Here is a 57,671-nt window from a genome sequence, read left to right on the forward strand (position 1 = left end):
GAGTCGATGGCTTTTGCGTTTTGGCTGTTATTTTTTTGTTTGTCTGTTTATCTAGTCATAAACTAACTAAGTATTCAGCTATTTACGCAATGCGTTCAGTTTAGCTTGAGCGATACCAAAGATAGTATCAATTGGATAACTCCCCTCATCATTTGCCTCACCTGCGGCTTTGCCTGTAAACAACTCTATCGCTTCTGTTACATGATCAATCGCCCAGATATTAAACTCGCCCTTTTCAACTGCTTTTACGATGTCGCTACGCAGCATCAGGTTATGAACATTCGAGCGTGGGATGATCACCCCTTGTTCGTTTGAGCGCCCTTTGATTTCACACACATCAAAGAAGCCTTCTATCTTCTCGTTCACACCACCAATTGGCTGAGACTCACCAAACTGGTTCATAGAGCCCGTAATTGCGATATCTTGACGGTTTGGCTGCTTAGAAAACGCTGAAACCACCGCACAGAACTCAGCCATACTCGCACTGTCACCATCGACACCACCATATGATTGCTCGAAGGTGATATTAGTGGTGAGTGGGACTTTCGCTGTCTTACCAAATACAGAAGAAAGGTAGGCCGACAAGATCATCACGCCTTTCGAGTGAATGCTGCCGCCGAGATCTACATTTCTTTCAATATCAATCACCTCACCGTCACCATAGGCCGTCGTTGCCGTGATTCGGTTAGGGGCGCCAAACATATGATCGGTTGTGCTCAGTACAGAAAGTGCATTCACTTGCCCAACTGCTTGACCATCAACATGAATAAGTGTTGTACCGTTAGTGAAAGTTTCCATTACGCTGTCTTGCAATCGGCCAACACGCATCTGCTGGTTAGACAATGCTTGGTCAACGTGTGAAGCCCGAATCAGGTTCGATTTCGCACCTCTAGCAACGTAGTTCGACTCTCGAAGTAGGTTCGCAATATGCGCCGAATGCAACGATAACTTACCTTGATCGCCAGCCTGGCGGGAGCTGTGCTCAATGATGCGAGCAATTGCTTTGCGGTCACAATGAAGCATGTTGTTGTCGTGCACGATGCTCGAAATAAAGCGCGCGTAATGCATTTCAGAATCCGCAGTACGCTTCATCTCATCTTCAAAATCAGCCGTCACACGGAACAATTCACCGAACTCCGCATCGTAGTGCTGCAGCAGTTGGTAAGTACGATAATCACCAAACAGGATGATCTTAACGTCCAGCGGGATAGGTTCAGGATCTAGCGATACCGCTCCCGTTAACGTCACCTCTTTTTCTAACGAAGTGAAGCTCAATTGACGTGAGCGTAGCGCTCGCTTCAAACCTTCCCAAACGTACGGCTGCTCAAGTACCTTCACCGCATCCATTAGCAGTACGCCGCCATTCGCTCGGTGTAAGCTACCTGCGCGAATCAATGAAAAGTCAGTAAATACAGTACCCTTAAACGTCGCCGTTTCTACATAACCAAACAGAGAGTGATAGTTAGGATTTTCTTCAACAACAATCGGTAGAGATTGCTCTTTCTGGCTAACAATGACGTTAACCTTGTAGCGACGCGGCATTTTCTTATCCAACGAAGCCGTCGCAACCTCAGCTTGCTCCGTGCTCTCTTCTAAGAAAATGTCAGCGTTGTCGACGATGTCTTTACGCAGTGCTGTGAGGTATTTTTTGATATCAGGATATTGACTGTAATCCTTCTTCAACTGCTTGATGAAGTGAGTGATCACATCTCTTGCGGTATCATCATTGAGCTTTTGGATTTTCTCTGTATACGTCTCTTCAAGCTCCGTCAATTCACGAGAAATGGTTCTTAACCCAACCTCTAAAATATCGATGGTTTTATCAAATTCGTCTTGTTCTTCCGGTGAAAGTAGATCGAAGCTCTCCTCAGTATGAAGCTCATCACCATTCATTGCGACAAACTGATAATCACCCTGTGTTGTAATCGTCAGGTTGATCCCTTTGTCTTTTGCCTCTTGGCTAATGGCTTCTAATGCCGCTTGTTGTTTAGCAGCCAATTGATTTTTGAGCCTATCGGCGCGGCTAAAGTACATCTCATTATCGAATGCAAGAGGCATTGCTTTGAGCAGTTTACGCATCAACTTCTCAATATCTTGCTTTAAGCTGCTGCCCACGCCACTCGGTAACTTAAGTACCTTCGGTGTACGAATATCTTCAAAGTTAGCGATATAACACCAATCAAAAAGCTCCTGCACTTCTTGAGGATGTCGGTTTAGATAGCGCAAGATCATGGTACGTTTACCAAGACCATTTCGCCCTATCGCATAAATGTTGTAACCCTTTTCCTTGATTGACATCGCGAACTCAACGGCCTTTTGAGCGCGTTCTTGCCCGACGATCTCGTCAATTGGAGCCAGTTCTTTGGTCGACTTACATGGTAGTTTGTCTAGATCTGCTACCTGATACAGCTGTTCTGTATTGAGTCTTTGCATCGCCATCGCCGCCTCCTTAGTCCTTCATTACTTGGGTGTAGATAAAATCAGTGTAGATGTAATTTCCTCTAAATTTAGTGACTTACGCTGCATCGCTGTTCAACCGAACAAATAACACACAATTTGAGTCATTTTTACGAACCAGGGGTTATTTTATTCATCAACTTAACATGCAAATGATTTTAATTTGCAATTGATAATAAATATCATTAACATTTTAAAATACTATAAATTGAGGATGTGGATATGGAAATTGAACGATGCTGGATGCACTACCTAAAAGCTGAACAATTAATGGAACAAGGTCACTGGCCTGAAGCGCAGCGCCTATACAATGATGTTCTTATTTCTCTTCCTCATCACATCCAAGATGCTGCGTATCAAAGCGACATTAAACCTTGCCAGTTTGCTTGTTTACTTGCAGGGCTTAGAGACGCAAGTGTTGCTCAATCAGAGATTCTCAATCGTCTAGGTCAACAGCAGCAAGCCTTCGATACATTGAATCAGTCGTACGCACTGATGCAATTTATCTCGCTTGAAAGCACTGAGCTGATTCAACGTACCTTTGGATTATTAGAAAAACAGAGTGAAGATTTACTCAATCACCTGATCGCTTTTTGTAGTGCTCAGCGCAGTTCGCATTGGATGCTGGAACTAGAACAAATTCAACGTGCTCATCATCATTTTGGGCAACTTAAAACAACGTCAGAAGTTCAATCTTCACCTAATGTCTTAAATTGATAAGGATATATCATGTCGGACCGGGCCATTCTCAAAGTTAATAACCTTTCCGTTAGTTTCACAACCAATGATGGAATCATTGATGCGGTTAAAAAGGTTAACTTTACTCTTAATTCCAGTGAAACCTTGGCCATTGTAGGTGAATCAGGTTCTGGTAAATCTGTGTCTTCCAACGCGCTTATGCGCTTGCTTCCTGATAACGCGATTATTGACGCTCAATCTGCAATAGAATTTGAGGGCCAGTCGATACTTGAAAAGACCGAGCGTGAAATGCAGTCAATTCGCGGCGACAGAATTGGCATGATATTCCAAGAGCCAATGACATCACTGAATCCATACCTGCGAGTGGGAACGCAAGTGGCTGAAGCCATTATGTGTCATCGTAAGGTATCAAAATCAGAGGCAAAACAACGAGTGCTCGAGCTGTTTGAGCTTGTTCACTTACCTATGCCAGAGCAGGCTTACAGCAAATACCCGCATGAATTTTCGGGCGGTCAGTTACAGCGCATCATGATCGCGATGGCACTGATTAATGAACCTGACATTCTGATTGCTGATGAACCAACCACAGCATTAGATGTAACAGTTCAGGCGGAAGTGCTCTCTTTAATCAAAGAGATTCAAAGCAAGATGGGCATGGCGATTTTGTTCATCACCCATGACCTTGGTGTAGTGAAACACTTTGCTGATCGCGTACTCGTGATGTGTAAAGGTGAACTCGTCGAAGAAGGGATCACTCAAGCCTTGTTCGAAAACCCTAAACACGATTACACACGTATGCTGATTAACTCGATTCCGAAAGGCGCTAAGATTCCTGTCCATGAATCAGCCCAAGAATTGTTAAATGCTGAAGACATACGGGTCCAATTCTTGGTTAAATCGCACTTTATCAAAAGTAAGAGTCAGTACTTCGAAGCTGTAAAAGGCATCTCATTGACCCTTAAACAAGGTGAAACGTTAGGCATTGTGGGTGAATCTGGCTCAGGCAAGTCAACACTGGGACGAGCGTTAATCGGTTTACTACCAAGTACCGGACGCATTGTTTATAAAGGCCAAGATGTCAGTTTATTAACCGACAGAGAACGTCATAAGCTCAAGAAAGATGTACAGATGGTGTTCCAAGACCCTTATGGTTCTTTGTCACCACGCATGACAGTTGGAGAAATTATCACCGAAGGCTTAACGGTGCATCAACCTCAACTCTCTAAGAAAGAACGATTGGAACGAGCACGCAAAGCGCTGATTGAAGTGCGTCTAGAACCCAATTCAATTAACCGTTATCCGCATGAGTTCTCTGGCGGACAAAGACAACGTATCGCGATTGCTCGTGCACTTATTCTTGAACCCTCTTTCATTTTACTTGATGAGCCGACTTCAGCACTCGATCGCTCGGTACAACTCACAGTAATCGACCTGTTGAAAGACATTCAAGCAAAGCACAACATCGGCTTCCTTTTCATCAGCCATGATCTCTCGATAGTGAAAGCACTGTCGGATCGTGTTTTGGTGATGCAGAAAGGGGAAGTGATGGAAGAAGGCTCTGCGGAAGATATTTTCAACAACCCGAAAAATAACTACACCAAAAAACTCATCGCTGCGTCATTCGATTTAGAAAATAAATCTAAAAAAAATGCAGCGTAAAGGGAACTAATCAACATTAACAGCGTCTTATAACTACATTCTGAAAAAGCATCTAATGGATTGCAATCTAGAATGGATATAGCAAAACTGGTTTGGCCGCCAAAAGAAAAATGTCGCATGGATGCGACATTTTTCGTTTCTGAAGGGAAATAATTCATCTCGAAGTGTCATTCCCTGGCATCAAATCACTTCATGGCATACTAACGATACAAAGACTTGGTCGACTCTCTCACAATCAAATCAATCGGTGGCAATCGAGCCTCATGCCTCTCACCAGATAATAGATTCAAAATCGACTGAGCACACACCTCTCCAATCTCTTCAATCGGCTGTCTCAAGGTGGTTAGCGCTGGTGTGAAATACTTGGAGGTTGGTAAGTCATCAAACCCAATCACTGATACATCTTCTGGCACTTTATAACCATGATCATGCAGCGCCTTAATCGCGCCATAAGCCGTTTGATCATTTGCTGCAAACAGAGCTGAAAAATGAATCTTAGACTCGATCAGTTCGACGGTTTTCTCATACCCAGACTCACTACTAAAATCACCCTGCTTAACCAATTTGGGCATCACTTTTATGCCAGCCTCTTGAAGTGCTTTTTTATAGCCTTCAAAGCGATTTCCAGAATCAGGCTGACTAGAAAGCCCTTTGATATGAGCGATATTTACATGCCCTTGCTGGAGAAGATGCAAAGTGGCCATATAACCTCCCAGCACATTATCAATGTTAATCGTACGAATATTATCATCAACAATGTCATACCCCACCGCCACGACCGGGATGTCTTGAGCGTATTTAGCAATATCTTCTTTAGTCACACTGCCGGTCACGATGATCATGCCATCAACATTACTTTTCGCCAGATACTCCAGCGCATGTAATTCCAGTTTTTTCTGCCAATGTCCTGTCGCAATCACCAAAGAGTAACCTTGAGCAATCAGAGTTTTCTCCATGTCATTGAGAATGCGACTGGTGTAGGGGCTATCAGGGTGTTGAACTAATACACCAATCGTCAGTGAGCGACGGTTGATGTTCTCTTGCATTTGAAAGTTAGGTTTATAACCCGTGTCTTTGATCGCTTGTTCTATGTTCTGACTCTTATCATCCGACACATAAGTCGTTCGATTAAGAAAACGAGAAACCGTACTGGGAGATACCCCTGCCAGTCTCGCTACATCGTATACGGTGGTTTTTTTTGTTTTTGTACGCATCTCGATACCCTAATCAGGTGACACATGGGAAGCCTATAGCTCCCCACCCGTTTCAACCTGCATACGACTGCTTTGGTTGAAAGTCGTGTCGTGAAGTTAATACAAGTAGGCGAATATCATCCCCGGTCTAAAGTAGCGACCTGCGGTGTATTTCAACCCCGTGCTCAATAACCATTTATGAAGAACGATAGCATGTTCAACCGAGATTTCTCCTTGCAGCATACTAACAAACTTATCAGTGTCTTTAGTCAGGCTCGGATTAACTCGACCGTCAGATAGGACACAGTTTTGAAATTTAAGTGCCACAAGCCAACTATTCGCATCATTTTGTGACAATTCAAATGATTCTGTCAGATCGTTCTCATCAATAGAGACTGAACAATTGAACCCTTCTGGTGCAGCAAAAGGAATCTTTGAATAGTCATAAAGCGCGGTATACACGGTATCCATCAAGGTTTCCGCTTGCTGCGATTTACCCGCCAAATTCAACGCAGTCGCTACGCTAAACTGAACGCCAATCCACACATCTTGCGCCTGAAAAGCTTCATGTGGGGAACCATCGGCCAGCGTCATATTTGCTACACCCAGCTTAGGGCTGTTGATCTCAAAGTTGTGCTTATAAACATAGTCTAGTGCTCGTTGTATTCTGTCTTCTGGGAAAATGCCCTCTAAACCGATGAGCTTTAAGTAGCTGTCGGCTAATAGTGCATCACCAAAACTGTTGTCAGAATCTGGCACTAAATTTAAATACTCTTGTGTAAAGGCTTGAGGAGCTGTTTCGCTCAGTAAGCGTTTCTTAGAGACTCTTTGACATACCTTACTAACATCAATTGAAGTATCTGTTTGGTTAAGATAATCATTCAGAATGTTCTTATCGGCAATCGCATCGCCAGTCAGCGCAAGCCCCAAGGTTTCCAATACTTGGTAGCCTTGTCCCGTTAAATGCTTAGCTTGAACCGGAGTGACGAAGAAATGGTAGTAACCTTCTTTATCATCCCATAAGCTTTGCTCGACAGTGGCCAGGGCCTTCTTAGAACGAGCTAAGTAGTCAGCAGCCAATTCATTCTCATTCATCAATAGAGCAAGCTCATTCGCAGCTTGAAGTCCTGCTACCCAAAGGCTCGCGCAGTAAATAGAAATACCGTGAGATGCTAAGTTGTCAAAGGTGTCGTCTGTGCCACGAGTAAGCGGTAAGTCATCACCTTCAGCAACAAGATTCGATAAGAATTCGATGCTTTCAGTCACGGCTTGCCAGCACTCTTTAACCACAGACAGATCTTGAGTATTTTGATAATGACGATACACCATCAGAATGTATTTCGGCGCTAAGTCCTTCCACTCTTTCACATTATGCCAGCTGTAGGCGTCAGGCTGGATATCGAATGGGCTGCCCAAGTCGTGGATTACTGCGCCTCGAATGGCACGTACGCCTTGGTACTTTTCATCAATCAATTCAGCATTCGGTGTCGCTTCGTATTCCCAGTAGCGGCGCTGAGTGAAATCTTCGGCTAAAATAGCTTTCGAGAACTCTTTCATCACACAACCATCAAGCTCAGGCAATAAGTAAAGCAGCGAGAATGAGCCGTAGAAATACACGTCCAGAGAGTTAAAGAATGGGTAGTCGACACACTCTTTCACTAAGAACTTGTCCTCTTTATCCCATACTGTCGATTCCGCTAAGAAGGACAATGAATTCATCGCCATCGTGGCATAGCGCAGTGCAGAATCAGGCTGTGATATCTTGCTTTGAGCTTGCTCTAGGAAAGCCGTTTGTTGCTTCACGATCTGTTGCTCAATAGCTTCTAGCTCTGGCAATACATCCTCTAACATTAGCAAAGCTGGCTTAGCTTGCGGGTAGAATTGCGTATAAGCTTTTTCTGAATGCCAACCATTAAGCATAACTTTGCTGTGTGCCATTACTTGCGCAAAACGCAGGTCAACAGACTCTCCCGCTTCTAGCTCAACCTGCACCACAACCAAAGCGCTCAGTGCTTCACGCCCTGTGTAAATTCCTGTTTGGAACTCAGTGTTTGTACGGCCTGTTTTCAGTGCAAATTCGGTTTGTTTTGTCGTTTTAGATGTATAAAACGTCGGTTTCACAGACACCGATACCTTGCCAGATTCAGTCAGGCGATTATCAGCTTGAACACCGAATACCACTTCACCTTCAATATCACTTTGATAAGGTGACTGGCTAGACAACTGAACACCTGTAAAGCTGTGACTTTCACCCTTTAAGTTAACCGTTTGATGCTGCTGAGCAATTGGGTTTTGAGACAAGGTACAAGCAGAATCCTGAATGCCATCGCGACCTTTTTGGTAGGTTGAGCCAATTAAGTTTTGTAGAGGCTGAGCAAGCGTAATAACGCGTGTTTGCGATGAATTATTGGTTAATTCGAAGTGATTCCAGTGCATCGGTAAAGAACAAAGACGTTTGTTCTCTTTAACGATCGGAGAGACGACCTTACGCTTTATATTAATATCATCGAAGCTACTGTATTTATATTCAGCCAATGGATACAAAGCTTGATATTCTATATCTCTACCATTAACACTACCGGTTTCATTATTACCCCCTGCAGTAAGTGATAATGATTTAGCTGTATAGTTTATTAATAAACCATTAAAGAAATCTAACGCTACATATATCTGACAAACAATAGAAGTTGAATCTAATTCAATCAATAACTTCGTTTTATTCGATAGCTCAACATTCCACTTTATAAAATTATCTTTATTTTCTTGGTAAAAATTACCGTTTTTTAATGCTGCTTGAATGAAGGTAATCGCATTTGGTATATCTTTACTGTCAATTTTCTTTCCATCGAACAAAGCAGGATAAAAATTGAGATGAACGCTCAACTCTTTTTCGTTCAACACTTGAAGTGTATCAATGGTTGGCACATTCATCACAGAAGCATAAAAATCATTAAAATTAATATCTTGCTCTGAACAATCAACAAATATACCAGGAATAAAACTGAAATTTGGAGTGTTACCGTTAGGCGTCAGTGTAAATGTATTGCCAATACCACCCACAGCCATTCCGGTATTTTCTGGCGTGGTCGAAATCGGCGTGTACCACGGTTGAATAAATTCTACAGCATCCCCTTTTTTACACAGGTGTTCTGAATTTCCTGAATATCTTGTATATGGAATTTTATTCTTCATGTTAAAACCACCATTGAATATTTTATTTTTCTTGTTAATATCTTTTAAAAAATGGAGACATCAACATGTTTAAAATTATAAATGAAAAGTTTGGGAATATTGACTCTGTCACATTAATAAATCACAAACATGGAATAGAACTTCAAATAATTAACGGATTTGGTGCTGTTATTAATAAATATATCGTAAATAACAGTCCATTCTCTTTTATTTGTGGCTATCAGAATTATGATGAACTGATCAACCAATATCCGTTCTTTTCCCGTAGTGCTAAATTATTCCCTTTTCCAAACCGTTTAAACTTAGGACGTTACAGTTTCGATAACCAAAACCATCAACTCCCGGCTAACTTTCCTTGGTCTGATCACGCCGTGCACGGCCTGCTTTACAACCAACCTTTTTCAATCACAAACAGCGTAACCAACGAAGAATCAGCCAGTGTGACGTTGCAATATCAAACGTCGTCTTTGCACCCAGGATTCCCGTTTTCTTTCAAACTTGAAGTCACCTTCACTGTCGACATCAAGGGTAGACTCACGTCTTCAACAACTGTTTCTAACCTTGGTGATTCAGCTTTCCCGTTCGGTGATGCTTGGCACCCTTATTTCTCGCTCGGTACTGAGTTAGAACAGTGTGAACTCACTATGTCACCTTGTACTGAGGTCATACACGAGAACGACCTGCCAAATGGTGAAAAGCGTGCTTTTGACCGTTCATCTCTGAATAACGCCCTAACTAATCAAAGCCTGAACCACTGCTTTGAATTTGAAGCGGCTGCAACCAACCAACTTACTTTGACACTCTCAGATTCGTCTGCCGCTATTCACTATCAACAAGATAAAAGCTACCCATTCGTTCAGCTGTACACGCCGACTAGTGAGCAAAGTATTGCAATAGAACCAATGACTTGCCCAGCTGATGCATTCAATAACCAGATCGGCTTATTGACGCTTGAACCGAACCAATCTCAAACCTTCACTTGGCAATGCCAAGCTAGCTATCAACCAAAGTGATGCAACCAAAATAAAGCAACACTAAAGAGAAACCAAAAACCAATAAAGGGCGCATAACGCGCCCTTCTCTTTGCTAACCTAAAATAACCTCAACGGTATGCTCACCTGACGTGAATACCGGTGCTTTGTTGCCTGAAATCAGGTCACCATTGACCTTCATCTCAACGACGCCCTTACACACGTTATTTGGGTTAGTGACATGAATATGGTATGTCGCGCCACGGAACTGACGACGCACTTTGAATTCAGGCCACTCAGACGGAATGCAAGGGTCCACCAGCAAACCATCCACTTCAGGACGAACACCCAAAATCCATTGTGTACCCGCCACATATGTCCAAGATGAAGTACCCGACAGCCATGCATTACGACCTAAGCCGAACTGCTTATGTTCATCACCCAAAATGTTTTGTGGGTAGCAGTAAGGCTCAGACTCGAAGGTATCAATGTCGTCGTTCTTGGAAGCCGGGTTAATTTGACGGTAGTACTCGTAAGCACGTTCGCCGTTACCCATTTTCGCTTCTGCGATCATCACCCATGGGTTTGAATGTAGGAAGATACCGCCGTTCTCCTTCGCACCCGGTGGGTACGTCGAAACGCCACCAAGTTGCGGATCAAAGCCGTTGTAGCCAGGAGTTGAGAGCTTGATTCCATTAGCTGTGTTTAGCTTGTTGTAAACAGAATCTAGAGCTTGCGTTGCACGTTCTTGAGTCGCGAAACCAGAAATTACGGGCCAGCTTTGACCGTTGGTGTAAATCTGCCCTTGCTCGTTTTTATGAGAACCGATTGGCAAACCTTGCTCATCAAAGTAACGAACAAACCACTCGCCATCCCAACCGCACTCGTTGACCGTACTCTGCATTTGCTGATATTGGTCTTTGAACTTAGCCGTCAGTTTCGCTTCGCCGCGCAACTCACACAGGTCCAACATATCGAGCAATGCCTTACCGTACATGTTAGCTACCATCATCGACTCAGCACCGGTTGGCAGGTTCACCGTGTCATTCCAGTCAGCAAAACCTAATAGTGGTAGACCGTGCTCACCGGTATTGGTGTAAGTAAATTCAATAGAACGACATAAGTGATTCCAAACCGTCCCGGTTTCAACGGGGTTGCCAGCTTTGTCTTTTTGATAGAACGGGATCTCTTTATTCAAGAAGTCTGCATTGCCCGTTTCTTTCACATATTGAGTGACCGCGTAGATGATCCACAAGTGATCATCGCCGTAGTAATCAGGGCGATCTTCCTCTTCACGAGAGTCACCCGCGTTCGCTTCCATCGTTGATGGGAAGAACTGATGCATCGCAGAACCGTTAGTATTCTGAACAGACAAGAGACGCTCAATGAACTCACGCGCCTCTTCTGGCATGTGAGTAATCACACCCAAAGTATCTTGAGAAGAGTCACGGAAACCGATACCACGAGCGCCATAGCCAAGCTGATACAGAGACAGGTAACGAGACCAGTTCTTGGTTGTGTGGCACTGACGTGGGTTATGTACGTTAAGCATTGAGTTCATTGCTGGGTCTGGCGTTTCAACCTGAACCGCTTGTAGGTAACCATCCCAATGTTCAGCCAGTTCAGCGAAAGCAGAATCGACCACTTGATGGTCACGATATTTAGCCAATAGAGGCAGTGCAGCTTCTAGGCTCTGTTCTTGCGCGATTTGTACAATCGTACGTTCTGTCTGCTCTGGTGATAACCAACCCAAGCGCAGATTTAGTGCGCCAATGTTATCGCCACGCAAGCACTCAGTATTACCCAGTTCATCATTGTTTAGCGCTTCTGGCGCTGCCCATGTACCGTATCCCAAATTGCCTAAAAACGACTGGCGATCACCGTCAAAAGAAGTCGCAGGGCGATCCGCTGTCATAAGGTTAACCGCGTAATCACGCTTCATGAAAGCGTATTGCTCAAGCACGGTATGACCCGACTCTTGCTGATGCGCTTTAAGCGTCATAGTTTGTGGAACCCAGTCTGCGTTTAATAGTTGCTTAAGTGCATCAAAGTGAGTGAACTCATACACGGGTACCACATCAACGTGCAGCGCTTTATCTGAAATGTTGGTGACTTTGATGTCTTGCAACAGTACTTGGTCAGACTTTGGCACAAAGAAGGTCGCTTCACAGCGCACACCGAATGCTTCCGCAATAATGGTGGTGTAAGACAAACCCGTATGGTTTTCAAACTTATCCAATGGCTTCAGAGTTGGTGTGTAAAAAGGAGAAAACACTTCTACATTCCCTGCTTCATCACGCACCTTAAGGTATAAGGTCGAGCCTTTGAAATCTGAGTTTGGCAGTTGAGCAATGTACTTGGTGATGCGGTTGAGTGCCGGATCGCCTTTACACAACAACACGCCGCCGTTGCTATCTACAATGCCACCGAAATCTAATGTGCCCACATAGTTACACCATTTGATCGGTGTACACGGTGTGGTTGCTACGTATTCTTTGTTTTTATCGTCAAAATATCCGAATTTCATCATCACTATCCCCAGCCCCTCCCAAATCAGGAAGGGCCAAACAATTTGTCGTAAGTTGGTTGATATCAGCTCGATGGCTGACTGAACCATTTGAATCTGTTGTCTCGAACTCGCTTTATTTAACGAACTAGCTCGCTAGCGAGTTTTCGCTTAGCGCGTCAAACAGGTGGAATGCATCCAAGTCCAAGTAAAGTGTCAGTTCTTTCACGTCTACTTCAGCCGCTTGAGTTTCAACCATTAACGGTTGACCGCCGATTTCTGTTTTCAGAAGAATGCTTGCGCCCAGTAATTCCTTGTCTTTTATTTTCACAGGGAATGGCAGTACGCGATCGTGGTCCACTTGCTCAGCACGTAGGTGAATGTCTGTTGGACGAACACCAAAATGCAGCGCTAGGTTTTTCGACGCCAAAGATTTGAATCGCTCAGGCAGTGGAATTTTTACATCGCCAAGTTCTACGAAGTACTCACCTTCTGTTTCAGTCAATTTCGCTTCCAGCATATTCATTGATGGGTTACCAATGAATTGCGCGACAAACTTGTTAGCAGGGCGTTGGAACACCTCAGTTGGCGTACCGACTTGTGCCACATAACCATCTTTTAAAATCACAATGCGATCGGCCAGCGTCATTGCTTCGATCTGATCATGGGTTACGTAGATCGTTGTGGTTTTTAGTTCACGATGTAGGTGTTTGATCTCTTCACGCATCACGCCACGCAGTTTTGCATCAAGGTTAGATAACGGCTCATCAAACAAGAAAACCTTAGGCGTACGAACCATCGCACGGCCCATCGCAACACGCTGACGTTGACCACCAGAAAGCTCTTTCGGCTTACGGCTCAGTAACGGATCAAGTTCAAGCATTTTTGCTGCTTTCAGTACTTCTACGTCGATTTCTGCTTTCGGCATGCCTTTCAGTTTTAGTGCAAAGGCGATGTTCTCATAAACCGTCATGTGTGGGTAAAGCGCGTAGCTTTGGAATACCATCGCTAAGTCACGATCTTTCGCGTCGACTTTATTCATCAGCTTACCGCCAACGACGATGTCGCCAGAGCTGATGCTCTCTAGGCCAGCAAGCATACGTAGCGTAGTCGATTTACCACAGCCAGATGGGCCAAGGAAAACAACGAATTCACCGTCTTCAACCGTAAAATCAAACTCTTTTACAACTTCAACGTCGCCAAATGATTTTTTGATGTTCTTAAATTCAACTTTAGCCATTACTTGTTCTCCTCAGCGCGCTCTAGAAGCATATTTTGGTATGCGATAGCACTCTGTTTTAATGTTCTTTTTTGGGTTTGGTAATCAACGTGGATAATGCCGAAACGTTGGCAGTAGCCGAACGCCCATTCAAAGTTGTCCATTAGGCTCCAGGCGAAGTAACCATCGACTCGCACGCCCGCTTCTACTGCGTTATGCACCGCTTCGATATGACCTTGGAAATAACGAACTCGTTGCTCATCCATCACTTGTCCGTTAACACATTCGTCGTTACCTGCTGCGCCGTTCTCTGTGATGTAGATAGGCGGCATATTTTCGTAACGATCATCCAGTCTTATCAATAAATCGGTTAAACCTTGCGGGTTGATTTCCCAACCAATATAGGTGTGCTCAGCATCGGTTTGTTTTACAGACTCAATATCACCGTTTTCATTGAAACGAGCGACGTTGCGTGTGTAGTAGTTGATACCGATGTAATCCACTGGTGCACTGATGATGTCGAGATCGCCTTCTAAAATCATCGGCATGTTCATCGCTTGGCGTTCAACCACTAACTGTGGGTATTCACCTTTCAATACTGGGTCAATAAACCAGTGAAAGTTTTCCGCTTCACAATAATCCGCAGCACCTTGGTCTTGCGGCGTTAATGGGTAAGCTGGTGTCGCATTGAATACCACACCATGCTTAGCGTGAGGTGCATTCTTTCTAAGAATCGGCATTGCCAGACCATGTGCCAACATTAGATGGTGAGACGCTAAGTAGCCCTCTTTTTCACCCTTGATACCTGGCGCGTGTTCGCCCCAGCGGTAACCAAGGAATGCAGAGACAAACGGTTCGTTCAGCGTAGTGTAAACGTCAATTTTGTTACCAAAATAGTCACTTACGGCTTCTGCGTATTCTGCGAATTTGTAAGACGTTTCTCGGTTTAGCCAGCCACCCTTATCTTCAAGGTATTGCGGAAGATCCCAGTGATACAGCGTCACATACACCTTCATTCCACGAGCATGGCACTCATCAATAATTTGCTCGTAAAACTCTAGACCTTGCTGATTCACTACACCGTCTTGCGGCAGGATGCGCGGCCATGCAATAGAGAGACGGTATGCATCAACACCTAAGCCTTGAATCATCTCGATATCTTGTTTCCACAAATGGTAGTGATCACACGCCACGTCACCATTGTCTCCGTTATCAACCTTACCCGGCTTTTTGCAGAACGTGTCCCAGATAGACGGTGTGCGACCGCCCTCTGCTACGCCGCCTTCAATTTGGTATGAAGATGTCGCGACACCGAATACAAATTCCTTACTGCGTAACTTTGAATCACTTGGAAGTTGAAATTTATTCATTGTTATAACCCTTAAACCTAACCTTTAACTGCGCCGGACGTTAACCCACTGATCATCTGTTTTGATGCGAACAAGTAAGTAATCACGAGCGGTAAAATAGAAATTGTGGTGCCTAGCATTACCGCGCCCCATGGCGTATTCGGAATACCTTGAACACTTCGAAGTGCTTGCGTAATAACATAGTTATCTGGGTTGTTGAGCACCACGAGAGGCTGCATAAACATGTTCCAGAAGAAAACGAACTGAACGATAGCCAATGTTGCGAGTGCAGGCTTCATCAGTGGCAGTACCACGCTCCAGTACGTTCTAAACTCACCAGCGCCATCCAGTTTCGCCGCTTCAAGTAGCTCTTTTGGAATCGATGCAATCACGTGCTGACGCATGAGGAAGATACCAAATGGTGTGGTGGTGAACGGTAGCCATACCGCCATGTGGTTATCCAACAAGCCTAAGAATTTCACGATCATGAAGTAAGGGATCAAGCTAAGCACCGGCGGAATCGCCATCGAGCCAACCAACATGCCAAACAGCACGTTTTTTCCGCGGAACTTAAACACTGCAAACGCGTAACCACCCATGCTACAGAACAGCAGAGAGATAGTTGTACCTAGGAAGGCCACGTAAATAGAGTTAAACATCGCCTTCCAAAACGGCATGATTTCCAGCAGTTTTGCGTAGTTAACCGCTAAGCTATCGCCAATGGCAAAACTGATGCCCGAGCCAAAAATTTCTGAACGATCACGTGTTGAAAGCAAGGCTGACCACACGAACGGGAATACCGTAATAATCGCTGAAACAACCAGTAATATGCCGAGCATAACCATCAAGATCTTAGTCATGATGTACATGCTGCGTTCGCTTGGCATTAGGCCACTTAGTGGTGAGGTATTTGTCTTAATCGATGTCGACATATTAATGTTCCCCTAAGCCTTTCTTACCGAAGAATATAAATTGAACCAAGGTACACGTTGCGATGAGAGCGAATAGCAGCCAAGAGATTGCTGACGCTGTACCCATTTCTAACCATTCCCAACCCACTTTGTAGAGGTACATCGAAATGGTTAAACCAGATTGACCTGTACCACCCGTACCACGTGTTAAAACGAACGGTTCTTCAAACATCTGCAAGTTGCCGATGATGGTCATTGTGATAGCGAAGAAGATAAACGGACGAATCATAGGCAGTGAGATATTCCAGAAGCGGCGGAAAGCATTAGCGCCATCCATACGAGCTGCTTCTAAAATGTCTTTCGGAATCGTCATCAAACCTGTGGTGTACAGAACAATGTTAAAACCTGTGTATTTCCAAAACACCATGATTGCGATTGACGGTTTCACCATAGTGGCATCGTCTAGCCAGCGGATTGGTTGGAAATCGTTAACCCAAGCGAATGCCCAGCCAAACAGTGTGCTATCGGCGAGAGCCATTAGCGTTTGGTTGATTATTCCTGAGTTAGGAGAGTACATGTTGAAGAAAATCAGTGACGCTGCGACCGTTGATGTAATGAACGGAAGAAAGTACGCCGATGTTAGCCAGTGACGCATACGGTCACCCATTGAAACCAGCATGTAAGCCACTGGAATTGCAACCAAGTGTTGAGCCACACCTGACGTAACCGCTAGCCACAATGTGTTCTTCAACGAACGCCATAACCATGGGTCAGTCAATGCAATGTGATAGTTCTCAAAACCAACGAACTCCATCGCATCCATGCCTCTTACCGGGTTCCACTCGTGGAACGACAGATAAACAGAGAACAACAGCGGGAAGATCCCAAATACAGAAAAAATGATCAGAAACGGCAGAAGAAATCCATACGGTGAAAGCGCTTTCAAATTTAGGCGAGAAAAAAAGCTTTGCTCCGAAGGTTCTATCGTTGTGCTCGCTGTATGATTCATAGTAACGACCTCTTAGAAAAGGAAGCGCGTTATCCACGCTTCCTCACTTACTTAAAAAAAGAACAAATTAAAGATTACGGGTACGACGTTTGATTAGACGCTCAGCCTCTTTAAGCGCTGTTTCGATGTCTTTACCTTCATCAAGTACTTCCATCAATGCGTTCTCTAAAATAATAGAACGTGCAACGTGATCGCCTTGCGCTGGAGATACTGGCTTAATATTCTGTGCGACTTCAGCAAAGATAAGACGAGCTTTTTGTCCGCCTAGGAACTCCACTTCTTCTTGGAACAATTCATCGTCATATGTCGTTACGTTCGCCGGGAAAGCAGCAATCGTTTCGAAGTGCTTAAGCTGAACTTCGCGCTCAGTCGTCATGTATTTAATAAGAGCCCACGCTTCATCAGGATTCTCTGATTGCGTTGGAATAGAAAGGAATGAACCACCCCAGCTGCCGTAGATGCCATCAGGTAGGTTTTCTACTGCCCACTTACCTTTAGTTTCAGGAGCAATCCAGTTATTTAGGTGACCAAGAAGCCAAGCGCCAGAAAGTTGAGTTGCAAACGTGCCGTTGCGGAAGCCTTCGTACCATTCGTTAGACCAAGCCAGAATACGACCGTCTAAGCCTTTGTCGCGAATCTCTTTCGCTACTTCAAAAGCGTGAACGAAACGTTCTGATGTCACAACTGGGTTGCCATCTTTATCGAAGTAAAGACCTTCACCTTCAGGAACGGTCGTGAAGATAATCGCTTGTGCTACATCAGCCGCTGAAGCAATCAGTTGTACATTTTGCTCTTTCAGCTTTTCACCAGCAGCAATGTATGAATCCCAATCTTTGATTGCTTCTTCTACATCAATACCCGCTTTTTCAAATACGTCAGTGCGGTAGTACATCACACCAGGGCCAAGGTCGACCGGAATGCCGTACATGTTGCCATCAGCGCCTTTGCCTTGTGCCCATGCGTAAGGTGCGAATCGTTCTTCGTACTTATCTGCACCGTAGTTTTCAGACAGGTTAACTAGGCCGCCAGAGCCAACGAATGGACCGATTTTTTCTACATCCACTACGATCACGTCACCCGCTCCAGAGCCGGTTGCTAAGTTTGTGGTTAACTTAGTGTGGTGGTCACCATGGTTATTCATTAGGTAATCGACTTTGATCCCCGTTTCCTTTTCGAAATCAGGCAGCAATACCTTTAGGCTGCTATCAAAATCAGGGAAACCGTCAAAACGAATTTCTTTGTCAGCGGCATTCACAGCTGTTGTACCTAATCCTAAAGCAACCGCGCATGAAAGCGCTAAGGTCTTAAATTTCATGTTCTATCCTTAATGTTTTTATAGGGTAACTGGTAAATCCAATACCGAGTTTCTAGTGACCAACGTCGGCAGCAATTTAAAGTTCACGTCATGTTTTATTTTTTTTAGCTTTTGTAGAGTGAGCTGCACTGCTTCAATGCTCATCTCTTCAATGGGGAAGTTAATGGTGGTCAAACTAGGGGTCAGATAACGCGCGAAGATGGTGTTATCAAAGCCCACCAGTGAGACGTCCTTCGGAACAGACAATCCCTCCTGATGTAAGACTTCGAATGCGCCAAATGCCATGTGATCGTTTGAAGCAAATACGGCCGTGAACCGACACTTGCGGTTGATCAACTTCTTCATAGCGCTGATACCAGTCTCTTCAGTAAACCCCGCCTCTGAGACCAAAGCTTCATCGTATGGCACACCCGCTTCTTCCAAAGCCTTTCGATAACCTTGCAAACGCCCCCTAGCATCTGCTTTATCTAAAGGCCCGGTAATACACGCGATATCTGTATGTCCCTTTTGCAAAAGATATTGAGTAGCGAGTAGCCCCCCGACTTCGTTATCAATGTCTATGCAACTCATCGCCATTTCTGGGATGAAGCGGTTAATCAAAACCACAGGGGTCCCCTGTTCTTCCAATTCAATTAAATAGTCATCACTCAGCAGTTGAGTATGAAGAATCAAAGCATCAACTCGACGCCCCAATAAAAACTCTACAGACTCGCGCTGCCCTTGCTCAGTGTTAGAACCCGCCGTGACGACAGCGTGGTAACCAAAGCGGCGTAAGTTCTCTTCTATACAATGCAAAATGCCTGAATAGAACGAACCGCCAAGTTCTGGAACAACAACACCAACACTACCTGTACGACTTGAAGCCAAGGCTTGAGCGATGGAGTTCGGACGATACCCCAACTCTTTGATCGCTTTTTCAACCTTTAGCTTCTTGTCATGACTGACTCTACTGGTGCCATTAATAACTCTAGACACTGTCGCCTGAGACACACCTGCATGTTCTGATACGTGTTTAATTGTCGCCACTCGAACCTCGATACTTCATTAGCTTATAACCGCTTACAAAACGATTATTAAGAAAATACGTTTTAGTTGAAGTGAGTGTCATCACACTAAACCCGGCGCTAAAAAGGCCAGTTATGGAAATCATGAAAGCGCTTACAGATTCCCTTCATACCATGAAACTGTTTCATGAGATTATGGCTAAAGCAATAAGAACGCTGTTCTATTATTAATGCGTAAACTCAAAAAATCCGTCTAGGTCCCCCTTTTTTTGAAAGCACTATTTGGTGCAGCCCCCACAGCAGACGGTAATATACGGAACAAAATTGACCTTATTGTTTCAAGGGCAATACGAAATTGTATGAGAACATTTCACTCCTTCTGTAATTCACGTACCCAGAGACAAAAAGCCCAGCATAAGGCTGGGCGCGAAATCTCCGATAAACTCGATGTTGTGACTAATCCTTGTGACTTGGATGCTCCGCTAACTTAAATTCCTGCGTTAACGAGAATTGCTCTTGAGACATCACTTCAAGCTGTTGGCCATGTGAGAAAAGTACCTGAGATCGCTCGGAGTTCTCTTCTGCCAACATATGTATCTGACTGATATTTTGCGTGACTTGAGAAGCCACAACCTGATGTTCTGTGGTCGCGGTAGCGATCTGATGGCTTCTTTGTTCGACTTCATTGAGAAGACCAAACACCTTAGAGATTGAGTGGTTGACCTCCCCAGTTTGTGCTACGCATTGAACCATACCCACCACACATTGATTGATTTGTTCAACGGCTAGCTTAGAACTGGTTTGCAGTTGTTCAATTTTATGGTGAATCTCTTGAGTCGATGCGTTGGTTTTCGCAGCCAATACTCGAACTTCATCGGCAACCACAGAAAAGCCTCTTCCTTGCTCTCCTGCTCGTGCCGCTTCAATGGCCGCGTTAAGTGCCAATAGATTCGTTTGCTCTGATATCCCCGATATCACATCGAGAATCGAACCAATGCTAGCACTCTCTTTTTCCAGCTGAGCAATAGTCACTGTCGATTCAGCCAGTTGACTTTCTAAACCACTCATCATCTCAACGCTTTTATCCATGGTCTTTTGACCATCACTTGAACTGGACACCGCTTCGGTCACTAGGGTTAAAGTTTGATTGGCCGCTTGGGTTATTTCCGTTACAGAACACTCAATTTGCTCCATCGCAGTTGCCACCATCACAGTTTGATTGGTCTGGTCTTGCATCGCTTCACGCAGTAAACGACTAGTGCTTTGGTTCTCCAAGGAAGCTTGCTGTAAATGCATCGACGAATTACGCATGTTCTCAATCATTTGAGCTAGATGGCTAATCACCAAATTAACTTTGTCACTGACTGAACCAAATTCATTGCTTGATCGATACTCAACCCTAGAGCTCAGATCCTTATTGGCGACTTGGTCTAAAGCACTTTGCACAAGTTTACTTGGCTTACGGATCCCTTTGGCAATGTTCAACCCGATCAACATAGCAACGAAAACCGATGATGCCGAGATGATGAATTGCATCAAAAGCGCCTGATTAGACGAATCTATCGACTCTTGATATAAACGTGTCGCGGTGTTTTCCGCGTACATAGAAAGCTCATCGAAATGAGCTAACTGAACGTCAATTAGCTGTTCTATATCCACTCTTTGTTGCGCGATAACCTCATGTCTTTTTACAGTCTCCATGTGGGTTGCAACTGAGCCTTGCTCAGAAAAGGCATGCAAAGCGAGTAACGACAAAGACTGTTTGCTACGTCGCATCAAAACTGGATTTAATGCCTCTAGGTCAGTGACCGCTTCTTCAAATCGTTCTTTACGACTGTGCAGACGGCGTTCGATACTACGAACCTCAGATGAGGTTTGCAGCGAAAAGGCCTCATTTGCTTCTGCGGCAATCAAACTCAATTGCACCAACAAGGCTTCGACTGCTTTTTGCGTGTTCTCCGAATCCGCACTCGCTAATTGATTCACTAAGCTGTTATTAAGCTGCCCCACGACAGACTGGAATTGATCTTGTTTCATCGAGCCAAGGTCTTTGCCATCCAAATACGATACATAGAGATTCAAAACTTGTTCGATCTTCTCGAACGTAGACTCTCCCGTTTCATTAATTTTATTGAGCATGGATTCAATTGGTGAACCTGCTGCGTCCTTGCCTTCAAACCAATTTAATTGCTGCTGATACAGATTGATATTATTCAAAATGGTTTGCTTTAATGGCTCGAGTTCATCAATGTAATTGGCGGATAAATAGGGAATCGTGCTGCGATTAATGTCCAAGAATCCAATAGTAAGTGCCGACGATTGAAGCATTAGTGGAGTGGCTTGCTGTGTGATATTTTCAATTCGAGTTGTGATGTTCTTATTGCTACTGATACTTAGCCACGCAGAGGCTAACATAATTGCGATCAGTACAAAAAAACCCAGATAAACTCGAGACACAATGGAAGAAAGTCTCATAGTTATTCCTTGAGCTAGTGGCGAAAAAAAGGGCACAAAAATGTGCCCAAGAATGGAGTTAATTGAAACGTGCCCTAATCAATCTGCCTTTAGGGCTAAAATGGACAGTATTACTTACTCTTTAAAAGCATAGGTATTTCAACGTATGCTCTTAATAAGCATGGATATTTGAAAGCATCGCTCTTTGAAAATATGCCTAATTCAAAGAGCTGCTGTTTCTAGCTTGTGATTACCACCAAGCTTCAAACATTGCACCGAATGCAAGTGTATCTGCAGTAACCGTTTCAGTTGTGCCTTTAGTCTCCACATCACCCACTGTTGTGTAGAAACGTAGCATTGGACGACTCCAAGGTAGACCACCAAGTGATACGTTTTGAGATAGCGTGACTTTCCAACCGTTTTTCTCAGAACCATCATCACGATCTTCCATCGCGTAGCCCGCTTCTAACCATGTAGAATGCGTGTCATCCCATTGATACTGTGGACGAACTATACCAGCGTATTCGCTCTGCTCTGTTGCATCGTCACCAGAGATATCTTTGTACGATATAAGGTAATCAATAATGAATTGATCGCTCGTTGCGTAGTTACCTTCTAAACTTACATAGATAACTTGCTTATCGCCCGCTAACTCAAATACTGAGTTATCAGCACCGTCAGCGTATTTAGCAACTAACTTGTTGGAATCACCTAAGCCAAGAGTTGCACCGATTTGCCATGCATTTTCATCGCTTACTTTATTCCCGATAGTATCGGCTTCTTCAGACGCGAAACCATAGTTAGCATACAAATCTAGGTTGCCAATACCAGCATTGATGCCGTGAAGTTTCGACGTAATACCATAACGGCCTGAATCATTACCTAGAGCACCGTCTTCGCTATCAACCGCACCAACAAAACCCATGTCTAGCTTAATGCCACCAAGGTTTAAGTTGTTAAAGCCCGCACCTTGACCATCGTGAGACATCCAGAAGTAATCGTTCAAACCTTGTTGTGGACGCTGATGGAAATCACGACCAGCCCATGCGTATAGCTCAGGTTGGCTCTCAACGAAATTAGTGACACCAGCGTACATTTTCTTCAAGTTTACGCCGCCAGAAGAACCCCACTGATCGTTGTTCCAATCATCAAGCATGAGCACTACGTCCCACTTCGCACCGCTATCTGCTTGGAAAATTTTTCCTAATTGAAACTCACCGCCGTTGGCTTCGTTACCTAAACGACCAAGAGAGCGGCCTGAGCTACCAACTTCAACATAGCGATTGTCTCCATCCGAGTAATGTGCGCCGTAACGAGCGTAACCAGAGAATACAATCCCTTCTGGCACTTTCGTGTCTGGAGTCAAAACTGCTGGCTGTTGATCGTTCACATAATCAATTTCTACAACCTTAGATTCTAACTCTTGAATTCGTTTTTCTAATGCTTCGATATCAGTATCAGCAGCAAAAGAAGAGAGTGAAGCAAGCGATGCCGCCACTGCGACTGTTATTGGCAAAAGCTTAAATTTTTGCATTTTATTTCCCTATTATTTTTTTGAGTTTTCATCGAACAGGGAAATATTAAGCAATGAAAGCGTTGAAAAGTTAGTTGCTGTTCACACTGATAAATCAGCCCAAATGCCATGAAACTTTTAGAGTTATCACCAGATATAGTTATCTATTTACAATCAGGTAGATAGACGTAGAAATTCGCAATAATACAGCTTGAAATCGCTTTCATTTCATCAGTAATGGTGGCCACTATCACGAAAAAGGGTGTGGTAAAGAGACAAGAACAGGGTGCAATTTTGATTGATTTTCATATATATGAAAGCCCTCAAAATCTAAGGTAGATTTTGAGGGCTTTTGGTCTGAGTCAAATACCTAATTATCTAAGATCAAGTATTCGCTAAAGTGAATCTATGGACTCTATCCCCATATTGAACAGAGTAAATGCATAAATATCAGTAGTGAGATCGATCGCTTTACTCAACGGCATTCCGGCACCATGGCCTGCATTGACATCAATACGAATCATGACGGGCGCACTGCCTTTATGCTTATCTTGCAATTCAGCAATAAACTTATAAGAGTGCGCTGGTACTACGCGGTCGTCGTGATCTGCGGTCGTCACCAGAGTCGCTGGATAGTCTGTGCCATGTACTACATTGTGAACGGGTGAGTAACCAAGCAAGTATTCAAACATCTCTTTGTTTTGCGCTGATGTACCGTAGTCGTACGCCCAGCCTTCACCAGACGTGAAGGTGTGGTAACGCAGCATATCTAGCACCCCAACAGCAGGCAGAGCCACTTGGAAAAGCTCAGGCCTTTGTGTCATACAAGCACCCACCAGCAAACCACCGTTAGAACCGCCGCGAATCGCCAGCTTGTCGCGGCTGGTGTACTTTTCTGCGATTAAGAACTCGGCTGCGGCAATGAAGTCGTCAAACACATTCTGCTTTTGCTGCTGAGTGCCAGCTTTGTGCCACGCCTTGCCGTATTCGCCACCACCACGTAAGTTCGGCACTGCATACACACCTCCCAATTCCAACCAACTGCCCACCGTACCCGAGAAAGAAGGCGTTAGGCTCACGTTAAAGCCGCCATAGGCGTACAACATAGTTGGATTATTACCATCTAACACTAATCCCTTTTTATAAGAGATAAGCATAGGTACCTGAGTGCCATCCTTCGAGGTATAGAAGACTTGTTTAGACTCAAACTTGTCCGATTCAAACGGAGACTCAGAGCTTTGGTAGATTTCAGAGCTGCCTGATTCAACATCAAAAGAGAAAATCGTTGGCGGCGTTACATAGTTGGTAAAGGTGTAATAAAGCTGAGTTTGCTCTTTTTTTCCACCTAAGCCGCTGGTCGTTCCGAGACCTGGTAAGTGGATTTCACGAACGATGTTTCCTTGGTAATCCAACTGCTCAATCATAGACACCACATCCACCATGTAATGTGCAAATAAGTAACCGCCACCTGCGCTGATATCTAATGGTTGTGGTTTTTCGGAAATGATATCAAGCCACTGTTTACTGCGATTATCAAAGCTCACCACCTTGCCGTTCGGCGCATCGAGATTGGTATACAGAATAAAGACTTCATCTCGATTATCTATGAGGTAAGTGTCGCTATCAACATGATCAATCAGCGTGTTCAGTGATTGTTCCTGTGAGTTTAAATCGATATAGAACAGGCGATTTCCCGACGTCGACTCTTGCCCTAGAATGATCAAATAGCAGTCGTCTTCGGTGGTGTAACCCGAAACATAGCGATGTTGCTCAGTACTATTTTCACCAAAAATCACTTTGTCGCTGGCTTGCTCGGTACCCAATTCATGAAAATACAGCTTATGTTGATCAGTACGAGCTGAAAGCTGACTACCGTCTGGTTTATCGTAGCTAGAGTAATAAAAGCCACGATTACCCAACCAAGAAATACCGGTAAATTTAGCGTCTGTGATTTCGGCTTCAAGCTGCTTTTTAGTCTCAGTATCAATCACAAAGATCTTACGCCAGTCACTACCACCCTCTGAAATGCTGTATGCCACTAGGCTGTAATCTTTAGAAAACGACACCGAACCCAGAGATGTAGTGCCATCTTCCGAGAAAGTGTTCGGATCTAGGAATACTTCCATCGGCTGACCTTCTTTCTGACGATAGAGAATACTGTGATTCTGCAAGCCATCGTTCTTATAGAAGTAGGTGTAATCTCCTCGTACAAACGGCTGCGAGCTCTTTTTATAGTCTTGCGCTTTCGCCAGCCTTTCTCGCAGTTCAGCGCGATACGGAATTTGAGCAAGGTAATCGAACGTGATTTCATTTTGACTCTCCACCCATTGGGCGGTTTCATCACTTCTGTCGTCTTCTAACCAACGATACGGGTCTTCGATTATCTGGCTAAAATAGTCATCGCTGACGATCTGTTTGTTGGTGATTGGATATTGATACTCTTTTAAATAGCTCATCGTGATCCTTATTAAAAATAATGTGAAATCGTCAGGTAACGTGTTCTGATGTGTTCAATCAATAACTTAATCTTGTTCGGTGGCTGGCGCGTAAAGGGGTACACCGCATAGATACCGAGCTTCTTGCCAACTAAATCTGGAAAGATATCCACCAACTGCCCATTTCTAATATCGTGATACACCAGACAACGCGGCACGTACGCAACACCATGACCGCCCAACGCGGCTTTACGCAGTGCTGTCGCGTTATCGGTAGAAAAAGAGCCTGAAACACGCACTATGTATTTGTCGTTATCAGTAAAGCCATCTTTACTATGTAGAAATTGCCACTCACTAGCGCCCGTTGTTTGATAAGCGTATTGCAGGCAGTTGTGATCCACCAAATCTTTGGGCTGCATCGGCTTACCGTTTTTGGCGATATAAGATGGAGAAGCACACACCACCCATTGCGAATCAAGGATATGACGAGCAATTAAACTGGAATCTTCCAAATAACCGGTTCGAATGACCAAGTCGAGACCATCCTCAACCAAATCGACAAAGCGATTGTTTAGAGACATATCGACCGTTAAACCTGGGTGCATATTACAAAACTCGGCAACAGCGTCTGCAAGAATCAAATCCCCCGAGATAGTAGGCACTGACATTTTGATATGACCACTGACATTTTCACCAAAGCCTGAAACTGCGTCCATAGCCTCTTGAGCCGCCTGCTTCACATTTTTGGCGCTATGTAGCATTGCCTTACCTGCCTCGGTAAGCGTCAATTTACGCGTGGTTCGATACAATAATTGCACGCCAATCTCTTCTTCCAAACGTGCAATTCTTTTACTAACTACCGAATTTGTAAGGTTATTTTGCTCTGCAACCTTACTAAAACTGCCCAATTCTACGACCTGTGAAAACAGGATCAAATCGTCTGCTCGCATCTGATTATGCCAATTTTGGAATTAATTATTTTCATTATTTCCCTATATCAATAAAAAATAAAGGGGTAAATTCACGCCAAATTAACAAAACAATTACAAAAACAGCTTTTGCAATCACATCGATTACAAATAAAGCGACTCTAATTACAACAACTGAATCCTCGAGATTCAGATTACACCTACAAAACTAATAACGTGTTATTCACTTCAAACATGAACGTTTGAAAACAAGTACGAGGAAGTACCCATGAGTGAAACCCTACTAGCTCTATTGGCCTTTTCGCCAATAGTTGTTGCAGCGATTCTGCTGGTTGGCCTTAACTGGCCAGCAAAAAAAGCGATGCCAGTGGCATTTGCATTAACCGTTGCTATCGCCCTATTTGCTTGGGATATGTCTAGCACTCGCGTGTTAGCTTCAGTATTCCAAGGCTTCGGCATAACCGTGTCGGTTCTCTGGATTGTGTTTGGCGCCATCTTCTTATTAAACACTTTGAAACACACCGGAGCTATCACCACCATCCGTAACGGCTTTACTGACATATCAGCAGACCGTCGTGTACAAGCGATCATCATCGCTTGGTGTTTTGGTTCATTCATTGAAGGCGCATCCGGCTTCGGTACACCCGCTGCAATCGCCGCTCCATTGTTGGTTGCCATCGGCTTCCCAGCATTAGCCGCGGTACTGATGGGTATGATGATTCAATCTACGCCAGTATCATTCGGCGCGGTTGGTACACCTATCATTGTTGGCGTAAACAAAGGTTTGGATACGCACAACATTGGTGAAAGCCTGATTGCAAATGGTTCAACATGGGACGCTTATCTACAGCAAATTACGTCAAGTGTAGCGATCATCCACGCCTGCGTTGGTGTGATGATTCCTGTATTGATGGCGATGATGCTGACTCGCTTCTTCGGTAAGAACAAGAGCTGGACTGAAGGTCTTGATATCCTACCGTTCGCACTGTTCGCAGGTGCCGCTTTCACCATTCCTTACGCATTAACAGGTGTTTTCCTTGGCGCTGAATTCCCATCACTAATTGGTGGTTTGGTTGGCCTTGCAATTGTTGTAACGGCAGCAAAACGTGGCTTCCTAGTACCTAAATCAAAATGGGATTTTGAAAGCGAAGATAAATGGCCAGCAGAATGGCTAGGTTCTTTGAAGATCGATTTAGACGACAACAAAGATCATAAAAAGATGAGCATGGCGATGGCATGGGCACCTTACGTGCTGCTCGCTGTCACTCTAGTTGCTAGCCGTGTGAGCCCTGAGTTCAAAGGCCTACTTAAGAGCGTTAGCCTTTCATTCAGCAACATCCTTGGCGAAACAGGCGTAAGTACAGCGATTCAGCCTCTGTATCTACCTGGCGGTATCTTGGTATTCGTGGCACTGGTTGCTGTTCTAATGCAATCACGCAGCACAACTCCACTGGCTAAAGCCTTTGGTGAATCGAGCAAGACTCTTATAGGCGCTGGGTTTGTGTTGGTGTTCACCATCCCAATGGTTCGTATCTTCATTAACTCTGGCGTGAACGGCGCTGATTTAGCCAGTATGCCGGTAACAACTGCAAACTTTGCAGCAGACCTAGTCGGCGGCGCATTCCCAGCGTTAAGCGCCACGGTCGGTGCGTTAGGTGCTTTCATTGCGGGTTCTAACACCGTTTCAAACATGATGTTTAGCCAGTTCCAATTCGAAGTAGCACAAACTCTGTCTATCTCTAGTGCTGTGGTTGTTGCTCTGCAAGCCGTTGGTGCAGCAGCAGGTAACATGATTGCGATTCACAACGTGGTAGCCGCATCGGCGACCGTAGGCTTGTTAGGACGCGAAGGCGCAACACTACGTAAGACTATCATCCCAACGTTCTACTACTTAGTAATGACAGGAATCATCGGCCTAGTGGTTATCTACGGCTTCAAAATGACAGACGCACTTATGTAAACCATAAGTCGTTACAAAAGCACTTGGCGTTAATACTCAATTCCCCGACTGCAACACCGTCTAATAAGACAGTTGATGAGTTTCGGAATGGATACTAAAACACATCAACACCCTCGGGTATTAACGCCACTTTATTAAGAATAACAAGCAGCCCAAGCCAAGCTCTCACAGAAGGGCAACATCCCAAGAATTTAGGACTGAAATTATGATCATATCCGCATCGACTGATTACCGCGCCGCAGCAAAAGCAAAATTACCACCGTTTCTTTTTCACTACATTGACGGCGGTTCTTACGGAGAACATACCCTACGCCGCAACACGGCCGATCTTGCAGAGATCGCGCTCAAGCAGCGTGTACTTAATGACATGTCGGACCTAAATTTAGAAACCGAATTGTTCGGCGAAAAGCTGGCGATGCCGATTGCATTAGCTCCGGTTGGCCTAACGGGTATGTACGCACGACGTGGCGAAGTCCAAGCAGCAAAAGCAGCCGACAACAAGGGCATCCCTTTTACGATGTCGACCGTATCGGTATGCCCAATCGAAGAAGTCGCACCTAAGATTGAACGCCCAATGTGGTTCCAGCTTTACGTGTTAAAAGATCGCGGCTTCATGAAGAACGTATTGGAACGTGCAAAAGCAGCTGGCGTGACAACACTGGTCTTTACGGTAGACATGCCTGTACCCGGCGCTCGCTACCGTGACATGCACTCAGGAATGAGTGGCCCAAATGCAGCAATACGCCGCGTATTTCAATCTATGCGTCATCCTAGCTGGGCCGTTGATGTTGGCCTGTTAGGTAAACCGCATGACCTTGGCAATATCTCTACTTACCGCGGCTCTCCAACCAAACTGGAAGACTACATCGGTTGGTTGGGTGACAACTTTGACCCGTCGATTTCATGGAAAGACTTAGAGTGGATCCGTGACTTCTGGGACGGCCCGATGGTCATCAAAGGCATTCTTGATGAAGAAGATGCAAAAGACGCCGTGAGATTTGGCGCAGACGGTATCGTAGTTTCAAACCACGGTGGTCGTCAGCTTGATGGCGTTCTATCAAGTGCTAAAGCATTACCTGCAATTGCAGATGCAGTAAAAGGCGACACGAAGATTCTGGTCGATTCTGGTATTCGTACTGGCTTAGATGTAGTTCGTATGATGGCGATGGGCGCAGACTGCACCCTACTTGGCCGTTCTTTCGTCTACGCATTAGCAGCACAAGGACAAGCAGGCGTTGAGAACCTACTTAATCTGTACGACAAAGAGATGCGCGTAGCCATGACACTGACGGGCGCAAAGACAATCAAAGACTTAACCCGTGAATCATTGGTAGGGCTAGATTAAGACGCCACGATTCTGATTTAGATTCAAACTAATGCTTTGGTCTACTTCGACTGAAGTTCAATCGGTGTCACAGCAATTCCACTGCCGTTGTGACACCGTTTAAAAACAAATCAGTGCCAAATAAGAAGCACAAGGAAGCAAAGATGGAGACAAACACATCTCATGAGCGAGTAATAGACGCACAAGCTTATCAGCAGCTTGAAGCGATACTGGCTCAAAAAATAGAAACGGAACGCATTGTCACGCAAGAGGCAAAGCGATTGGCTTACGGCACCGATGCGAGTTTTTATCGCTTGGTGCCGAAAATGGTTCTAAGGCTCAAAAACTTAGACGAAGTCATATTCACCATTCAAAGCTGTCGCGAGCTGGGCATTCATTTTACCTTTCGCGCCGCGGGCACTAGTCTTTCAGGGCAAGCCGTTTCAGACTCGGTACTCATCACTCTAACCGACGACTGGCGAGGCCACGAGATTGTCGATAACGGCAATCAGATCATTCTTCAGCCCGGTGTGATTGGCGCAGATGCCAACAAATACCTTGCCCCTTTCCAACGTAAAATCGGCCCAGATCCAGCTTCAATCAATACTTGTAAAATCGGTGGTATAGCGGCGAATAACGCCAGTGGCATGTGTTGTGGTACTGCGCAAAACTCTTATCGCACCGTCGAGAGCATGAAAATCGTATTGAGTGATGGTTCCCTACTTGATACAGCAGATAACGCCAGCGTCGAGGCGTTCAAGCAATCACACAAAGCGCTATTTGAAGGTATTGTTGATTTACACAGACAGACTAGCTCGAATCAAGAACTGGCAGACAGAATCCGCCACAAGTACCGCCTCAAAAATACCACTGGCTACGCGCTTAATGCATTGGTCGATTACCACGACCCAATTGAGATCATCAAACACCTGATGATTGGCTCAGAAGGCACGCTAGGCTTCATCGCAGAGATCACCTACAACACGGTTATCGAACACCCAAACAAAGCTTCGGCCCTGTTGGTGTTTGCCGACATCGAACAAGCAAGTAAAGCCGTTACTACGCTATCAAAAACACCCGTTGCTGCCGTTGAATTGATGGATGGCAGAGCACTGCGTTCAGTGGCTGATAAACCGGGTATGCCTGCATTTATGCCAAGCTTGGATCTAGAAGCCGCGGCTATTTTGGTTGAATCACACGCCAGCTCCCAGCAGGACTTAGATTTACAATGTAAATCAATTTTGGACGCATTGACTGAATACACGATTGTTGAATCGGTGCCTTTCACTTCCGATCCAAAGACAGTCGCGACTCTGTGGGGCATTCGAAAAGGCATGTTCCCAGCAGTTGGCGCAGTGCGTGAAGTCGGTACGACCGTTATCATTGAAGACGTGGCTTTCCCTGTCGAAAACCTCGCTAATGGTATTCGAGAGCTGCAAGAGTTGTTCGACAAATACGACTACAGCGAAGCGATCATTTTTGGTCACGCCCTCGAAGGCAACCTGCACTTTGTGTTTACCCAAGGCTTCGATAGCCAAGAAGAGATCGACCGTTACGGCAGATTCATGGATGACGTTGCCGAGCTAGTCGCTGTGAAATACCAAGGCTCTTTGAAAGCGGAACACGGTACGGGCCGTAACATGGCACCTTATGTAGAATTGGAATGGGGCAAAGATGGCTATGCCTTAATGCAACAGATCAAAGCACTGTTCGATCCAGAAAGGCTACTCAACCCCGGCGTTATCATCAACGACAATCCAAATTCCCACATCACAGACCTAAAGCCGATGCCTGCAGCTGATGACCTTGTCGACCGCTGTATCGAATGTGGATTCTGTGAGCCTGTGTGTCCATCTCGTACGCTGACTCTATCACCTCGCCAACGTATTGTTTTATATCGCGAGCTACAACGCCGTCGTGCGGCAGGAGAAGAGATAGAAGCAAGCGAGCTAGAGAAGACGTTTGAATACCAAGGTATTGATACCTGCGCCGCAACAGGCCTGTGTGCCGAGCGTTGCCCTGTAGGCATCAACACTGGCGATTTAGTGAAGAAGCTTCGTATCGCTAAATATGAAAAGTTCACTCCAATTGCTAAGTGGACAGCAGATCACTTCTCGACCACCACCAAGCTGACCAAGGCTGGCCTCAAAACCAACCAAGTGGCGAGCAAAGTACTAGGCGCAAATACCGTCGGCAAGCTAACCAACGGCCTACGCTCAATGACTAAAGGCGCGACACCCGTTTGGATGCCAGAAATGCCGCAATCCAACAGCCACTTGCTCACAGCTTCACCAATAACAGCCGAAAAATCGAACAACGCGAAGAAAGTGGTTTACCTTCCTTCATGTGCCAGTCGAACCATGGGGCAACAGAGCGATGCGGGAGATCAACGTCCTCTTACTGAAGTGACCATGTCTTTACTCAACAAGGCGGGATTCGAGGTAATTCTTCCGAAGAAGCTCGATGACCAATGTTGTGGTATGCCTTACGACAGCAAAGGCATGACCAACCTCGCTCAATCTAAAGCTCAACAGTTAGAAGAAGTGTTGTGGCAAGCGAGTCGTCAGGGTGAATACCCCGTACTGATGGATACCAGTCCGTGCGCCAAACGCAGTATTGAGCAGTTCACCAAGCCATTAGAGGTGCTAGAACCAACAGGGTTTGTGAACCAATATTTGCTTGAACACCTGACACTTGAGCCACTGCAAGAAACCGTGATGCTGCATGTGACGTGTAGCTCTCGTCGAATGGGTTTGGAAGGCGCAATGCTGAACCTTGCTAAAGCGTGTACTGAAGAGGTGATTGTTCCTGAGCATATTCAATGTTGTGGTTGGGCGGGTGATAAAGGCTTTACTACGCCAGAGCTGAATGAAGCTGCTGTACACCCACTCAAAGAGCAAGTACCGAGCAACTGTACTCGTGGATTCAGTAACAGCCGAACTTGTGAGATCGGTTTGTCACATCACAGTGGTATTCCATATCAATCAATCTTGTACCTGGTTGACGAAGTCGCGCAATAGATCCACTCTCATTGCGAGCGACGAACTCTAGCTTAAAACGAAAAATGGCAGCCCAATCAGGCTGCCATTTCTTTATTCGGCTTGATATATATTATTGAGTGGAATGTTATTGAGACAAGCGCATCAACTCTTCTGGCGAGTAGTGTTCTGCTTCTGCACCTTTGGCGATTAGGTCAATCACTTGGAACTCGCTCATGTCACCAAACTCTTTGGTTAAGTAATCACGAAAGGCTTTCTCATTCGGCCATTTACCGCGCACGATATAGCCATCTTCTTTGTCGAAATCTTCCGTCTCAAAGAAAGAAAAGTCGGTCATACCAATATTGTGGCAATACAAAACGAGATACATGTTGAATCCTTTACACTTAACTAGGGTCTATTGAGCTTTAAAAACGCTTCTAAAAAACAGGCCTAAGGTTACAACATAAAAAGCAAATCGAACACTCAATCGAATAGTACGTCGAAAACTTAAGCTGCCTGTTCTTTTTCGTTAATCATCAAACATCATGTTGATGGCCGCGCCTAATAGAATCAACCCAACGATTGGCCCCATCACAGCCAATGGTGCACGCTCGATGTAAGGTAGGTTCTCTGCGATCATCAAACCCCATTCAGGTGTCGGCGGTTTAGCTCCCAAGCCAATGAAGCTTAGTGATGTTAGGCTCAATGTGATTACTGGCAGCCTCAACATTGCGTGTCTTAGTAGCGGTGGCAATACATAAGGAAGTAAGTAGAAGCGGAAGATTCTCAGCTTGCTGGTACCCCACAATGGCGCGAGGTGCGTATAAGGTTGAGCCTTAGCTTCCACAATTAAACTCGAACAGTGAGCCGCCAATGGCGCCCAAGATACCAATACTATCGCGATTAATGCGCTGTTCGGATTCATACCCGTTAAGCCCGCAACCAGCAAGCCTGCAATAATGTAAGGGATACCCTTAGTTATCTCGATAAGACCTTGGCTAAAGCGGGTATTGAAACCCATGATAATGCCTGTCACCAAACTCAAAAACGTCGCCAACATACCGGCTTGGAAGGTCGAAACCATACCTGAACCGATTCTCGCTAACAGATCTCGACCAATGCCATCCGCACCCAATGGAGCTTGCCAACTTGGATCCGCTAAGCGAGTAAATTGACTGGTATATGGGTCACGAAATGCTGCCCAAACTACGATAGTAATTAGGAACGAGAAGATCGCAAAAGCAGTAACACGTTTAGCTCGGCTCTGCGTAAAACGAAACGAAGAGTGACTACTGATGAGCTTACCGCTTTTCAGGCTGTGACCAAGAATCAACTGCTGAACAAACAAGCTCATGCTGCTCACGGCAATCGAAAACAGCAGCAATACTAATAAGCCGCCTTGCAGCATAGGTAGATCTTGCGCCTTAGCAGCACCAAGAATCATGCGTCCGATACCCGGAATCGAGAAGATAAGCTCAACCGCGACCGCGCCACCAGTCAAACCGATCACGATCATCGCGATCTGTGGGATCAGGCTGCTCAGCGCTCTTTTCAGCGCAAAGCGAATAATTTGATTGGAGTGAACGTTGGCACTGAGCCACGTGATCACCCAAGGTTCATTAAGAACGCGTTGTAAACTGTCTCTGAGTAGGCGACTAAACAGGCCGCTAGCAGGCAGTGCGAGCGCTAAGCTCGGTAGCCAAATGTCTTGCCAGCCTTGCCAACCATACGGTGGTAGCCAACCTAACCAGATAGAGAACACCAGTATTAATACCGAGGCCACCACGTACTCTGGCAAGGATATTAATACGGTGCTTAAACTGCTGTAACTCTGCCCTAGTTTGCCCTTCTTCCAACTGCGCAAGGTAGCCAGTAAGCCTGCACCGCACAGTACGAAAGTCATCACCAATGCGCTAGACATCAGAAACAAAGACGTAGACGCTGTCTTTTGAATGCCTAATGCAACCGAAGATCCATCGATCCATGACTTACCTAAGTCACCCGAAAAGGCACTTCCTACCCAGTCGATCAGGCGCTCGCTTGCCGAACGGTCAAGCTGAAGATCAGCACGTACCGCCGCTAAAGCTTCAGGCGTAAGCAGGTGTTGTTGCCCCGCTCTCGCACGCAGGATGGATTGGCTTGGGTCGATGCCTGCAATGTCAGGCATCAAGCCAACAAGAATCACCACCACGATCAGTGAGGCGATTCTTGATAGCCAAGGCGTCAAGATAAATAAGGTTCGACGCAGAGTTTCAGCAGATAGCATTTATTTAGTTAACCTGTGTTGCCGCGTTAACTTGTGTCGTTTGATCAACCAAGCGACGTTCACTTGGGTCACGAACTACATTGCTTACACGCTCGCTCTCGCCTTGAATCACACGTTCGTGAAGCAGTGGAATAGCAGCGAAGTCGTTCAGGATTTTTTGCTCAGCTTCGATGATCGCTTGCTGACGCAGTGCACCTAGTGGTTGCAGATCAGCGTGAGTCAGTGCTTGGTCTACTTCTTGAGAACAGAATTGACCAAGGTTGAATGAACCCTTACAGCCAAAGTCACTCATCATGTAAGCCACTGGGTCACCAGAATCTAGAACGGTTGCACGAGAAAGGATGAACGCATCGAACTTGCCTGACAGTGCATCGTTTTCAATCTGAGCGTATTCACGAATATCCAGCTCAACTTTGAAACCAGCCGCTTCAAGTTGCTGTTTAAGCAGCGCTGCCACTTCTGGAAGCTCAGCTCGGTCGGTAAAGGTACCGATAACAATGCTTTCACCGTTTGCTTTTAGCGTTTTGTCGATTGCTTGGCCTTCAGGTCGGATCGGCTCAGCCCAAGCAAGTGCAGGACCTAATAGGCCTTGCGCGATATCCGCGTGGTTTTCATAAACGGTATTCACGATTTGTTCACGGTCTACCGCAGCAGCCGCTACTTTACGTAAGTTAATATCGCTAAATACACCCGACTTGTTGTTTAGGTAAAGCGTATTGGTACGAGGCATTGCTACTTCGTAAAGCAGGTCAGGATCAATGGTCGCGATTTGTGAAACTGGCACCGCTTCAACGATGTCTGCCGTGCCTGTTCTTAGAGCCGCAGCGCGCGCAAAACCGTTAGGAACGTATTCAGCAATCACAGATTCAACTTGCGCTTTTTCACCCCAGTAGCCATCGAAACGTTTTAGTTTCGCGCTAGTTGTGCCGTTGATTTCAGTCAACTCAAACGGACCTGTACCTGCACCCATTGGACTAACTCGACCATCTTCTTGGTACGCGCTTGCTGCAAGAATCGCTAATTGAGGGCTTGATAAACGACTTGGTAGAAGAGGGTCATCAAAGCTGGTTTTGATCTCTACGCGGTAGTTGTCCATTGCTTTCACTTCTAGCTCTACGCCATCTAGGATGCGTGGCTTAGGTGCCGCTTCCAACGCTTTCTGTAGTGAGTTCACAACAGACTCTGCCGTTAATGTAGAGCCATCGTGGAATTTAACACCTTGGCGAACCGTGAATTGCCAAGTCAGTGGATCAACGTGTTTCCAATCTGTTGCCAGCATTGGCTCAGCTTCTGAAGTTGGGCTCAGGTTAACTAGCGTTTCAGCCGTGCTCCAACGCGATAGTTTGAACGCGTCATCAGAAAGTGGTGATAGACCTGTTCTTGGTGGCTGCATCATCGCAACACGAATTTCAGATTTGACCGCCGCATCGCTCGACTCTGGTTGAGAGTCAAAACAGCCCGTCAAAGGCAGAGCCAGCGCTAGAGCGCAGGCTAGTTTGATTGAATTAAAACGCATAGTTATTTTTCTCTGTAAGCTGTGCTTCGTTAATAAGCTGTATTTTGTTAATAAGCTGTATTTCGTAATAAATAAGGTTGTATTAACAAGTAGATTTCGAAAGAGGCTGAGATTGAATCAGCAACTGAGTCGCGGGATGAGCAGGTACGCTCATCACTTGAGGTGTCGGTCCATGCTCCACCATCTCGCCATGGTCAAGAACCAGAATTTCTTCACAAAGCGCCTTTGCTGCGCCTAAATCGTGTGTCACCAAAACGATGCGCATATCGCGCTTCTTTTTCAATGAATTGAGTAAATCTAACAGCCTTCGACGGTTCACCGGGTCAAGGCTGGCGGTAGGTTCATCGGCTACCAACACTGCGGGTCTAACGACAAGCGCCCGAGCAATGGCCACACGTTGAGCTTGGCCTGTAGAAAGCTGATTAGGTTTCAGTGATAACAAAGTGGCAGGTAAGCCCACATCCAACAGCGTCTCTTCAATAATGCTTTCATGGTTGCCAGAAACATCTAAGTTGCTTAGCGGCTCGGCTAAGATCTGTCGAACGGTATAGTAAGGATTAAGGCAGGTGTGTGGCTCTTGAGGCACCAATTGAATCAAGCGACACACTGCGGCTTGCGCTTTGCTATTACGAATCGGCAGCAAATGACCAAACAAACTGATTTGGCCAACAGTCGGCTCTTTAAGGCCAAACAGCAGTTCAATCAGCGTTGATTTACCGGCACCAGAACGTCCAACAATAGCTAGGCTTTTATCTTCAACATCGAGGTCGATGTTCTGTAGTGCTTTGAACGCCTTACCACCCAACCAACTTGGTATTGAGTAGTAATGCACACCGACATTCTCGAACTTAATCTCAATCGGTGTTTGTGTTTCTGAATCTATCACTGGCATTAACGGCGAGACTTCTGAATTTAATGATAAGGTCGAGCTCATGCGATTAGGTCTCTCAATGAACAGCAGAAAGCGTGAGAGCTTGATTCAAGCGCGTGTTTTGGTGCGCCATAAGCCACCACTCCGCCATCATCGATCACCAATAACTTGTCACACGCGAGCGCGCTGTGCAGGTCATGAGTGATAAGCAGGCCACCAATTTGTCGCTGTTTAACATTGTCGCGAATCAGCTTGAGTATCTCTTGCTCTGTCACCGGATCTAACGCACTGGTTGGTTCATCTGCAATGATGATATCGGCGTTACTCAGCAACCCAATCGCAATGCACACTCGTTGACGTTGCCCTCCAGAGATTTGACTCGGGTATAACGGCAAGATGGTTTCTGGGTTAGGGAAACCGAGTTGTACTAGCAATTCGGTGAGCTTGGTTTTGTCTTGCGATTTAAGCTTAGTGCGAGTGCCTGTCAATGCCAAACTGAGTTGGCCTTCAATGGAAACGAGAGGGTTCAATGCTTGAAGGGCGTCTTGGAAGATAACCGCAGGTCGTTGTGCTGCGGTTCTTTGCAGCATAGGCAAACCACATACCGCTTCACCAGACAGAGAAATATGACCTTCAACCTCAACCGTTTCCGGCAGAAAACCTGCAATCGCGCGTGAAAGCATCGACTTACCAATACCTGATGGGCCCATGATCGCCAGCAGCTCACCTCGATACACATCGAAGTGGATATCTTGGAAAAGTGTTCTCGAAGAGGTTTTGATCGTTAATCGGTCAACAGACAAAAGTGGGGCGTTCACGCAAGTACTCATAAGTAGATGTTATAACATAACAACTCTATCATTAAGCCTGTATGATGAAAAGTGAACATTGAACCGGATCGCAAAAAATTGCCTGTGAAACCATCTATGGTCACAATCCGTTAGGTACAAAAAAGCGCCTAACTACAAGAAACAGTCAGGCGCTTTCGTAATGATTCTATATGACCTCAGCTTTGTGGTCGCTGTTATTACTTATGTCATTGGAAGGCATTTCCGCTTAACTTGAGCGATGAACGGATACAAGAAGGCAATACGCCCAAGATAGAACAAAGTAAACGCCAACCACAGACCATGATTGCCCCACAAATCGACCGAAAACGCCTGTACAGCCAAGAATACCGTCAAGGTAGCGATGCTAGAGTCTCGAACCGGACGTGTAGTTCCTGTTCCAGTAAAGATGCCGTAAACCGTTAAACCAAAGCCAGCCACCAGCGGGAACACAATCAACCACGGTGCCATCTCTTGGTATAGCGCAACAAGCGTTGGGATATCGGTAAACAAGAAAACAATGTTGTCTTTAAATACCAAGGTCAATAACGTTAACGCAGCAATAAAACCGGCCGTCCATTGAAAATTGAGTCTTAATACACGATCCAACATCGAAGCATTTTTCTGACCAACCGCTTTACCCGCAAACACACTCGATGCATTGGCAATACCATCAAACATGTAACTCACAATAAAGGTTACTTGCATCAAGATTGCGTTAGCAGCCAGAACATCGGTACCCAACTTTGAGCCTGTGCGCGCCATCATGTTAAAAAATACTAAGATACAGATCGTGCGTAACAGTAGGTCAGTATTTGATGAGATGATTGTCGAAAGGTCTTTCTTGGTCATCTTCGAGCCTTGCAGGAACTCAGAGATCGAGATGTTGCTGGTCTTCATCACCAGCGTCATACCAATCACAAAGGTGGTGATTTGTGCAATCAAACTTGCGTATGCCACACCGGCGACACCCAAGTCGAAATAAAGCACGAACACCGCATCTAAAACAATGTTCAACACGTTACCAAACACTTGTGTGTAAAGGACTTCTTTGGCTTTCGCCTGCCCCATTAACCAACCAATAATGGTGTAGTTAAGCAGAACAAAAGGTGCGCCATAAATCAAAACACTAAAATAGATGTGCGCGTGCTCGGCCACATTGGCTTCAGGCTCTATCACCCACATTGCGCCTTGCCAGATGAGCGGTTGTATCAAGATAAAGATCAAACCCACCAAACCAGACAGCACAAACGGACGCATCAAGCTACCCGCTAAATCAGAGCGACTGCCCTTACCCAATGCCATCGCACTTTGCCCGGTCGTACTGACACGGAAAAAGCCAAACAACCAATACATGGTGTTCATAATGATGGTGCCAATCGCCACACCACCGATCAGTTCAGCGATGCCAAGCTGACCAATCACGGCGGTATCCACCGCGCCAAGCAGAGGCTGAGTCACCGTTGAGATGATGAAAGGGAAAGCGATTTTTAGATAATCTTTGTGGGTAATGGTCATATTCTAGCGAGTGATATTAAGAACTATTTGCAATTAGAACGGGATGCTATCGTTTAATCCGTACGTTGTCATCATTTACTGGGGTAAATTATCAACAAAGCACCTTTATCTTAGTTCACCTGCATAGAATCGTTAGCTGCCATTAGTTGTGCTAATTTTTCTCAACAAAAGAGCAAAGTCTGGTTCAAGAAAACAGCACAACCATCGATTAAGTGAATTTACGCTAGCGAGCCAAATAGGTAGCTTTAGGTCGGTTAGTAGAAGCTCACCGGAAGATAAAAATCGAGTTCAAAAACTTCATCACTGTTGAGAAAATGATTCTGATGATAGTGCACATACGCAGGAGTAGAGCGCTGTTTAAAGCCAGACGTAGGTAGCCACTTTTCTAACACCATACTAATCTGTGGTAGCAGTTCACCATAGCGGCCATTAAGTCGAAAAACGGCATGCAAACCACCTGGAATCACCATCTGATTCACAACACTGCGATACTTAATCGGTTCATCGATCGTAATACATGCCACATAACGACACTGATCCATTTCGACCCAGGCAGGGTTAGAGTGATGCAAGCCGAACTGACTCGAAAAATCACGCTGTTCAGAGTTCGCCCACGCTTTCAGTATCAACCAAGCATTGCGAATAGAGCGGTTGTAGCCCATATGTCGAACGTAGGCAGCCATGCGCTCAGGCACTTCAACGATCTTCGGTTCAGGTAACACTCTCTGCGCCACATTCAAATAGCCCGCCGCCACTTCAGGATCTTTCAGATAGGGTTTTTCAGCTATTTGTAAGTCGTGTTTACGCCATTCACCCGGCGACATATTAAAAGTCGCCTTAAATGCTCGACTGAACGAAGACACCGAACTAAAGCCACACTTGTTGGCAATTTCTACCACTGACGACGTGGTATCAAACATCAATTGATTAGCCGCATACTCCATTCGGGTACGTCGAATGTATTGGTGCAGCGACTCCCCCACAACACTTTTGAAAGTACGATGAAAATGCTGTTCGGAATAAGCTGCGATCTCAGAGAGCGCTTTGGCCGACAAAGGCTGACTGATGTCTTGGTGAATATAGAACAGAACATCATTGATTCTAGATATGTGTTGTCGCGACATCGTTTAAATAGCATAAATGGACATGTTTATAAGCATAAATGGACACGCTGTTTTTTACAATTGCCGTGTAATATCAAACCATAAAATAAAAACGAAAATGACGAGACACAACAAATGGAAATCGCACAATCACTGCAACAAATTCAGTCTTCTTACATCCGAGAAATTCTCGCGGCCGCAAGCGATCCAAATGTCATTTCATTGGCCGGTGGTTTGCCAGATGAGAAAACGTTCCCTATTGATTTAATGAAGCCAACGTTAGAAGACCTAGCGAACATGCCGGAAGTTTTCCAATATGGGTCGACTGCTGGTTATGGCCCTTTGCTTGAGCACCTAACGCAAAGCTACCAATTGCCAGAGTCACACACGGCAATGATTTGTACTGGCTCTCAGCAAGGTTTGGATTTGATTGCGCGTGCGTATGTCGACCCAGGTGATGTGGTTGTGATGGAAGCGCCAAGCTACTTAGGTGCGATGCAGGTGTTTGGCCTCGTTCAAGCAAAAATTGCGACCGTGTCTCAAACAGAATTTGGCCCGAACCTAGACGAACTGGAAACGTGCTTTGCACAGCAATCACCCAAGATGTTCTATGCTGTGCCTGATTTCCACAACCCAACAGGGGTGTGCTGGGCAACAGAAACTCGTCAAAAAGTAGCTGAGCTGTGTATCAAATACAACGTGGCATTCATTGAAGATGCACCATACCGTGAGCTACGTTTCACAGGTACAGAACTGCCGTTAGTTTCTTCGTTCTGCCCTGACAACTCTATCGTTCTTCGTTCATTCTCTAAAATTGCATCGCCAGGTTTACGTATTGGTGCGGTAACAGGTAAGCGCAGCTACCTTGAGCCACTGATCAAAGTGAAACAAGGCGCTGACTTACACTCAAGTGTACCTATGCAAGCGCTGCTTGTCGGTCTTCTGAAACATGAAGACTTCAACGTACATATGGAAAACATTCGCACACTGTACAAGTCTCGTTATGAAGTGTTATTTTCAGAACTAGAAAAAAAACTGCCTGCAGATTGCGTGTTAAAAGCCGTAGATGGCGGGATGTTCATTTGGGTTGAAATCCCAGACTGCGACACCTTCGAACTGGCTAAAACTCTGCTTTCGAATGGCGTGGCAGTTGTGCCAAGCCCAGTATTCTATCCAAAGGCCGATGAAGCAAAAGCAGCGCTACGCCTAAACTTCACCAATGCAAATCCAGAAGAATTAACCGAAGCGGTGAAACGCTTAGCAGAAGTACTTAACCAAGCATGATCTTGATTGTACAGACAGCTTGGATTATTGATTGATAAGCTTATTACGGTTCAAGCAATAACGATTCAGCCAGTGTTAATTCTCAACTCAGAGACTTAACACTGGCTGATTTCGTATAGGAATAAGGACCCAAGATGATTAGAATTGAAAAATTAGCCGACAGACATATCGAGGCAATAAAATCGATTCAACTAGCTCCAGAACAAGTTAAGTTTGCAGGTACAGCGGAAGAGTTTTTAGCAGAAGCTAGCGATACTACCCACCTACATGTCATCAGATTAGACAATGACATCGTCGGCTTTTTCAAAATCGACACGGATTACGCATCTAACTATGACTTTTGCCCGAACACCGCCATCGGCCTAAGAACTTTTGTCATAGACCAAAGCCAACAAGGAAAAGGGATAGGTACACGCGCTGTGCGAGCATTAGTACTGTACATCGCCATACACTACAGCGGCTACCACTCTATTTATCTTACCGTAAACTGTAAGAATCCAGCGGCCAAGGTTTGTTATCAGAAAGGTGGGTTCCAAGATTCGGAAGTACTCTATCTTGGAGGGGCTGCTGGTCCTCAATATGTTATGTTTAATCACATTCGTTAGGCAAAATGGAAAAATCAAATGGAAGTGACCGTTGGCAACAGCCCAGATCTCATACGTAAGGCGCAATTCATTCGCAATCAAGTATTTGTTGTAGAGCAAGCTATCCCTGAAGTTTTAGACCTCGATGGCCTAGATCCAATATCGCATCACGTCTTAGTCACCGATGCTGAAAATCTGGTAGCAACCGCTCGCTTATATATTGATGACTGCGGACACGCCATTATGGCTCGTGTTGCCGTCTTGCAATCGTATCGAGGTTTAGGTATTGCTTCTAAAATGGTAGCCGCACTTCTAGAACATGCGACTCAACAGGGTGCCAAAGTCATTGAAATTCACGCCCATCAATACTTAAAGAATTACTACGAAAAATTTGGCTTTGAGTTTATCCGTGAAGTAGAAATCGTTGGAGAACACCAACTCATAGAAATGAGGTACTACATAAATTCAAAGCGTAACGTTCAATGAACCTCAAATACCTCAAGCCAATTAAATAAATATCCTTTCAACACCCGCAATTCCACACAATAAGCAATGCTAAATAGCCCTACATTTGGTTGGTTTTTGTCCTACACCGCCTTGGTTATACTGCGCCTGATTTTAATAAGCCTACCGTTGTAGACTGAGAACGACACAACGTCGCTCTATCGACATTTATGGCGAATAACAGGTAAACGCTCTGGATTTACGTTCCAGCTCGCAGAAAGGAAAAACCATGTCTCAATATGTTGTATGTGCTCTGTATAAATTCGTTGCACTTGATGATTACCAAGAAATTCGCCAGCCACTAACTGAAGTGCTAGAAGCCAACAAAATTCGCGGTACTTTGCTACTTGCGAGTGAAGGCATCAACGGTACTGTTGCAGGTAAACGCGAATCTATCGATGCACTTCTTCAATGGTTCAAGCAAGACACTCGCTTAGCGGACGTTGTTTATAAAGAATCATTCAACGAAGAACAGCCATTCAACCGTACCAAGGTGAAACTCAAGAAAGAGATCGTAACCATGGGCGTTGAAGGTATCGACCCTCGCCATGTTGTCGGTACTTACGTGAAACCAAACGAGTGGAACGCTCTGATTTCTGATCCTGATGTGATTCTGGTTGATACTCGTAACGACTACGAAGTCGATATCGGTACATTCAAAAATGCTGTAAACCCAAACACAGAAACCTTCCGTGAATTCCCTCAATACGTGGCAGATAACCTCGACCCTAAGAAACACAAAAAAGTCGCGATGTTCTGTACGGGTGGTATTCGTTGTGAAAAATCAACAGCCTACATGAAAGAGCAAGGTTTTGATGAGGTATACCACCTTGAAGGCGGCATTCTGAAGTACTTAGAAGAAGTGCCAGAAGAAGAGAGCATGTGGGAAGGCGACTGCTACGTATTTGATGGTCGTGTTGCGGTAAACCACAAGCTAGAGAAGAGCGGTTACGACGTGTGTAACGCTTGTCGCCTGCCAATCACAGATGAAGACAAAGCGTCTGAGCACTTTGAGAAAGGCGTAAGCTGCCCTAAGTGTATTGATAAGCACAGCGACGAGCAGAAAGCCCGTTTCCGCGAACGTGAAAAGCAAGTTCAACTTTCTAACGCCCGTGGCGAAACCCACGTAGGTGGCGAAGCCGCTCATCTTATTGAGCAGCGTAAGAAAGAAAAGCTGGCGCTCAAAGAACAGCAACGTTCTGGCAAGCAAGCGAAGTAAGCCTCATACGATAGGCCTAAAGTTATAAACGTATAACGATAGATATTAAAAAGGGCACAAATTCGCGGACCATTCCACGAGTTTGAGCCCTTTTCTGCTCGCTTTACTGCTTTGTGTTTTGAACCACATTTCTTTCGATAAATTGCTTCTATACTGTTAGTAATACGACTAGAGAGGAAGTGCCAATGCTCAATGAAAACCATGCCTTTATCTTAGATTTCCCAGATCTTAAATTAGACATTGTTCAGCTCAACCACGACGACGAAAAATTCAAAGCAGACATGCAGAAATACCACCAACTCGACTACGACATCCGCCAACTAGAAATTTCTGGCAGCCCAATCGATGACGACAGCATGCACAACCTCAAAGTAGAACGCATGGCATTAAAAGACTCGCTACATAAGCAACTTACTCGACATCACGCGCTTAAGATCGTTTAAATCACAACGTTCTTACTGCCAGATTTTAAGCCATGCATTACGCATGGCTTTTTGATTTCATAACATCGAAAATCTATGCTAATTCGGCTTCTTCAATTATGTTACTGTTTGCTTATTCAAAAGCGTTTAATAAGGAAGCTGAGTGACAATAAAAGAAGAGAATATGCAATTCCAGCTCATTTCAAATCTCGAATTCGAAGAACTGTTTACGTGTGTTAAGCAAGGGCTTTTCATACACGTCGACAATGTGTTTGGCTGGGATGACGAATTTCAACATAACCGCCTATTAAACGACTACCAACCTTCTTGGTTTCATTGGGTATACCGAGGAAAAGAGAAGATTGGACTTGTGTGTTTTAAGCCTTATGACAACGCATACCATATTCATCTGCTGATCATTTCCCCTCAATACCAAGATCAATCTCTTGGTAAAAAAGTCATGTCACTCATCCACGAAAAAGCCCATCAAGAGCAACGAAACCAAGTCACTCTGTCGAGCTTTAGAAATAACACCCGCGCCATTCGCTTTTATCAGTCACTTGGCTATCAGGTTATTGATGATAGTGATGAAGATTTTGTGGGGATGGCTCTCAACCTAGCTAACTCTCAGTCTCGCTAACCATAGAGAAAATACAAATAGCGAGTAGGTAGAGAGCGTTTACTTTAGTGCGCGCTTGAAATATCTAACTTCTCAATCAACGACGGATACCCCCAACCATTCTCACCTTCGACTACAGCCTCTCCGGTTAAATATTCAAAAAGCGTCGGCGCTAACGAGCCATTGGATTCGATCTTTAATGGCTGTGAGTTTTCACCAATTGGCGAGCCCCAGAAACCGATGAATGCGTCCTTCTCTAAATAGTCTTCACCAGCATGACGCCCCGGTACCTTGGTGTTGTAACCAATTCCAGCTTTCGGGAACAGGTTAACCGTGCCCGCTCTATCTTCAAGGTAGATATTGGCTAGTTGATTGACAGAATCTGGTCTAGGAGTCAATTGGGTTAACTCTGTCCACTGCGCACTGCTGCACCATGTAGTGACATCCACCTTCATCGCTCGGTTAATACACTTTTCAACTAATTGAGAGTAGAGCGCGAAATCAGATTGATTCGGTCTCTTGAGATAAGGATTAAGCTCTTGTGTGTTAAGTAAAACTGGCGCTCGATTTGCTTCTAGCGACTCGTAGAAAAGCTTGTCACCTTCGCGGGTAATCAATTCGTCGACTCGTTTTAAATCTCGGTTACCAATCACACGAACCGCACAACGTTGTTGGTCACATGTGCTTTCTCTTACGACCATATAATCAAGAGTTTCAGGTAAGCGTTGCGATATCTGATTAATGATGTTGATATTCTGACCAGGTGGCGCTGCAATCGGAGACCACTGCGTGAGTTCTTGGTAAACAGGCTGAACCTGCCACCCTTGAGCCGAATTAAAGAAGTCCATCATGAAGTTACCACCGGCAGTCGAGGCGACCACCACATCCAATTCCTTCGAGCTTGGGTAGCTTAGAGCATTGGTGATTTTAGGCCCTTCACCCTCGTCTGAAGATATCTTCTTCACCACAATTGGATACTCTAGCTCTGCTTGTAAGCCTTCAAATACCTGCTTTTCGGGATTGAGCGCGTAGAACACCGGCGTTAAACCATGATCCCCAGCCATGCCCCATAGCGTTTTATCGTAAACGCCTGCACTGCGGTAGGTCGCTTCAATCTGGCGAATCCAATAGTCCAGTCGGTTAAGCTCTCCAGTCGGCATCAGAATTTCGTCACTAAAAGGACCGGTAAAGTGCGCGAAGTGATCCGGCCATGGGTTATAAACCAAGGTGTAATCCGGCATCCCTTTTCCATCTAACTCGGCAAACTGAGTGATCAACTGTTTAACCTGAGCTCTCTTTGAAAACTTGGTGAAAAAATCAAAGCCAGATATAGACTGATACGCCTCAATATCTTCAATCAAGGCTTGACGCTTTTCTTGCAAAACCACTTCGACTTCTGAACGTTCTTGAAGCTCTTTAACGCAGCGTTTCTCACCATAATCACGCAGTGACTCACCCAAACCTAGGTTTACTAGCCCGTCGTAAGTCGTGTGAGCATTCCAATCGTATTGGGCGTTGCAGTTCAACGTTTTCAGATAATCAAGGCGATCAAACATGGTCTGCACCTTGTTGTTTGCCATCAACACATCCAACTGCAGGGCATCATTACCAAAGAAGTAATACGCTCGGTCGATCTCTCGGTCAACAAAGTGGAAATTAGGGATACCAGTGCCACCTTGCCCTGATACTTTCGCGCCCGTTTTAATGATCGGTAGGTTACGTACGCTGATTGTGGGAGTTGAAGAGATACCCACTCGGCTAATATTGTCTAGATGTTCTTGATAGAGTTTTTTGAAGAACGGAAGATAATTCGGATCACGGTAGGTTTGTTCAGACAGAACTTCCATGAACCTCACCTGCTGTTGATGCTCAGGCTCAATCACCGTTTCTAACTTAGGTTTGTATTGCGTTCGGTTTTTATGATTTTGGTAAGCAACCGAGATGAATGGCGCGCTTTCATCGACCAACCCCTCAATCAACCCTTGCTGTAAACCATCGACGGTCACTTGGACCGCAAAGCGCTTGTTCTGTTGGGATTCTAAGAACTGAATGAGCGCATCAGGCTGGTCACTAAACGCTTGCTGCATCCAATCATCGAGCGCTGCTGCACGTTCTTCTTTAAACACAAACTGGCGGTAGGCTTTCAGCAAGTTTAAGCGCACAAAATCAATAAGCGTGATGGTAAGAGCTTGTGCTTTGTTATTCGGCTTATCAGCGTTTTCTGGTTTACCATCTTCTGCAATCGCCAACATTGCAGACTTCATATCGCCGTCATCCATTCCCAATGCCGCTTTATCGATCAAATCAACGATGATCGGTTGAATCTGAGCGATGATCGCTAGATCTTCAGGGCTATTGGTTAAGTAGGTGTAATTCGCAGGGAGCGTGTCCATATCCTGCCAAACACCAATTTCGAATAACGCATCGTAGATAACCACCATGTTGGCAATGAACTGTTCATCGATACGAATACCTTCATGATGTCCCGTTGCTTCAGTCGAGGTATCTGGCTCATGATGCTCTGAGGTTGGCTTATCTCCAACATGATAGAGGCTATGTTCAAAGCCCTTTAGCGCCTGCTTATCATAAACCGTCGACAAGTAAGATTTGAATACATCTTCACTGCCCAAGCCTGAATAGCGGTCGTAATAACTATAGAGAAAATAACCCAAAGGAATTGAGTACGTCGGGTTAGATAACTGAGCAACGACTCTGGCTTTTGTTTTGACATCTAAAGGGAGAGCGAGAATATACGCATCTAATGTAACGCCACCAATCGTGAAAAGAGCCGCATCACGAGTGAGTTTGGCAGAGTAACTTAGGCTTGAAAGCACCTGATTTTTTAGCACTTCACTGGAGCTAAACACACCACCAATGACGGGCGTTGTTGATATATCAGCCATACTCGGCGCTGAAACAACGGCCAACGAAAGAGAGCCAACTAAACTAGTGTAGCTACGTGCTCGGAAATAGAAGCCCATCAAATACCCTTCAGTTCAAGATGCGTTTATAAATATAACTTATTGTTTCAGTTTACTTTCATTAGTCAACCTATGTTCAACTATGCAATATAAATTAAAACTTCAATGATATTAAACTCTACCTTTTCAGTATTAAATCATCCTACAAAAGCTTACCGCTGCCGTCTTCCCACATCACTTCGCACTCTTCTTTGATTGCAGCTTTCAATAGTTCGACCAACGGAAAAGCTCGACTGCCGATATTGACAGGAGCTTCAACAATCTCTTCTTCATTGTCGTCATCAGTATTATCTTGCTCTACCGGCTTACTTTGCTCTTCGGCGATAGCAATACGTAAATTATTCAATGCTTGAGGGACTTCTGAAGCCTCAATAGCACCAGGTATCGTGCCACTGTGTCCAAGCATGTTAATGAACTGAAGGCCTACCTCCCCAAACATCGTGACGCTAGCATGAGCCTTGCAACTAAAGGTAATTAACATAATGATCCTCTATCAAATTTAGGGTTATATAAACATTTAGCTATCTATAAACTATGTTGAGTAAAGCATTAGAAAGCAAGCACGTAATAATCCAGTGCAACCACCAGCTTGCTCTTTGAATGGTTCTCGACAAGGTTATTCTGCACCGTTAGTGATATACATCACTTTTTATATTGGCTTGATTCACTTTTAAGATAAAACCTTGATAGTAGTCACATTAAATAGACTTCCTAAGCTCCGCCAAGCCTATTATTTAACCTAGTATTAGTACCATCATCAAAATTCGTGGCACAAATCACATGAACAGGCCAGTCGGAAGACACCTAGAAGAAATGGCGGACATACGATCCACCCGCAAACAAAAAATTGTCCATTCATTTTCACTGACTGCTGCGTCTCTATTCATCTTTTATACTTGGGCTTATTTCCAAGGTCAGCATTACGTACTGTCGATTTTCGAACTGTGTTTTGCTTTTATCGCTGTATCAAACGCCATTTATGTAAGAAAGATTAACAATCCTCAATATTCAGAGTTGATATTGAGCTGTGTACTGTTGGTTCAAGGCATTATCTTATTCTTGTACAGCAATGCCATCCCTGATCGAATTCTTTGGTTGTACCCTATTTTGGCTGCAGTGATTTTTATTAATGATTTCAGAATTGGCATCATATTCAGCACCTCATTTTGCGTGTTTATTAGCACTTTAATTACCGCCTTGCCGGGCAATTTTTCTTTGCCATTTAATAGCACTCATCGCTTTATTCTTAGCTTATTTACCATGAGTTTGGTTTGCCATACTTCCGCTTATTACTACACACAAGCGGTAAACTACATTCAGCGCTTATACAAAGAAGGGATAGAGGACTTAGCCTACAGAGATCAACTCACGGGCTTAGCCAACCGTTGGAGTTTTGAACGTTGGGCAAGTGAAAAGCTTGCGACTATTGATAGTAAACATTCACTTACCGCCTTGGTTTTTCTCGATATTGATGATTTTAAAGGCATCAACGATAACTATGGGCATGATGTTGGTGACAGTGTCCTGCAGCATTTTGCGAATCGTTTGAGCAACAACCTACGCACTCGAGATAGAAAGAATCATGAATACGATTATTCCATCGCTCGGTTTGCTGGCGATGAGTTTGTTTTGATGCTCTATGATATTCCAACTCGAAAAGATCTTGATGGCATTCTAGAGCGGATATGCGGACTGTTTGAGAGCGGTTGCCAAACCAATGAGAGAATCAAAGAACTCACTCTTAGTGTCGGCGTTTCTTTATACCCTCAAGATGCTACCGATTTACATGAATTAACTCGATGTGCGGATAAGGCGATGTACGTTGCTAAACACTCAGGGAAAAACCGATATGCTTATTATCACGACAACCCGGTTTCAAACTTGATAGAAGAATTCTCGACGAAATTAGTCTGCTCAGAATCTGATGAATCCAAGCTTGAAGACTGTCTTGAAGCGAAGGTGGAAGGGAACAACGTTACTCTGCTAAAAACGCATCAACATTAACCGTTAATATCGCATACTGCTAAATGTCTTAGCCTGCCATATACATAAGCCAAAGGCTCACTAATCCAATCACAATGATCCATACGACTTGTCGAGTTCGGTTCGGGTTATTACCTCTGGGCCTCACTACCGATTTAAAGGCAGCTTGCTTGGCCGACTGCATAAACGGCGCTTCAATCTCGCGTTTTTTCACACGACGTTTAAACGCACTGTTTGCGACAGCTGTAAAGCGGTGGCTCTGCTCTGTTGTAAAATCATTTTCAAAGTCCATCCGACCTTGCCTATCGCCATGCTTTGGTTGTATTGCCATAGCGGCCTCCTTGGCGGTCTACCCTATTCAAGTATAGACATAATTTCACCTTCTTACCTGTTCAAAATTTTCGAATAAGTCACTCAACGCTATGCCATCTTCTTTTTCAATCAGATTACATAAACTACAGCTATTCAAGTTTATGAGGGTATCAAAATGACGAGTGTAAGAGTAGTAGACCATGTCATTTCAGCACATGCGACTTCAGATGGAGATGGTGTCAAAATCCAAAGACTCGCTGGTTTTAATAACACACGTTTCTCTCCATTTTTGATGATTGATGAACTTAAATCGGATGAAAGCAAAGACTACGTTGGCGGCTTTCCTCCACATCCTCACCGTGGTATAGAAACGCTCACTTATATGCTTCAAGGTCATTTCCAACACAAAGACCACCTGGGTAATGTCGGTGAGCTTCGCAGCGGTGGCGCACAATGGATGGCCGCGGGTCGTGGTGTGATTCACAGTGAAATGCCAATGATGGAAGAAGGCGCGTTGCACGGTTTTCAGATTTGGATAAACCAACCAGCAACACACAAAATGCAGCCAGCGCAATACCATGACTTTCAAAGTGACAGCATTGCAGAATATCAAAACGAACAAATCGGCTTACTGAGAGTTATTTCCGGTGGGTATAAACTGCATGACCCAGCTGACGCAGAAACTATACAAACACAAGGTCCATTACAAACGACAGGCGTGCCATTAAGCGTTGTGGATTGGCGAGCGCATTCAGGACAAAAAGTGACGTTAAGGACGGATGTTAACCATAATGCCATGACATACGTGTACCGAGGCAGTATTAAGATCGATAACAAAGTCGTCAACCAAGGCCAACTTGCACTGCTCACCAAAGCTGAATTGCTGTCTTTGGATAGCTTAGAAGATTCTGGTGTCCTGATTTTTTCTGGTGAACCGATTAATGAGCCGGTTGTGCATTATGGCCCATTTGTCATGAACTCGATGGAAGAGATTGAACAGACAATTCAGGACTACAACAACGGCGTATTTGAGACTTACTGATTTTGAGCTTTGAGCTTTGAGAAAGATGTTGAAGAGGTTTTGAAACAAACAACGAATTTTGGTCGTCCATTTGATGACTGCGAAACAAGTGACACTATCCACTGCCGGTTACTATCACTTATTTAACCACGCTCTTAGAGCGTGGTTTTTTCTGTCCAAGCAGAAACAAATGATACCCTGATTGAACGAATTTAGACCTAGTTACAAGTATTCACACAAGTAAGCTGTCGCTTCTTTTACCTGAAGGTCGAAGGAAGAGTTGCCAGCAACGTCAAAAGACTCACCAGACTGGTATGTCGTCCAATCATCATCACCAACACGCTTAACAATCAATGCACCTTTAACAACGGTCATCTTTTCTGGAGCCGCTGTACCAAACGTGTATTCACCAACAGCCATCACTCCAACACTAACGTCCGCACCAGATTGGTTAAACGCTAACGACTTAACGCCGCCGTCAAAATATGTGTTTTCTTTAATCATCGTACTTCCTTGTTATCTTCAAATTGCATGCATTGGGCTCAACAAATAAGCCTATACGTAAGTTATGTGGTAATTGTTTTAACCAATTCATGACTTTCGCACAAGAAATAAATACGCATAGCTTAAGCTTTTTTGAGAACCATTTTCATTGATGACGTAAATATGCCAAAAATAGCGAACGCAACCAAATTTACTAGAACATTCGATCCTGCTTCTAACTATCATAAGAATCTTTGCAAACTAAGATTTTAGTTTATAAACTGACCGACGGTGCGTGAAGATCAATGAAGAGATAATGGCAAAAAATCCCACGAAAAGCAGAGATATATTTGCCAAATTATTGTTCTACGGCTTTCTATTAGCCGGCTTGATGGTTGCCCTCACGGCAGGGTATTTTGCTTATCAAACTCACCAACAGTCAGTCAGCCCAAGCAATGTCCATGGCACTTGGATAGAGATCGGGGCTCCACCCTACAATACCGATATCCTTACGCTTTCCGATAATGGCGTCACGATGAACCATCGCCTCATTACTACCTCATTTGATTTTGATGGCAAAGTTGTCACCATCAACACAGGATCTGGGCCAACAATTTACACCATCAGTGGTACTTATGATTCGCCTCGATTAAAGCGACTGTTTCCCAGTGTGCCATCTCAACAATTCATTAAAGAAGGCTACGAAGATACAGCAGCAGGTGACACCCATAGTGTGATGCAACAACGACGCGCTTCATTAGCTGAGCAATTCAAAAGATAACTTCTACAACGGTATCCTCTAAGGTAATGCATTCTTAGTGATACTACCCTTAGCAACACTCTTTGCATTCCCAAGTATTAGCACTATCTTCCACGTATCAGCCTCACACCCAACACGTTTCGTTCTGTGATGCCGCTTCAATTCACGATATTTTCCCATAGTTTGTCGCATATTTTCATAACTTCATGTTGTGTATTTTCACTTGTGAGATTTTCATACTGAACATTGTTTTGTTTTATAAAACATGGACTCAGCCTCTCACTCATTAAGCAACAGAATTGTAACGAGATACTATTTTTTAGTTGTCCATCGAAAACGGATTTATTTTCAGTTATAAAATTAAAACTCTCTCGAATACTGACTGGGAAGCTCCTTCAAAACTGACTGGAGCCGTTTATGGGGCCATTTGGTTCTCGTAACCTTCAAGGAATGAGAGAAAAAGTATGATTCGTATAAATACCTGTGCTGCGAGCATTGCTCTAGCGCTATCTGGTACAGCATTAGCCGCTCCAACAGCACCTAGCATCGATATGTACGGTTCCAACAACCTTCAGTTTTCTAAAATTGAACTCGCGATGGAAACGACTTCTGGTTATAACCAGATGGTTAAATATCACGACAAAGCAAAGGTCGACGTTAAATTTAACCAATGGAGCGGAACGTCAGGAAACACTTACAACATCTACTTTGATGGCGTTAAAGTGGCCACTGGCCCTATAACTGGCAGCCAAACGACAGCTTCATTCGAATACGGCCAAGGCGGCTTATTTCAGATGGAAATCGAAGCGTGTGACGAAACAGGCTGTGCCAAGAGTGCACCCGCTCAGATCACAATCGCAGATACCGATGGCTCACACTTAGCGCCACTTTCGATGAATGTGGACCCGAACAACAAGTCATACAACACAGATCCAAACACGGTAGTAGGTACTTACTTTGTTGAGTGGGGCATCTATGGCCGTGATTACACAGTCGATAACCTACCCGCTGATAACTTGACCCACATCCTTTATGGCTTCATCCCAATTTGTGGCCCTAATGAATCAGTGAAATCAGTAGGCGGTAACAGCTACAACGCACTCATGACAGCCTGTCAGGGCGTTAACGATTACGAAGTGGTGATTCATGACCCTTGGGCGGCTTTCCAGAAGAGTTTCCCTCAAGCAGGGCACGAATACAGCTCACCTATCAAGGGTAACTACGCAATGATGATGGCGCTAAAACAGCGCAATCCAGACTTAAAAATCATTCCATCGATTGGTGGTTGGACGCTATCTGACCCGTTCTTCGATTTCACAACCAAAGCGAACCGAGACACGTTCGTCGCATCGGTTAAAACATTCCTCAACACATGGAAATTCTATGACGGTGTGGATATCGATTGGGAATTCCCCGGTGGAGGCGGTGCTGCGCCCGATCTCGGTGACCCTGTAAATGATGGCCCGGCTTATATTGTATTGATGGCAGAGCTGCGCGCTATGCTAGATGAGCTAGAAGCTGAAAACGATCGTACTTACGAGCTAACATCAGCGATCGGTGTTGGTCACGACAAGATTGAAGACGTGAACTACGGCGATGCTATCCAATACATGGATTACATCTTCGCGATGACTTACGACTTCTACGGCGGTTGGAACAACGTGTTAGGTCACCAAACAGCACTCAACTGCGGTAACTTCATGCGCCCAGGGCAATGTGATGGCACAGGCCTTGATGAAAATGGCGAACAGTACACGGGCCCTGCTTACACCACAGACAACGGCATCCAATTGCTGCTTGAGCAAGGTGTTCCAGCGAACAAACTTGTGGTTGGTACAGCGATGTACGGTCGTGGTTGGGAAGGCGTATTACCATCATCACTTTCAGATCCAAGCGACCCAATGACTGGCGTAGGTAATGGTAAACTGACCGGCAGCTCTGCTCAGGGTGTATGGGAAGATGGCGTTATCGATTACAAAGGCATTAAAGCGAACATGCTTGGTGCAAACAACCAAGGCATCAACGGCTTTGAATATGGCTACGACGAAATGGCAGAAGCGCCTTACGTTTGGAACCGTACTTCAGGTCAGCTAATCACATTTGATGATGATCGCTCAGTAAAAGCAAAAGGCGCATACGTTCGTAGCCTTGGCCTTGCGGGTCTATTCTCTTGGGAAATTGATGCGGATAACGGCGATATCCTGAACGCGATGCATGAAGGTCTTGCAGGTGGAACTACTGATCCTGTAAACCGTAAACCAACCGCAGCAGCGGGCGCAGATCTATCGGTTGAAGGCCCAGCTTCTGTTTCTCTAGACGGTAGCGCTTCAAAAGACAGCGACGGCACGATTGCAAGCTACGCTTGGTCACAAGTAAGCGGAACAGCCGTAACTCTGGCCAACGCGAATGCTGCAGTTGCAAGCTTCGATGTGGTTGAAGTCGCTCAACAAGAATTACTCACGTTCAGCCTAACGGTAACTGATAACGAAGGTGCGACTGCAACTGACACCATTGTTGTAACAGTAACCCCTAAGGACACAGGTCCAGTCAATACAGCACCAGTTGCGATTGTTTCAGCTCCAGCTGAAGTTAATGCGGGTGACGTAGTGGTGGTTGATGCTTCGGCTTCGAGCGATGCTGACCAAGATACATTGACCTTCACGTGGGATGTGCCTGCTGGTATTGATGCTACGATTCAAGGTTCTTCAGTGAGCTTTGTCGCGGCGGAATACACGCAAGATACGACGCTGAACTTCTCTGTAACGGTCAGCGATGGCACTGATACATCGGTAGCGGCTACTTCAGTGAACGTTCTTAAGAAAACCACAGGTGGCGGTACGTGTACTAACGCTTGGGATTCAAGTGCAGTCTACACTGGCGGCGACCAAGTGACTCAAGCTGGTAAGGTTTGGGAAGCAAAATGGTGGACAACCGGTGAAGATCCAACAACGACAGGCCAATGGGGCGTCTGGAAAGAGATCGGCCCTGCGAGCTGTGCTAACTAAAATGGGATTTAGCTCAACACGAGCTAAGCACCCACTAACCCCCTAAAAGCAAAGGCCAATCAGAGAATGTCTGATTGGCCTTTTTATTTATATTTTCTTAGCCTTGAGCTAACGATCTTTATACTGATGACCTTTTTAAGTATGCTCGTTGGGTTTAGCCAATTAAGTTATCAAAGCTCTCAAATACTTGCGGGCACTTCATCACTCGTCCGTGACCTTGGCCTCGAGTGGCAATCAAGGTGACGCGATCCATTTCATTGGCAGCACGTTGAGAGACATCAAACTTAGTGAACTTGTCTTTCTCATCATGAACAATGATCGTCTGCGATTCGCGAAGCGCTAATTTACCATAAGGATCCACTGATTGAATTGGGTAGTTAAACTGCTCTTCCACTTCACCTACAACCGCCTCAAACAGCTTCATTGAGTAACCAGAACGTGCCACACTGCCAAATAGGTTTTCTAGGTAATCCAACACAGGCGCGATCAGCAACATTGGCTTGTTTTCCAATTTAACGTGCTTGCACTCCAACGCAGAAGCAGTGCCCATGCTGTGGCCAACCAAACCTGCCACTTCACCAACCGAATCTAGAATGGCCTCTAAACCGTTCACAAACGCTGGAATATGACCATGTACACCATCACTGCCACCATGAGCAGGGTGATCGTAAGCCAAAGCCGTAAAGCCTTTGGCTGCGATGTGTTCCATGAGAGGGAAAAACTGACTCGCTGTCCCCGACCAACCATGAGTAAGCACCCAAACCGGTCCAGTACCCAGAGAGTATGTCTTCAATACACCGTCACGACCTTTGATCTCACTTTTAATCAAACCTTTTGGATCGGCATTCTTTTGCTCGGTGCGCATTGGAGTCAGCAGCAATTTACGTGCTGTTTTCTTCGCATGGCTAGGCGCTAGAATATAGTGAAGGTTTGTCGTGGCACCAATTAAGCTGCGCTTAAAACTGAATTTGTTCGATGTATTAAAATAGATTTTGTCACTCATGACCTGTCCTTGTTTCGCCATACAACTTGGCGGATAGAGCTCGGCCCCAGAAATCGAACGACCGTGCTATTTGTTTATCTAAAAAATGACGGTAATTTATTATCACTTACCGCCACTTCTATAAAATTGTGGTCAGCCTTACTAAAGCAAAACTTACGTTTTTTACGAATAAAATGATTTTCGAGTAAAACTTGTCAGCAATCTAAACCGCTTTCCAACTCTCTACTAAACGTTCTACGCCACTCCAGAAATGAGTGTGACTCGCTTGCTGACCTCGTAAGGAGTAAAACAAGTTAGCACTCAAATAAAG

At 44.9% G+C, this 57,671-nt stretch carries 43 protein-coding genes (1 of these 43 running past the window's edge); 16 read left to right on the plus strand and 27 right to left on the minus strand.

What is annotated here, in order from left to right; genetic code table 11:
• Positions 1-78 precede the first annotated feature (78 nt).
• Entirely contained in the window at positions 79-2,439 is a 2,361-nt protein-coding gene (locus tag ACFI6G_RS03160) for a Lon protease family protein (protein ID WP_462710136.1), read from the minus strand.
• A 240-nt stretch (positions 2,440-2,679) separates the two neighbouring features.
• Between ACFI6G_RS03160 and ACFI6G_RS03165 the strand changes: the two genes are divergently transcribed.
• Both ACFI6G_RS03165 and ACFI6G_RS03170 read left to right on the plus strand, forming a co-directional pair.
• Positions 2,680-3,174, plus strand: coding sequence for a hypothetical protein (locus tag ACFI6G_RS03165; RefSeq protein WP_010432662.1), 495 nt, complete (start codon positions 2,680-2,682; stop codon positions 3,172-3,174).
• 12 nt (positions 3,175-3,186) lie between these two features.
• Positions 3,187-4,815, plus strand: a complete 1,629-nt coding sequence (locus ACFI6G_RS03170; protein ID WP_016785499.1) for an ABC transporter ATP-binding protein — start codon at positions 3,187-3,189, stop codon at positions 4,813-4,815.
• Positions 4,816-5,015: 200 nt separating this feature from the next.
• Here ACFI6G_RS03170 and ACFI6G_RS03175 read toward each other — a convergent pair whose 3' ends face one another.
• Both ACFI6G_RS03175 and ACFI6G_RS03180 read right to left on the minus strand, forming a co-directional pair.
• Positions 5,016-6,029 (minus strand): LacI family DNA-binding transcriptional regulator, encoded by a 1,014-nt coding sequence (locus ACFI6G_RS03175; protein WP_010432657.1) that lies wholly within the window; start codon positions 6,027-6,029, stop codon positions 5,016-5,018.
• A 96-nt stretch (positions 6,030-6,125) separates the two neighbouring features.
• Positions 6,126-9,200 (minus strand): GH116 family glycosyl hydrolase, encoded by a 3,075-nt coding sequence (locus ACFI6G_RS03180; RefSeq protein WP_102370931.1) that lies wholly within the window; start codon positions 9,198-9,200, stop codon positions 6,126-6,128.
• A gap of 65 nt (positions 9,201-9,265) precedes the next feature.
• Here ACFI6G_RS03180 and ACFI6G_RS03185 point away from each other — a divergent pair, with 65 nt between their 5' ends.
• Positions 9,266-10,213: an aldose 1-epimerase gene (locus tag ACFI6G_RS03185; protein ID WP_462710137.1), complete on the plus strand. Its 948-nt coding sequence runs from the start codon at positions 9,266-9,268 to the stop codon at positions 10,211-10,213.
• Positions 10,214-10,286: 73 nt separating this feature from the next.
• Here ACFI6G_RS03185 and ACFI6G_RS03190 read toward each other — a convergent pair whose 3' ends face one another.
• The 11 genes from ACFI6G_RS03190 to ACFI6G_RS03240 form a co-directional block, all read right to left on the minus strand.
• A complete protein-coding gene (locus ACFI6G_RS03190; RefSeq protein WP_371956919.1) occupies positions 10,287-12,701 on the minus strand; it encodes a GH36-type glycosyl hydrolase domain-containing protein in 2,415 nt (804 codons plus the stop codon).
• 124 nt (positions 12,702-12,825) lie between these two features.
• The gene (locus tag ACFI6G_RS03195) at positions 12,826-13,917 is read right to left on the minus strand and encodes an ABC transporter ATP-binding protein (RefSeq protein WP_010432646.1); all 1,092 of its coding nucleotides are present in this window, start codon (positions 13,915-13,917) and stop codon (positions 12,826-12,828) included.
• Complete coding sequence (locus tag ACFI6G_RS03200) at positions 13,917-15,266, minus strand: GH1 family beta-glucosidase (RefSeq protein ID WP_016787530.1); 1,350 nt, start codon at positions 15,264-15,266, stop codon at positions 13,917-13,919. Before ACFI6G_RS03200 ends, ACFI6G_RS03195 begins: the two co-directional genes overlap by 1 nt.
• A 17-nt stretch (positions 15,267-15,283) precedes the next feature.
• Positions 15,284-16,132 (minus strand): carbohydrate ABC transporter permease, encoded by an 849-nt coding sequence (locus ACFI6G_RS03205; RefSeq protein WP_016766938.1) that lies wholly within the window; start codon positions 16,130-16,132, stop codon positions 15,284-15,286.
• Positions 16,133-16,178: 46 nt separating this feature from the next.
• Positions 16,179-17,165, minus strand: a complete 987-nt coding sequence (locus ACFI6G_RS03210; protein ID WP_010432637.1) for a carbohydrate ABC transporter permease — start codon at positions 17,163-17,165, stop codon at positions 16,179-16,181.
• A 67-nt stretch (positions 17,166-17,232) separates the two neighbouring features.
• Positions 17,233-18,480: an ABC transporter substrate-binding protein gene (locus tag ACFI6G_RS03215; protein ID WP_010432635.1), complete on the minus strand. Its 1,248-nt coding sequence runs from the start codon at positions 18,478-18,480 to the stop codon at positions 17,233-17,235.
• Positions 18,481-18,498: 18 nt separating this feature from the next.
• Positions 18,499-19,506 carry a LacI family DNA-binding transcriptional regulator gene (locus ACFI6G_RS03220; protein ID WP_010432632.1) on the minus strand — a complete coding sequence of 336 codons (1,008 nt, stop codon included), beginning with the start codon at positions 19,504-19,506 and terminating at the stop codon, positions 18,499-18,501.
• Between the two features lie 434 nt (positions 19,507-19,940).
• On the minus strand, positions 19,941-21,959 hold the full coding sequence (locus tag ACFI6G_RS03225; protein WP_016787528.1) for a methyl-accepting chemotaxis protein: 2,019 nt from the start codon (positions 21,957-21,959) through the stop codon (positions 19,941-19,943).
• Positions 21,960-22,188: 229 nt separating this feature from the next.
• Positions 22,189-23,472: a carbohydrate porin gene (locus ACFI6G_RS03230; protein WP_010432626.1), complete on the minus strand. Its 1,284-nt coding sequence runs from the start codon at positions 23,470-23,472 to the stop codon at positions 22,189-22,191.
• Positions 23,473-23,846: 374 nt separating this feature from the next.
• Positions 23,847-25,907 carry a prolyl oligopeptidase family serine peptidase gene (locus ACFI6G_RS03235; protein ID WP_462710138.1) on the minus strand — a complete coding sequence of 687 codons (2,061 nt, stop codon included), beginning with the start codon at positions 25,905-25,907 and terminating at the stop codon, positions 23,847-23,849.
• Between the two features lie 11 nt (positions 25,908-25,918).
• Complete coding sequence (locus ACFI6G_RS03240) at positions 25,919-26,836, minus strand: LysR family transcriptional regulator (protein WP_016766934.1); 918 nt, start codon at positions 26,834-26,836, stop codon at positions 25,919-25,921.
• A gap of 247 nt (positions 26,837-27,083) precedes the next feature.
• On the opposite strand from ACFI6G_RS03240, the gene ACFI6G_RS03245 reads away from it, so the two are divergent.
• The 3 genes from ACFI6G_RS03245 (at position 27,084) to ACFI6G_RS03255 (ending at position 33,119) form a co-directional block, all read left to right on the plus strand.
• A complete protein-coding gene (locus tag ACFI6G_RS03245) occupies positions 27,084-28,775 on the plus strand; it encodes an L-lactate permease (protein ID WP_010432612.1) in 1,692 nt (563 codons plus the stop codon).
• 205 nt (positions 28,776-28,980) lie between these two features.
• Complete coding sequence (gene lldD, locus ACFI6G_RS03250; protein WP_016793164.1) at positions 28,981-30,120, plus strand: FMN-dependent L-lactate dehydrogenase LldD; 1,140 nt, start codon at positions 28,981-28,983, stop codon at positions 30,118-30,120.
• A 143-nt stretch (positions 30,121-30,263) separates the two neighbouring features.
• Positions 30,264-33,119, plus strand: a complete 2,856-nt coding sequence (locus ACFI6G_RS03255; protein ID WP_462710139.1) for an FAD-binding and (Fe-S)-binding domain-containing protein — start codon at positions 30,264-30,266, stop codon at positions 33,117-33,119.
• Positions 33,120-33,225: 106 nt separating this feature from the next.
• On the opposite strand, the gene ACFI6G_RS03260 is transcribed toward ACFI6G_RS03255, so the two are convergent.
• The 7 genes from ACFI6G_RS03260 to ACFI6G_RS03290 all read right to left on the minus strand — a co-directional run bounded on the left by ACFI6G_RS03260 (position 33,226) and on the right by ACFI6G_RS03290 (position 41,202).
• Positions 33,226-33,468 carry a hypothetical protein gene (locus ACFI6G_RS03260; protein WP_016785493.1) on the minus strand — a complete coding sequence of 81 codons (243 nt, stop codon included), beginning with the start codon at positions 33,466-33,468 and terminating at the stop codon, positions 33,226-33,228.
• 141 nt (positions 33,469-33,609) lie between these two features.
• On the minus strand, positions 33,610-35,346 hold the full coding sequence (locus tag ACFI6G_RS03265; RefSeq protein WP_016795454.1) for an ABC transporter permease subunit: 1,737 nt from the start codon (positions 35,344-35,346) through the stop codon (positions 33,610-33,612).
• Between the two features lie 4 nt (positions 35,347-35,350).
• The gene (locus ACFI6G_RS03270; protein WP_010432601.1) at positions 35,351-36,862 is read right to left on the minus strand and encodes an ABC transporter substrate-binding protein; all 1,512 of its coding nucleotides are present in this window, start codon (positions 36,860-36,862) and stop codon (positions 35,351-35,353) included.
• An 82-nt stretch (positions 36,863-36,944) separates the two neighbouring features.
• Positions 36,945-37,796 carry an ABC transporter ATP-binding protein gene (locus ACFI6G_RS03275; protein ID WP_462710140.1) on the minus strand — a complete coding sequence of 284 codons (852 nt, stop codon included), beginning with the start codon at positions 37,794-37,796 and terminating at the stop codon, positions 36,945-36,947.
• Entirely contained in the window at positions 37,793-38,551 is a 759-nt protein-coding gene (locus ACFI6G_RS03280; RefSeq protein ID WP_010432593.1) for an ATP-binding cassette domain-containing protein, read from the minus strand. The genes ACFI6G_RS03275 and ACFI6G_RS03280 overlap by 4 nt, the downstream gene beginning before the upstream one ends.
• 213 nt (positions 38,552-38,764) lie before the next feature.
• Positions 38,765-40,078 carry an MATE family efflux transporter gene (locus ACFI6G_RS03285; protein WP_010432590.1) on the minus strand — a complete coding sequence of 438 codons (1,314 nt, stop codon included), beginning with the start codon at positions 40,076-40,078 and terminating at the stop codon, positions 38,765-38,767.
• A 254-nt stretch (positions 40,079-40,332) separates the two neighbouring features.
• Positions 40,333-41,202: an AraC family transcriptional regulator gene (locus tag ACFI6G_RS03290; RefSeq protein ID WP_016766925.1), complete on the minus strand. Its 870-nt coding sequence runs from the start codon at positions 41,200-41,202 to the stop codon at positions 40,333-40,335.
• Between the two features lie 114 nt (positions 41,203-41,316).
• On the opposite strand from ACFI6G_RS03290, the gene ACFI6G_RS03295 reads away from it, so the two are divergent.
• The 6 genes from ACFI6G_RS03295 (at position 41,317) to ACFI6G_RS03320 (ending at position 45,834) form a co-directional block, all read left to right on the plus strand.
• The gene (locus ACFI6G_RS03295; RefSeq protein WP_016787522.1) at positions 41,317-42,465 is read left to right on the plus strand and encodes an aminotransferase-like domain-containing protein; all 1,149 of its coding nucleotides are present in this window, start codon (positions 41,317-41,319) and stop codon (positions 42,463-42,465) included.
• Positions 42,466-42,599: 134 nt separating this feature from the next.
• On the plus strand, positions 42,600-43,070 hold the full coding sequence (locus ACFI6G_RS03300) for a GNAT family N-acetyltransferase (RefSeq protein WP_016790022.1): 471 nt from the start codon (positions 42,600-42,602) through the stop codon (positions 43,068-43,070).
• An 18-nt stretch (positions 43,071-43,088) separates the two neighbouring features.
• Entirely contained in the window at positions 43,089-43,535 is a 447-nt protein-coding gene (locus ACFI6G_RS03305; protein ID WP_016766922.1) for a GNAT family N-acetyltransferase, read from the plus strand.
• Between the two features lie 247 nt (positions 43,536-43,782).
• Positions 43,783-44,772, plus strand: a complete 990-nt coding sequence (gene trhO / locus ACFI6G_RS03310; RefSeq protein WP_016793160.1) for an oxygen-dependent tRNA uridine(34) hydroxylase TrhO — start codon at positions 43,783-43,785, stop codon at positions 44,770-44,772.
• A gap of 185 nt (positions 44,773-44,957) precedes the next feature.
• Complete coding sequence (locus ACFI6G_RS03315) at positions 44,958-45,215, plus strand: YdcH family protein (RefSeq protein ID WP_010432560.1); 258 nt, start codon at positions 44,958-44,960, stop codon at positions 45,213-45,215.
• A 163-nt stretch (positions 45,216-45,378) separates the two neighbouring features.
• Positions 45,379-45,834, plus strand: coding sequence for a GNAT family N-acetyltransferase (locus tag ACFI6G_RS03320; RefSeq protein WP_065099985.1), 456 nt, complete (start codon positions 45,379-45,381; stop codon positions 45,832-45,834).
• A gap of 44 nt (positions 45,835-45,878) precedes the next feature.
• Here ACFI6G_RS03320 and ACFI6G_RS03325 read toward each other — a convergent pair whose 3' ends face one another.
• Together ACFI6G_RS03325 and ACFI6G_RS03330 are read right to left on the minus strand one after the other, a co-directional pair.
• Positions 45,879-48,794 (minus strand): alkaline phosphatase family protein, encoded by a 2,916-nt coding sequence (locus ACFI6G_RS03325; protein WP_016785487.1) that lies wholly within the window; start codon positions 48,792-48,794, stop codon positions 45,879-45,881.
• A gap of 142 nt (positions 48,795-48,936) precedes the next feature.
• Complete coding sequence (locus ACFI6G_RS03330) at positions 48,937-49,275, minus strand: DUF1840 domain-containing protein (RefSeq protein WP_016766915.1); 339 nt, start codon at positions 49,273-49,275, stop codon at positions 48,937-48,939.
• 332 nt (positions 49,276-49,607) lie between these two features.
• Here ACFI6G_RS03330 and ACFI6G_RS03335 point away from each other — a divergent pair, with 332 nt between their 5' ends.
• Complete coding sequence (locus ACFI6G_RS03335) at positions 49,608-50,798, plus strand: GGDEF domain-containing protein (RefSeq protein ID WP_010432541.1); 1,191 nt, start codon at positions 49,608-49,610, stop codon at positions 50,796-50,798.
• A 28-nt stretch (positions 50,799-50,826) separates the two neighbouring features.
• Here ACFI6G_RS03335 and ACFI6G_RS03340 read toward each other — a convergent pair whose 3' ends face one another.
• On the minus strand, positions 50,827-51,108 hold the full coding sequence (locus ACFI6G_RS03340; protein WP_010432539.1) for a hypothetical protein: 282 nt from the start codon (positions 51,106-51,108) through the stop codon (positions 50,827-50,829).
• Between the two features lie 156 nt (positions 51,109-51,264).
• Between ACFI6G_RS03340 and ACFI6G_RS03345 the strand changes: the two genes are divergently transcribed.
• Positions 51,265-52,131, plus strand: a complete 867-nt coding sequence (locus ACFI6G_RS03345; RefSeq protein ID WP_016766914.1) for a pirin family protein — start codon at positions 51,265-51,267, stop codon at positions 52,129-52,131.
• Positions 52,132-52,332: 201 nt separating this feature from the next.
• Here the strand turns inward: ACFI6G_RS03345 and ppnP are convergent, their stop codons facing one another.
• On the minus strand, positions 52,333-52,614 hold the full coding sequence (gene ppnP / locus ACFI6G_RS03350) for a pyrimidine/purine nucleoside phosphorylase (protein ID WP_010432533.1): 282 nt from the start codon (positions 52,612-52,614) through the stop codon (positions 52,333-52,335).
• A 295-nt stretch (positions 52,615-52,909) separates the two neighbouring features.
• Between ppnP and ACFI6G_RS03355 the strand changes: the two genes are divergently transcribed.
• Entirely contained in the window at positions 52,910-53,374 is a 465-nt protein-coding gene (locus ACFI6G_RS03355; protein ID WP_016766913.1) for a DUF2850 domain-containing protein, read from the plus strand.
• 443 nt (positions 53,375-53,817) lie between these two features.
• On the plus strand, positions 53,818-56,358 hold the full coding sequence (locus ACFI6G_RS03360; protein ID WP_016794380.1) for a glycosyl hydrolase family 18 protein: 2,541 nt from the start codon (positions 53,818-53,820) through the stop codon (positions 56,356-56,358).
• A gap of 154 nt (positions 56,359-56,512) precedes the next feature.
• Here the strand turns inward: ACFI6G_RS03360 and ACFI6G_RS03365 are convergent, their stop codons facing one another.
• Both ACFI6G_RS03365 and ACFI6G_RS03370 read right to left on the minus strand, forming a co-directional pair.
• Positions 56,513-57,361 carry an alpha/beta hydrolase gene (locus tag ACFI6G_RS03365; protein ID WP_010432519.1) on the minus strand — a complete coding sequence of 283 codons (849 nt, stop codon included), beginning with the start codon at positions 57,359-57,361 and terminating at the stop codon, positions 56,513-56,515.
• A gap of 202 nt (positions 57,362-57,563) precedes the next feature.
• Positions 57,564-57,671, minus strand: the final stretch of a protein-coding gene (locus ACFI6G_RS03370; RefSeq protein ID WP_010432517.1) for a TetR/AcrR family transcriptional regulator. It continues 486 nt past the right edge of the window; 108 of the gene's 594 nt are visible here — the last part of the coding sequence; its start codon lies beyond the right edge, outside the window; it ends in the stop codon at positions 57,564-57,566.

This window comes from Vibrio sp. PSi01, from assembly GCF_054960695.1.

Excerpts from the sequence above, each read along its gene's own strand:
- ACFI6G_RS03160 (WP_462710136.1), bottom strand. The coding sequence starts at position 2,439 with ATGGCGATGCAAAGACTCAATACAGAACAGCTGTATCAGGTAGCAGAT.
- ACFI6G_RS03165 (WP_010432662.1), top strand. The coding sequence starts at position 2,680 with ATGGAAATTGAACGATGCTGGATGCACTACCTAAAAGCTGAACAATTA.
- ACFI6G_RS03170 (WP_016785499.1), top strand. The coding sequence starts at position 3,187 with ATGTCGGACCGGGCCATTCTCAAAGTTAATAACCTTTCCGTTAGTTTC.
- ACFI6G_RS03175 (WP_010432657.1), bottom strand. The coding sequence starts at position 6,029 with ATGCGTACAAAAACAAAAAAAACCACCGTATACGATGTAGCGAGACTG.
- ACFI6G_RS03180 (WP_102370931.1), bottom strand. The coding sequence starts at position 9,200 with ATGAAGAATAAAATTCCATATACAAGATATTCAGGAAATTCAGAACAC.
- ACFI6G_RS03185 (WP_462710137.1), top strand. The coding sequence starts at position 9,266 with ATGTTTAAAATTATAAATGAAAAGTTTGGGAATATTGACTCTGTCACA.
- ACFI6G_RS03190 (WP_371956919.1), bottom strand. The coding sequence starts at position 12,701 with ATGATGAAATTCGGATATTTTGACGATAAAAACAAAGAATACGTAGCA.
- ACFI6G_RS03195 (WP_010432646.1), bottom strand. The coding sequence starts at position 13,917 with ATGGCTAAAGTTGAATTTAAGAACATCAAAAAATCATTTGGCGACGTT.
- ACFI6G_RS03200 (WP_016787530.1), bottom strand. The coding sequence starts at position 15,266 with ATGAATAAATTTCAACTTCCAAGTGATTCAAAGTTACGCAGTAAGGAA.
- ACFI6G_RS03205 (WP_016766938.1), bottom strand. The coding sequence starts at position 16,132 with ATGCCAAGCGAACGCAGCATGTACATCATGACTAAGATCTTGATGGTT.
- ACFI6G_RS03210 (WP_010432637.1), bottom strand. The coding sequence starts at position 17,165 with ATGAATCATACAGCGAGCACAACGATAGAACCTTCGGAGCAAAGCTTT.
- ACFI6G_RS03215 (WP_010432635.1), bottom strand. The coding sequence starts at position 18,480 with ATGAAATTTAAGACCTTAGCGCTTTCATGCGCGGTTGCTTTAGGATTA.
- ACFI6G_RS03225 (WP_016787528.1), bottom strand. The coding sequence starts at position 21,959 with ATGAGACTTTCTTCCATTGTGTCTCGAGTTTATCTGGGTTTTTTTGTA.
- ACFI6G_RS03230 (WP_010432626.1), bottom strand. The coding sequence starts at position 23,472 with ATGCAAAAATTTAAGCTTTTGCCAATAACAGTCGCAGTGGCGGCATCG.
- ACFI6G_RS03235 (WP_462710138.1), bottom strand. The coding sequence starts at position 25,907 with ATGAGCTATTTAAAAGAGTATCAATATCCAATCACCAACAAACAGATC.
- ACFI6G_RS03240 (WP_016766934.1), bottom strand. The coding sequence starts at position 26,836 with ATGCGAGCAGACGATTTGATCCTGTTTTCACAGGTCGTAGAATTGGGC.
- ACFI6G_RS03245 (WP_010432612.1), top strand. The coding sequence starts at position 27,084 with ATGAGTGAAACCCTACTAGCTCTATTGGCCTTTTCGCCAATAGTTGTT.
- lldD (WP_016793164.1), top strand. The coding sequence starts at position 28,981 with ATGATCATATCCGCATCGACTGATTACCGCGCCGCAGCAAAAGCAAAA.
- ACFI6G_RS03255 (WP_462710139.1), top strand. The coding sequence starts at position 30,264 with ATGGAGACAAACACATCTCATGAGCGAGTAATAGACGCACAAGCTTAT.
- ACFI6G_RS03260 (WP_016785493.1), bottom strand. The coding sequence starts at position 33,468 with ATGTATCTCGTTTTGTATTGCCACAATATTGGTATGACCGACTTTTCT.
- ACFI6G_RS03265 (WP_016795454.1), bottom strand. The coding sequence starts at position 35,346 with ATGCTATCTGCTGAAACTCTGCGTCGAACCTTATTTATCTTGACGCCT.
- ACFI6G_RS03270 (WP_010432601.1), bottom strand. The coding sequence starts at position 36,862 with ATGCGTTTTAATTCAATCAAACTAGCCTGCGCTCTAGCGCTGGCTCTG.
- ACFI6G_RS03275 (WP_462710140.1), bottom strand. The coding sequence starts at position 37,796 with ATGAGCTCGACCTTATCATTAAATTCAGAAGTCTCGCCGTTAATGCCA.
- ACFI6G_RS03285 (WP_010432590.1), bottom strand. The coding sequence starts at position 40,078 with ATGACCATTACCCACAAAGATTATCTAAAAATCGCTTTCCCTTTCATC.
- ACFI6G_RS03290 (WP_016766925.1), bottom strand. The coding sequence starts at position 41,202 with ATGTCGCGACAACACATATCTAGAATCAATGATGTTCTGTTCTATATT.
- ACFI6G_RS03295 (WP_016787522.1), top strand. The coding sequence starts at position 41,317 with ATGGAAATCGCACAATCACTGCAACAAATTCAGTCTTCTTACATCCGA.
- ACFI6G_RS03300 (WP_016790022.1), top strand. The coding sequence starts at position 42,600 with ATGATTAGAATTGAAAAATTAGCCGACAGACATATCGAGGCAATAAAA.
- ACFI6G_RS03305 (WP_016766922.1), top strand. The coding sequence starts at position 43,089 with ATGGAAGTGACCGTTGGCAACAGCCCAGATCTCATACGTAAGGCGCAA.
- trhO (WP_016793160.1), top strand. The coding sequence starts at position 43,783 with ATGTCTCAATATGTTGTATGTGCTCTGTATAAATTCGTTGCACTTGAT.
- ACFI6G_RS03315 (WP_010432560.1), top strand. The coding sequence starts at position 44,958 with ATGCTCAATGAAAACCATGCCTTTATCTTAGATTTCCCAGATCTTAAA.
- ACFI6G_RS03320 (WP_065099985.1), top strand. The coding sequence starts at position 45,379 with ATGCAATTCCAGCTCATTTCAAATCTCGAATTCGAAGAACTGTTTACG.
- ACFI6G_RS03325 (WP_016785487.1), bottom strand. The coding sequence starts at position 48,794 with ATGGGCTTCTATTTCCGAGCACGTAGCTACACTAGTTTAGTTGGCTCT.
- ACFI6G_RS03330 (WP_016766915.1), bottom strand. The coding sequence starts at position 49,275 with ATGTTAATTACCTTTAGTTGCAAGGCTCATGCTAGCGTCACGATGTTT.
- ACFI6G_RS03335 (WP_010432541.1), top strand. The coding sequence starts at position 49,608 with ATGGCGGACATACGATCCACCCGCAAACAAAAAATTGTCCATTCATTT.
- ACFI6G_RS03340 (WP_010432539.1), bottom strand. The coding sequence starts at position 51,108 with ATGGCAATACAACCAAAGCATGGCGATAGGCAAGGTCGGATGGACTTT.
- ACFI6G_RS03345 (WP_016766914.1), top strand. The coding sequence starts at position 51,265 with ATGACGAGTGTAAGAGTAGTAGACCATGTCATTTCAGCACATGCGACT.
- ppnP (WP_010432533.1), bottom strand. The coding sequence starts at position 52,614 with ATGATTAAAGAAAACACATATTTTGACGGCGGCGTTAAGTCGTTAGCG.
- ACFI6G_RS03355 (WP_016766913.1), top strand. The coding sequence starts at position 52,910 with ATGGCAAAAAATCCCACGAAAAGCAGAGATATATTTGCCAAATTATTG.
- ACFI6G_RS03360 (WP_016794380.1), top strand. The coding sequence starts at position 53,818 with ATGATTCGTATAAATACCTGTGCTGCGAGCATTGCTCTAGCGCTATCT.
- ACFI6G_RS03365 (WP_010432519.1), bottom strand. The coding sequence starts at position 57,361 with ATGAGTGACAAAATCTATTTTAATACATCGAACAAATTCAGTTTTAAG.